Origin of the sequence: Microbacterium sp. Root61, assembly GCF_001427525.1 — a bacterium.
In the GTDB taxonomy this organism is placed as follows: domain Bacteria; phylum Actinomycetota; class Actinomycetes; order Actinomycetales; family Microbacteriaceae; genus Microbacterium.
Genome location: NZ_LMGU01000002.1, coordinates 400,729 through 456,196 on the forward strand (window position 1 = coordinate 400,729; position 55,468 = coordinate 456,196).

56 protein-coding genes (2 of these 56 running past the window's edge) are annotated in these 55,468 nt (G+C 69.4%); 38 read left to right on the plus strand and 18 right to left on the minus strand.

Annotated elements, in window-relative coordinates; genetic code table 11:
• The 13 genes from truB to ASD65_RS18160 form a co-directional block, all read left to right on the plus strand.
• Positions 1-650: the 3' portion of a tRNA pseudouridine(55) synthase TruB gene (gene truB / locus ASD65_RS18100; protein ID WP_056226011.1), read on the plus strand. Its footprint begins 253 nt before the window's first position; 650 of the gene's 903 nt are visible here — the last part of the coding sequence; its start codon lies beyond the left edge, outside the window; it ends in the stop codon at positions 648-650.
• Positions 647-1,015 carry a hypothetical protein gene (locus ASD65_RS18105; RefSeq protein WP_056226013.1) on the plus strand — a complete coding sequence of 123 codons (369 nt, stop codon included), beginning with the start codon at positions 647-649 and terminating at the stop codon, positions 1,013-1,015. Before truB ends, ASD65_RS18105 begins: the two co-directional genes overlap by 4 nt.
• A 55-nt stretch (positions 1,016-1,070) precedes the next feature.
• Positions 1,071-1,523, plus strand: coding sequence for a hypothetical protein (locus ASD65_RS18110; RefSeq protein WP_056226018.1), 453 nt, complete (start codon positions 1,071-1,073; stop codon positions 1,521-1,523).
• On the plus strand, positions 1,520-2,479 hold the full coding sequence (locus tag ASD65_RS18115) for a bifunctional riboflavin kinase/FAD synthetase (RefSeq protein WP_056226020.1): 960 nt from the start codon (positions 1,520-1,522) through the stop codon (positions 2,477-2,479). Before ASD65_RS18110 ends, ASD65_RS18115 begins: the two co-directional genes overlap by 4 nt.
• Entirely contained in the window at positions 2,476-3,228 is a 753-nt protein-coding gene (locus ASD65_RS18120; protein ID WP_056226023.1) for a hypothetical protein, read from the plus strand. Before ASD65_RS18115 ends, ASD65_RS18120 begins: the two co-directional genes overlap by 4 nt.
• A 33-nt stretch (positions 3,229-3,261) precedes the next feature.
• Positions 3,262-3,639 (plus strand): hypothetical protein, encoded by a 378-nt coding sequence (locus tag ASD65_RS18125; protein WP_056226027.1) that lies wholly within the window; start codon positions 3,262-3,264, stop codon positions 3,637-3,639.
• A 29-nt stretch (positions 3,640-3,668) separates the two neighbouring features.
• Positions 3,669-4,676, plus strand: coding sequence for a deoxyribose-phosphate aldolase (gene deoC / locus ASD65_RS18130; RefSeq protein WP_056226031.1), 1,008 nt, complete (start codon positions 3,669-3,671; stop codon positions 4,674-4,676).
• Between the two features lie 21 nt (positions 4,677-4,697).
• The gene (locus ASD65_RS18135) at positions 4,698-6,191 is read left to right on the plus strand and encodes an aldehyde dehydrogenase family protein (RefSeq protein WP_056226034.1); all 1,494 of its coding nucleotides are present in this window, start codon (positions 4,698-4,700) and stop codon (positions 6,189-6,191) included.
• Positions 6,188-7,048, plus strand: coding sequence for an aldehyde dehydrogenase family protein (locus ASD65_RS18140; RefSeq protein ID WP_056226038.1), 861 nt, complete (start codon positions 6,188-6,190; stop codon positions 7,046-7,048). Before ASD65_RS18135 ends, ASD65_RS18140 begins: the two co-directional genes overlap by 4 nt.
• 111 nt (positions 7,049-7,159) lie before the next feature.
• Positions 7,160-8,059, plus strand: a complete 900-nt coding sequence (locus ASD65_RS18145; RefSeq protein ID WP_056226041.1) for a glycerophosphodiester phosphodiesterase — start codon at positions 7,160-7,162, stop codon at positions 8,057-8,059.
• Between the two features lie 102 nt (positions 8,060-8,161).
• Positions 8,162-8,800, plus strand: coding sequence for a hypothetical protein (locus ASD65_RS18150; protein WP_056226044.1), 639 nt, complete (start codon positions 8,162-8,164; stop codon positions 8,798-8,800).
• A gap of 196 nt (positions 8,801-8,996) precedes the next feature.
• Positions 8,997-11,156: a DEAD/DEAH box helicase gene (locus tag ASD65_RS18155; protein ID WP_056226048.1), complete on the plus strand. Its 2,160-nt coding sequence runs from the start codon at positions 8,997-8,999 to the stop codon at positions 11,154-11,156.
• A gap of 115 nt (positions 11,157-11,271) precedes the next feature.
• Positions 11,272-12,300: an ATP-dependent 6-phosphofructokinase gene (locus tag ASD65_RS18160; protein ID WP_056226050.1), complete on the plus strand. Its 1,029-nt coding sequence runs from the start codon at positions 11,272-11,274 to the stop codon at positions 12,298-12,300.
• 140 nt (positions 12,301-12,440) lie between these two features.
• Here ASD65_RS18160 and ASD65_RS18165 read toward each other — a convergent pair whose 3' ends face one another.
• Entirely contained in the window at positions 12,441-13,331 is an 891-nt protein-coding gene (locus tag ASD65_RS18165; RefSeq protein WP_056226054.1) for an endonuclease domain-containing protein, read from the minus strand.
• A gap of 224 nt (positions 13,332-13,555) precedes the next feature.
• On the minus strand, positions 13,556-15,697 hold the full coding sequence (locus ASD65_RS18170) for a S9 family peptidase (RefSeq protein WP_082561986.1): 2,142 nt from the start codon (positions 15,695-15,697) through the stop codon (positions 13,556-13,558).
• A gap of 200 nt (positions 15,698-15,897) precedes the next feature.
• On the opposite strand from ASD65_RS18170, the gene ASD65_RS18175 reads away from it, so the two are divergent.
• The 5 genes from ASD65_RS18175 to ASD65_RS18195 all read left to right on the plus strand — a co-directional run bounded on the left by ASD65_RS18175 (position 15,898) and on the right by ASD65_RS18195 (position 20,649).
• The gene (locus ASD65_RS18175; protein WP_056226057.1) at positions 15,898-17,199 is read left to right on the plus strand and encodes an inorganic phosphate transporter; all 1,302 of its coding nucleotides are present in this window, start codon (positions 15,898-15,900) and stop codon (positions 17,197-17,199) included.
• Positions 17,196-17,528: a hypothetical protein gene (locus ASD65_RS18180; protein WP_056226059.1), complete on the plus strand. Its 333-nt coding sequence runs from the start codon at positions 17,196-17,198 to the stop codon at positions 17,526-17,528. The genes ASD65_RS18175 and ASD65_RS18180 overlap by 4 nt, the downstream gene beginning before the upstream one ends.
• 27 nt (positions 17,529-17,555) lie before the next feature.
• Positions 17,556-18,464 (plus strand): phosphodiesterase, encoded by a 909-nt coding sequence (locus ASD65_RS18185; protein WP_056226063.1) that lies wholly within the window; start codon positions 17,556-17,558, stop codon positions 18,462-18,464.
• Between the two features lie 133 nt (positions 18,465-18,597).
• Complete coding sequence (locus ASD65_RS18190; RefSeq protein ID WP_056226066.1) at positions 18,598-20,064, plus strand: aspartate ammonia-lyase; 1,467 nt, start codon at positions 18,598-18,600, stop codon at positions 20,062-20,064.
• Between the two features lie 117 nt (positions 20,065-20,181).
• Complete coding sequence (locus tag ASD65_RS18195; protein ID WP_056226069.1) at positions 20,182-20,649, plus strand: DUF4190 domain-containing protein; 468 nt, start codon at positions 20,182-20,184, stop codon at positions 20,647-20,649.
• A 79-nt stretch (positions 20,650-20,728) separates the two neighbouring features.
• On the opposite strand, the gene ASD65_RS18200 is transcribed toward ASD65_RS18195, so the two are convergent.
• The 4 genes from ASD65_RS18200 to ASD65_RS18215 form a co-directional block, all read right to left on the minus strand.
• Entirely contained in the window at positions 20,729-21,331 is a 603-nt protein-coding gene (locus ASD65_RS18200; protein WP_056226072.1) for a PepSY domain-containing protein, read from the minus strand.
• A 71-nt stretch (positions 21,332-21,402) separates the two neighbouring features.
• The gene (locus tag ASD65_RS18205) at positions 21,403-22,740 is read right to left on the minus strand and encodes a sensor histidine kinase (RefSeq protein ID WP_056226075.1); all 1,338 of its coding nucleotides are present in this window, start codon (positions 22,738-22,740) and stop codon (positions 21,403-21,405) included.
• A complete protein-coding gene (locus tag ASD65_RS18210; RefSeq protein WP_056226078.1) occupies positions 22,733-23,410 on the minus strand; it encodes a response regulator transcription factor in 678 nt (225 codons plus the stop codon). The genes ASD65_RS18205 and ASD65_RS18210 overlap by 8 nt, the downstream gene beginning before the upstream one ends.
• A gap of 55 nt (positions 23,411-23,465) precedes the next feature.
• On the minus strand, positions 23,466-24,329 hold the full coding sequence (locus ASD65_RS18215; protein WP_056226081.1) for a fumarylacetoacetate hydrolase family protein: 864 nt from the start codon (positions 24,327-24,329) through the stop codon (positions 23,466-23,468).
• A 65-nt stretch (positions 24,330-24,394) separates the two neighbouring features.
• Here ASD65_RS18215 and ASD65_RS18220 point away from each other — a divergent pair, with 65 nt between their 5' ends.
• From ASD65_RS18220 to ASD65_RS18230, 3 genes are all read left to right on the plus strand, one after another.
• Complete coding sequence (locus ASD65_RS18220) at positions 24,395-25,564, plus strand: PrsW family intramembrane metalloprotease (RefSeq protein ID WP_056226084.1); 1,170 nt, start codon at positions 24,395-24,397, stop codon at positions 25,562-25,564.
• 165 nt (positions 25,565-25,729) lie between these two features.
• Positions 25,730-26,098 carry an FKBP-type peptidyl-prolyl cis-trans isomerase gene (locus ASD65_RS18225; protein WP_056226088.1) on the plus strand — a complete coding sequence of 123 codons (369 nt, stop codon included), beginning with the start codon at positions 25,730-25,732 and terminating at the stop codon, positions 26,096-26,098.
• Positions 26,099-26,256: 158 nt separating this feature from the next.
• Complete coding sequence (locus tag ASD65_RS18230; RefSeq protein ID WP_056226092.1) at positions 26,257-26,817, plus strand: YceI family protein; 561 nt, start codon at positions 26,257-26,259, stop codon at positions 26,815-26,817.
• Here ASD65_RS18230 and ASD65_RS18235 read toward each other — a convergent pair.
• Positions 26,780-27,769, minus strand: coding sequence for a DMT family transporter (locus tag ASD65_RS18235; protein ID WP_056226097.1), 990 nt, complete (start codon positions 27,767-27,769; stop codon positions 26,780-26,782). The two genes, ASD65_RS18230 and ASD65_RS18235, sit on opposite strands and share 38 nt — an antisense overlap.
• An 88-nt stretch (positions 27,770-27,857) precedes the next feature.
• Positions 27,858-29,165, minus strand: coding sequence for an MFS transporter (locus ASD65_RS18240; RefSeq protein WP_056226100.1), 1,308 nt, complete (start codon positions 29,163-29,165; stop codon positions 27,858-27,860).
• 180 nt (positions 29,166-29,345) lie between these two features.
• Here ASD65_RS18240 and rpsO point away from each other — a divergent pair, with 180 nt between their 5' ends.
• Positions 29,346-29,615, plus strand: coding sequence for a 30S ribosomal protein S15 (gene rpsO, locus ASD65_RS18245; protein ID WP_056226103.1), 270 nt, complete (start codon positions 29,346-29,348; stop codon positions 29,613-29,615).
• A 193-nt stretch (positions 29,616-29,808) separates the two neighbouring features.
• Here the strand turns inward: rpsO and ASD65_RS18250 are convergent, their stop codons facing one another.
• Positions 29,809-30,828: an isopenicillin N synthase family dioxygenase gene (locus tag ASD65_RS18250; protein WP_056226108.1), complete on the minus strand. Its 1,020-nt coding sequence runs from the start codon at positions 30,826-30,828 to the stop codon at positions 29,809-29,811.
• Positions 30,829-31,041: 213 nt separating this feature from the next.
• On the opposite strand from ASD65_RS18250, the gene efeU reads away from it, so the two are divergent.
• The 3 genes from efeU to efeB are packed head-to-tail and all read left to right on the plus strand — an operon-like array spanning position 31,042 to position 34,560.
• A complete protein-coding gene (gene efeU / locus ASD65_RS18255) occupies positions 31,042-32,040 on the plus strand; it encodes an iron uptake transporter permease EfeU (RefSeq protein WP_056226110.1) in 999 nt (332 codons plus the stop codon).
• The gene (gene efeO / locus ASD65_RS18260; RefSeq protein ID WP_056226113.1) at positions 32,037-33,266 is read left to right on the plus strand and encodes an iron uptake system protein EfeO; all 1,230 of its coding nucleotides are present in this window, start codon (positions 32,037-32,039) and stop codon (positions 33,264-33,266) included. The genes efeU and efeO overlap by 4 nt, the downstream gene beginning before the upstream one ends.
• A gap of 1 nt (position 33,267) precedes the next feature.
• Positions 33,268-34,560, plus strand: coding sequence for an iron uptake transporter deferrochelatase/peroxidase subunit (efeB, locus tag ASD65_RS18265; RefSeq protein WP_056226116.1), 1,293 nt, complete (start codon positions 33,268-33,270; stop codon positions 34,558-34,560).
• A gap of 17 nt (positions 34,561-34,577) precedes the next feature.
• Here efeB and ASD65_RS18270 read toward each other — a convergent pair whose 3' ends face one another.
• The gene (locus tag ASD65_RS18270; RefSeq protein WP_200948738.1) at positions 34,578-35,747 is read right to left on the minus strand and encodes an acyltransferase family protein; all 1,170 of its coding nucleotides are present in this window, start codon (positions 35,745-35,747) and stop codon (positions 34,578-34,580) included.
• A 110-nt stretch (positions 35,748-35,857) separates the two neighbouring features.
• Here ASD65_RS18270 and ASD65_RS18275 point away from each other — a divergent pair, with 110 nt between their 5' ends.
• The 4 genes from ASD65_RS18275 (at position 35,858) to ASD65_RS18290 (ending at position 40,217) form a co-directional block, all read left to right on the plus strand.
• On the plus strand, positions 35,858-37,306 hold the full coding sequence (locus ASD65_RS18275; RefSeq protein ID WP_056226119.1) for a carboxylesterase/lipase family protein: 1,449 nt from the start codon (positions 35,858-35,860) through the stop codon (positions 37,304-37,306).
• Between the two features lie 21 nt (positions 37,307-37,327).
• Positions 37,328-38,206, plus strand: coding sequence for an alpha/beta fold hydrolase (locus tag ASD65_RS18280; protein WP_056226122.1), 879 nt, complete (start codon positions 37,328-37,330; stop codon positions 38,204-38,206).
• A gap of 147 nt (positions 38,207-38,353) precedes the next feature.
• On the plus strand, positions 38,354-39,571 hold the full coding sequence (locus tag ASD65_RS18285) for an LLM class flavin-dependent oxidoreductase (protein ID WP_156378988.1): 1,218 nt from the start codon (positions 38,354-38,356) through the stop codon (positions 39,569-39,571).
• Position 39,572: 1 nt separating this feature from the next.
• Positions 39,573-40,217 carry an FMN reductase gene (locus ASD65_RS18290; protein WP_056226128.1) on the plus strand — a complete coding sequence of 215 codons (645 nt, stop codon included), beginning with the start codon at positions 39,573-39,575 and terminating at the stop codon, positions 40,215-40,217.
• 27 nt (positions 40,218-40,244) lie between these two features.
• Here ASD65_RS18290 and ASD65_RS19425 read toward each other — a convergent pair whose 3' ends face one another.
• A complete protein-coding gene (locus ASD65_RS19425) occupies positions 40,245-41,696 on the minus strand; it encodes a DNA/RNA non-specific endonuclease (RefSeq protein ID WP_327042756.1) in 1,452 nt (483 codons plus the stop codon).
• 137 nt (positions 41,697-41,833) lie between these two features.
• Between ASD65_RS19425 and ASD65_RS19430 the strand changes: the two genes are divergently transcribed.
• The gene (locus ASD65_RS19430) at positions 41,834-43,822 is read left to right on the plus strand and encodes a GDSL-type esterase/lipase family protein (protein WP_056226131.1); all 1,989 of its coding nucleotides are present in this window, start codon (positions 41,834-41,836) and stop codon (positions 43,820-43,822) included.
• Between the two features lie 62 nt (positions 43,823-43,884).
• On the opposite strand, the gene ASD65_RS18305 is transcribed toward ASD65_RS19430, so the two are convergent.
• The gene (locus tag ASD65_RS18305; RefSeq protein ID WP_056226133.1) at positions 43,885-44,070 is read right to left on the minus strand and encodes a DUF5302 domain-containing protein; all 186 of its coding nucleotides are present in this window, start codon (positions 44,068-44,070) and stop codon (positions 43,885-43,887) included.
• 318 nt (positions 44,071-44,388) lie between these two features.
• Here ASD65_RS18305 and ASD65_RS18310 point away from each other — a divergent pair, with 318 nt between their 5' ends.
• From ASD65_RS18310 to ASD65_RS18320, 3 genes are all read left to right on the plus strand, one after another.
• On the plus strand, positions 44,389-46,665 hold the full coding sequence (locus ASD65_RS18310) for a polyribonucleotide nucleotidyltransferase (RefSeq protein ID WP_056226137.1): 2,277 nt from the start codon (positions 44,389-44,391) through the stop codon (positions 46,663-46,665).
• A 286-nt stretch (positions 46,666-46,951) separates the two neighbouring features.
• Positions 46,952-47,992, plus strand: a complete 1,041-nt coding sequence (locus tag ASD65_RS18315; RefSeq protein ID WP_056226140.1) for an aldo/keto reductase — start codon at positions 46,952-46,954, stop codon at positions 47,990-47,992.
• A gap of 81 nt (positions 47,993-48,073) precedes the next feature.
• Entirely contained in the window at positions 48,074-48,676 is a 603-nt protein-coding gene (locus ASD65_RS18320) for a histidine phosphatase family protein (protein ID WP_056226143.1), read from the plus strand.
• Here ASD65_RS18320 and ASD65_RS18325 read toward each other — a convergent pair.
• Positions 48,673-49,152 carry a GNAT family N-acetyltransferase gene (locus ASD65_RS18325; RefSeq protein ID WP_056226506.1) on the minus strand — a complete coding sequence of 160 codons (480 nt, stop codon included), beginning with the start codon at positions 49,150-49,152 and terminating at the stop codon, positions 48,673-48,675. The two genes, ASD65_RS18320 and ASD65_RS18325, sit on opposite strands and share 4 nt — an antisense overlap.
• Before the next feature lie 64 nt (positions 49,153-49,216).
• Between ASD65_RS18325 and dapB the strand changes: the two genes are divergently transcribed.
• Both dapB and ASD65_RS18335 read left to right on the plus strand, forming a co-directional pair.
• Positions 49,217-50,029, plus strand: coding sequence for a 4-hydroxy-tetrahydrodipicolinate reductase (dapB, locus tag ASD65_RS18330; protein ID WP_056226146.1), 813 nt, complete (start codon positions 49,217-49,219; stop codon positions 50,027-50,029).
• On the plus strand, positions 50,026-50,496 hold the full coding sequence (locus ASD65_RS18335; RefSeq protein WP_056226149.1) for a hypothetical protein: 471 nt from the start codon (positions 50,026-50,028) through the stop codon (positions 50,494-50,496). The genes dapB and ASD65_RS18335 overlap by 4 nt, the downstream gene beginning before the upstream one ends.
• 118 nt (positions 50,497-50,614) lie before the next feature.
• On the opposite strand, the gene ASD65_RS18340 is transcribed toward ASD65_RS18335, so the two are convergent.
• From ASD65_RS18340 to ASD65_RS18355, 4 genes are all read right to left on the minus strand, one after another.
• Entirely contained in the window at positions 50,615-51,529 is a 915-nt protein-coding gene (locus ASD65_RS18340) for a TIGR01777 family oxidoreductase (RefSeq protein WP_056226152.1), read from the minus strand.
• Positions 51,522-51,947 (minus strand): OsmC family protein, encoded by a 426-nt coding sequence (locus tag ASD65_RS18345; RefSeq protein WP_056226154.1) that lies wholly within the window; start codon positions 51,945-51,947, stop codon positions 51,522-51,524. The genes ASD65_RS18340 and ASD65_RS18345 overlap by 8 nt, the downstream gene beginning before the upstream one ends.
• Before the next feature lie 220 nt (positions 51,948-52,167).
• Positions 52,168-52,743, minus strand: coding sequence for a DUF4395 domain-containing protein (locus ASD65_RS18350; RefSeq protein WP_056226158.1), 576 nt, complete (start codon positions 52,741-52,743; stop codon positions 52,168-52,170).
• Entirely contained in the window at positions 52,736-53,173 is a 438-nt protein-coding gene (locus ASD65_RS18355) for a thioredoxin family protein (RefSeq protein ID WP_056226161.1), read from the minus strand. Before ASD65_RS18355 ends, ASD65_RS18350 begins: the two co-directional genes overlap by 8 nt.
• 106 nt (positions 53,174-53,279) lie before the next feature.
• On the opposite strand from ASD65_RS18355, the gene ASD65_RS18360 reads away from it, so the two are divergent.
• The 3 genes from ASD65_RS18360 to ASD65_RS18370 are packed head-to-tail and all read left to right on the plus strand — an operon-like array spanning position 53,280 to position 55,355.
• Complete coding sequence (locus ASD65_RS18360) at positions 53,280-54,089, plus strand: thymidylate synthase (protein ID WP_056226164.1); 810 nt, start codon at positions 53,280-53,282, stop codon at positions 54,087-54,089.
• Positions 54,086-54,592 carry a dihydrofolate reductase gene (locus ASD65_RS18365; RefSeq protein ID WP_056226167.1) on the plus strand — a complete coding sequence of 169 codons (507 nt, stop codon included), beginning with the start codon at positions 54,086-54,088 and terminating at the stop codon, positions 54,590-54,592. The genes ASD65_RS18360 and ASD65_RS18365 overlap by 4 nt, the downstream gene beginning before the upstream one ends.
• 1 nt (position 54,593) lies before the next feature.
• The gene (locus tag ASD65_RS18370; protein WP_056226171.1) at positions 54,594-55,355 is read left to right on the plus strand and encodes an SDR family NAD(P)-dependent oxidoreductase; all 762 of its coding nucleotides are present in this window, start codon (positions 54,594-54,596) and stop codon (positions 55,353-55,355) included.
• A gap of 1 nt (position 55,356) precedes the next feature.
• Here ASD65_RS18370 and ASD65_RS18375 read toward each other — a convergent pair whose 3' ends face one another.
• A protein-coding gene (locus ASD65_RS18375) for an NUDIX domain-containing protein (RefSeq protein WP_056226174.1) crosses the window boundary here: on the minus strand, positions 55,357-55,468 show its 3' end. 440 nt of this gene lie beyond the right edge of the window; the window shows 112 of its 552 coding nt (coding positions 441-552); its start codon lies off the right edge, out of view — the gene reads right to left on this strand; it ends in the stop codon at positions 55,357-55,359.

Genomic DNA, 55,468 nt, shown 5'->3' on the forward strand with positions numbered 1-55,468 from the left:
CCGAGGGCGCCATCGTGGAGAAGGCGGATGCCGCATCCCTCGCCGCCGTCACACCCGACGCGATCGGAGCCGGCATCGCGGCCCTCACCGGCACGATCTCGCAGATCCCGAGCACGGTCTCGGCGATCAAGGTCGCCGGTCGGCGCGCCTACGACCTGGTCCGCGCGGGGGAGGAGGTCGAGCTCGCCGCGCGTACCGTCACCGTGTCGCGGTTCGACGTGCTCGCCGTGCGCCCGTCCGACGAGGCGATCGATCTCGACGTGGTCGTGGACTGCTCCAGCGGCACGTACATCCGTGCGCTCGCCCGCGACCTCGGTGCTGACCTGGGAGTCGGCGGACACCTGACCGCGCTGCGGCGCAGCCGCATCGGAGCCTTCGACGTCGCCGAGGCGGCCGCCGTGGAAGACCTGGCCGAGACCGCGCTCGCATCGCCGGCGGAGGTCGCCCGCACCGTGCTCGGCGCCATCGAGGTCACCGCTGACGAGGCCCGCGACCTGCGGCACGGCAAGCGTCTGCCCGGTGCCGCCGAGCGCGCCGCGGGGTTCCCCACGGCGGCGATAGACCTCGACGGCCGCCTGGTCGGCATCGTGGAGCGCCGCGGAGCGGACGTGAAGAGCATCATGAACCTGCCCGAGGAGCCGACCGAATGATCCTGTGGTTCACCTACGTCGTGGTCGGCATCGCTGTCGTCGCCGGACTGCTGTGCGTCGTGCTGGGGCTCTCCGGTCGACGCCCCAGCGACCTCACCGTCGGCGCGCTGGCGCTGCTCGAACTCGCGCTGATCGCGCAGGTCGTCATCGCGATCGTCGCGCCGTTCGCGGGCAACGCTCCCACCGGGAGCGTGCTGGAGTTCTGGGTCTACCTCGTCTCGGCGGCGCTGCTGCCGCCCGCCGGCGTCGCGTGGGCGCTGCTCGAGCGCAGCCGGTGGAGCACCGTGATCATGGGCGTCGCGGCGCTGGCCGTGGCCGTCATGGTGTGGCGCATGCAGACGATCTGGACGATGCCGATCGCCTGAGCGCGACCGGGGTCGCGCCGAGCGGCACCCGTATCGGATCTAGGATTGTCGGGTCATGTCTTCTCCTGCACCCACCCGCCGCATGACCGGTGTCGGCCGGGTCCTCGTGATCGTCTACGCGATCATGGCTCTCGCCGCGCTCGGTCGTTCCCTGGTCCAGATCGTCGAGAAGTTCGACGAGGCTCCGCTGGCCTACACGCTGTCCGCCGCATCCGCCGTCGTGTACGTGCTCGCGACGCTGGCGCTCATCTTCGCGGGACGCCCCGCCTGGTACGTGGTCGCCTGGGTCGCGATCTGCTTCGAGCTGGTCGGCGTGCTCGTGGTGGGCACGCTGAGCATCGTGGCGCCGGACCTGTTCCTGCACCCGACGGTGTGGTCGCAGTTCGGCATCGGATACCTGTTCATCCCGCTCGTGCTGCCGTTCTTCGGCCTGTGGTGGCTCATCGTCCACCGCCCCGCGTCGGCCGGCGCCGCGGCTCTCGCCGAGAGCGCGGTGACGGCCCGATGATCGTCTTCCGCGATCCGGCCGAGGTGCCGGCGGGCTTCGGCCCGTCCGTCGTCGCCATCGGCAAGTTCGACGGCGTGCACGCCGGACACCGTGCCGTCATCACCCGCGCGCGGGTGGACGCCGCCACCAGCGGTGCCCGCGTGGTCGCAGTGACATTCGACCGCAACCCACTCAGCATCCTGCGCCCCGAGCTGTGCCCGGAGAGCCTGATCGGAGTGACGCAGAAGCTCGCGTTCCTCGCCGAGGCCGGCGTCGACGCGACCCTGCTGCTCACTTTCGACGAGGCACTCGCCCAGCTCAGTGCCCGGGCGTTCGTCGAGCACGTCCTGGTGGACGCGCTCGATGTGCGCACGGTGCTCGTGGGCGAGGACTTCCGGTTCGGGCACGGCGGCGCGGGCAATCCGGAGCTGTTGCGCGAGATGGGAATCCAGTACGGTTTCCGCGTGGATGTCGTGGATGACGTGCGTGCGATCGACGACGGTCGGCGCGTGTCCTCGACGTGGATCCGGGAGCTGCTCTCGGAAGGGGATGTCGAGACGGCCGGCCGTCTGCTCGGCCGCCCGGCATCGCTGTGGGGCGAGGTCGTGCACGGGCTCAAGCGCGGCCGCGAGCTCGGCTTCCCCACCGCCAACCTCTCGCCGGACCTCGAGGGATTCGTTCCGGCGGACGGCGTCTACTCCGGATGGCTCGTGGACGAGGAGTCCGAGAACGGCCTCCGCCCCGGCATCCGCTATCCGGCCGCGATCAGCATCGGCACCAACCCGACGTTCGATGACGTGCACATGCGCCAGGTGGAGGCCTACGTCCTGGACGAGACCGACCTGGACCTCTACGGCCACCGCGTCGAGATCCAGTTCACTGCGCGCATCCGTGGCATGGTCGCATTCGAAGGCATCGAGCGGCTCATCGAGCAGATGACCGACGACGTCGCAAAGGTGCGCGCGGCCCTGCCATGACCCCCGCCCCGCGCCGGAGTATCGCCCTCGTTCGTCGCATCATCGTCGGCGTGATCATCGGCGCGTTCGGTCTGGCCGCGATCGGCGGCATCGTCGTGCTGCTGGGCGCCGAGCTGGGCTCGGCCGCGGGCCGCGTGCTGGGCACGACGGTGATCGTGGGCGCGTTCAGTGTGGCGGTGCTGTGCTGTGCGGCCCTCGCCGGGCGACGGCTGCAGGTGTTCGGCATGGTCGGCGCAGCGATCAGCGCCATCGCCGCGCTGCTGGTGATCTGGGTGATCTGGTACGAGGGGCCGTGGGGCGACTTCGTCGAAGGGCTCTTCCGCGTGATGTGGACCGCGGTGGCGGCGTCGGTCGCGTTCGCCCTGGCCTCGTTGCTGCTCCTGCTCGCCGATCGGACGCGCTCCGCCGTGCGCGTCGGCCTCATCGTGACCCTGGGCCTGTTCGGCTTGGTGCTCGCGATGATCATCATCGTGATTTGGTGGCCGGATGCCGTGGACCGCGAGGTGTTCCCGCGAGCGCTCGGCATCTCCGCCATCCTCGCCGCGCTGGGCGCCGTCGTGGTGCCGGTGATCTCCCTGCTGATGCCCGAACGCAGCGCCGCACGGCTGTCCGCAGCATCCGTCGAGCGAATCGGCATGGAGGCCGCGCGTCTCGGTGTCACGTCCGACGAGCTGATCGAGCGACTCCTGCCCGGCGATTCGCCGACGGACGCTCCATCTCCGCCTCCGCCCTACATTCCGCAGCCGTAGACCGCGGGGCGGCGCGGCTCTACGATCGAGTCCGTGGACGCCGTCGACCTCGTCATGGCGGCCGCTGTCCCGAGCGGTCGCACCCCGAATCTGTGGGGCGCGCTCGGCTGCGCTGTCGCGTACAGCGCGGCCCTGTTCGCCGTCCTCGACGGATTCGCGGATCTCATCCTGGCCAGGGGGGATTCCGCAGCCGGAAGATTGACGCCGGGGATAGGCTTGAAGTTCGGATCGAAGATCGCCGCAGCGGTGATCACCGTCGTCGCGGCGGCCCTGGTTCTGGCGCTGGATCAGAACTGGTTCGCCTTCGCGACGCTGAGCATCTCGTTCGTCGTGATCGTCGGGATTGGTGTCATCGTTCTCGTCCGACACACGGCGACGACCTCCACGCGCACCGCGAGTGGGGGCGGCTGATCGAGATCCCGCAGAAAGAGGAGAGGCGCATGAGCCGAACAGAACTGCAGACGCTGCCCGAGCGGGCCGTCGAACTGCTCGGCGGAGAGCCGGACGACACGACACTCGCGCGCTATCTGCACGGGCTCGCCGGAGTGGATGCCGTCGGCCTCGAGCAGCGCGCCGCCGCGCTCGGCACCCGCTCCATCAAGACGTCGTCCAAGAAGTGGGCGCTGGACAAGATCATCGAGCTGATCGATCTGACCACCCTCGAAGGAGCGGACACCCCGGGCAAGGTGCGCTCACTGGTCGCGAAGGCGCTGCGTCCGGATGCCTCGGATCCGACCTGCCCGCGCGTTGCGGCCGTCTGCGTCTACGGCGACATGGTCCCGTACGCGGTGGAGGCGCTCGGTGCGGCGCACGGCGACCCCGACGACGGCCTCATCGGCGTCGCGGCGGTGGCCACCGCGTTCCCGAGCGGTCGTTCGTCGCTCGCGATCAAGCTGCAGGACACCGCTGAGGCGGTGGCCGCCGGTGCCGATGAGATCGACATGGTGATCGACCGCGGCGCGTTCCTCTCCGGCCGGTACGGACTGGTCTTCGACCAGATCGCGCGCGTCAAAGAGGCCTGCCGGCGTGCGGACGGGACATCCGCTTCGCTCAAGGTCATCCTCGAGACCGGCGAGCTGAACACCTACGACAACATCAAGCGGGCGTCCTGGCTGGCGATCCTCGCGGGCGGCGACTTCATCAAGACGTCCACCGGAAAGGTGCAGCCCGCCGCGACCCTGCCGACGACGCTGCTCATGCTCGAGGTCGTGCGCGACTGGCATCGCGCGACGGGCGAGAAGATCGGCGTGAAGCCGGCCGGCGGCATCCGCACGTCGAAGGACGCGATCAAGTACCTCGTCACCGTCGCCGAGACGGTGGGCGAGGAATGGCTGCAGCCGCACCTGTTCCGGTTCGGGGCGTCCAGCCTGCTGAACGACGTGCTGCTGCAGCGGCAGAAGATGCAGTCCGGCCATTACTCCGGCGCCGACTACGTGACGATCGATTAGAAGATTGCGACTGAGGACCTCATGAGCTTCCTGGAATACGCCCCCGCACCGGAGTCCCGCGCGATCCTGAATCTGCGCGACGAGTACGGTCTGTTCATCGACGGCGAGTTCGTCGCCGGGCGCGGCACGCCGTTCGCGACGATCTCCCCGGCGGACGAGTCGCACATCGCGATGATCTCGTCGGCGAACGACGCGGATGTCGCGACCGCCGTCGCGGCAGCCCGCCGCGCGTACGACACCACGTGGTCGAAGATGAGCGGTCGCGACCGCGGCAAGTACCTGTTCCGGATCGCGCGCCTCGTGCAGGAGCGGGCGCGCGAGCTCGCCGTGGCCGAGAGCCTCGACAACGGCAAGCCGATCAAGGAGAGCCGCGACGTCGACGTCCCGCTCGTGGCCGCCTGGTTCTTCTACTACGCCGGCTGGGCCGACAAGCTCGACTTCGCCGGGGTGGGCGCGAACCCGCGCGCGCTCGGCGTGGCCGGGCAGATCATCCCGTGGAACTTCCCGCTGCTGATGCTCGCGTGGAAGATCGCTCCCGCGCTGGCGGCCGGCAACACGGTGGTCCTCAAGCCCGCCGAGACCACGCCGCTCTCGGCGCTGCTGTTCGCCGAGATCCTGCAGCAGGCCGACCTGCCGCCGGGCGTCGTGAACATCATCACCGGCGCCGGAGACACCGGCGCGGCGCTGGTGGGCGCCGACATCGACAAGGTCGCCTTCACCGGGTCGACCGGCGTCGGGCGTGCGATCGCCAAGCAGATCGCCGGCACCGGCAAGAAGGTCACCCTCGAGCTCGGTGGCAAGGCCGCGAACATCGTGTTCGACGATGCGCCGATCGACCAGGCCATCGAAGGCATCGTCAACGGCATCTTCTTCAACCAGGGCCACGTCTGCTGCGCGGGCAGCCGTCTGCTGGTGCAGGAGTCGATCCACGACGAGGTGGTGGACCGGCTCAAGGAACGCCTGTCGACCCTGCGTCTGGGCGACCCGCTCGACAAGAACACCGACATCGGCGCGATCAACTCGGCCGAGCAGCTCGAGCGGATCCGCACGCTCAGCGCCGTCGGCGAGGCCGAGGGCGCCGAGCGCTGGAGCCCGGACTGCGTCATCCCCGACAACGGCTTCTGGTTCGCGCCCACGATCTTCACCAACGTCGAGACGAGCCACCGCATCGCCCGCGAAGAGGTCTTCGGACCGGTCCTCTCGGTGCTGTCGTTCCGCACCCCGGCCGAGGCCATCGCCAAGGCGAACAACACGCCCTACGGGCTGTCGGCCGGCATCTGGACCGACAAGGGCAGCCGCATCCTCGCGGTCGCCGACAAGCTGCGCGCGGGCGTCATCTGGGCGAACACGTTCAACCGATTCGACCCGGCTTCGCCCTTCGGCGGGTACAAGGAGTCCGGCTACGGGCGCGAAGGCGGCAAGCACGGCCTGGCCGCGTACCTCGCCCCGGCCTCGGCCGCGGCATCCCTGACCGCACGAAATGCGGGCACCACGAAGAAGGCGGTGACCAAGTGAGCCGTCTGAGCGTCCCCAAGACCTACAAGCTCTACATCGGGGGAGCGTTCCCTCGCAGCGAGTCGGGTCGCACGTACGAGATCGTGAGCGCCAAGGGCGACTTCCTGGCCAACGCTGCACTGGCGTCGCGGAAGGATGCACGCGACGCCATCGTCGCCGCGCGCGGCGCGGCGAAGGGCTGGTCGGGAGCGACCGCGTACAACCGCGGGCAGGTGCTGTACCGCATCGCCGAGCTGCTCGAGGGGCGTCGCGCCCAGTTCGTCGATGAGATCGTGCGCGTGGAAGGGGTGTCGGCGGCTGTCGCCGGAGCCCAGGTCGACGAGGCCATCGATCGCTGGGTCTGGTACGCCGGATGGACCGACAAGCACGCCCAGGTGGCGGGCAACGCCAACCCGGTCGCGGGTCCGTACTTCAACATCTCGGTGCCGGAGCCGACCGGGGTGGTCGCGGTGATCGCGCCGCAGGATTCTTCTCTGCTCGGTCTGGTCTCCGCGATCGCGCCGCCGCTGGTGACCGGCAACACCGTGGTCGTGGTGGCCAGCCAGCAGTACCCGCTGTCGGCCATCTCGCTCGCCGAGGTGCTCGCCACCAGCGATGTTCCTGCGGGAGTGGTGAACATCCTCACCGGTTCGCCGGCAGAGATCGCCCCGTGGCTGGCCTCGCACGCCGACGTCAACGCGCTGGATCTGGTCGGGGCATCCGCTCTGGACTGGGTGGATCTGCAGATCGCCGCGGCCGACACGCTCAAGCGTGTGCTGCCCCCGGAGGAGGGGGCGGATGCGGCGTCCCCGAGCCTCGAGCGGATCACCGCGTTCACCGAGACCAAGACGGTCTGGCACACCAAGAGCATGGTCTGATCGGGCCTTCTGCGACCCCGGAGAAAAAGATAACGAAAGGGTAACGAGCGCATGTAGAGTGTTCGCACACGTCGACGAAGACGTGGTGAATTCCTCGGAGGACATGCCCGAATGCCCCACGACGCTGTTGCGACGCCTGCGCGCGATCACGTCCACGCGCTGCTCATCGTGTGCGTTCTCGCCGTGGCCAGTCTGGTGATCGCGTTCCTCGGCGCGAGTCCGGCGCGCGTCAGCTCGACCGAGCTGCTGGGCGCCCCGCGGACGCCGGGCGAGAACGCCTTCATCGCCAGTCATCGCGGGGGAGGAGCCACCGCTCCGGAGAACACCCTGCCGGCCATCGAGGCGGCCCTCGCCGGCGGATTCGAGTACGTCGAGGTCGACATCGCCCTCACGGCCGATCGCCGTGCCGTGCTCATGCACGATGCCTCGGTGGACCGCACCACGGACGGGCACGGACGTCTCGCGATGCTCACCTTCGACGAGGTGCGCGGGCTGGACGCGGGGGCCTGGTTCGACCCCTCGTTCGCCGGCACCCAGGTACCGACGCTCGAGGAGTTCCTCGACGTGCTGGACGCGTCCGGCAAAAAGGCGATGATCGAGCTCAAGGGTAGGTGGGATGCCGAGACCGTCGCCGGCTTCGTCGCACAGGTCGCGGCGCGCGGGCTGGAGCAGCACATCATCGTGTCGAGCTTCGACGCGCGGACGCTGGCGCTGGCGGCCACGGCCTCCACGGCGATCCCGCGGCTGGCGATCTTCCGCAAGCTGCCGGCCGACATCGTCGAGGCCGCACTGGAACTGGGAGTGCGCGGCGTCATCGTCGACCGCCGCGTCGTGATGGCGCAGCCCGAGATCATCGACAGTCTGCACGCGGAGGGCGTGCGCGTGGTCGTCTATACGCTCAACGACCACGAGCACTGGCAGGAAGTGACGCAGCTCGGAGTGGACGGCATCGTCACCGACTCGCCGGCGACGCTGTCCGACTGGCAGGCGGGCGCCGACGCCGAGCGCTGAACGCGCGATCGACGCCCAATTCGGCGGTTCCCGGAGTGGACGCGCGGCCGCCGTTCGGTCCGCCGTTAGGGTCTGAAGGTCACCCCGATGAATGGAGCCGTCATGTCCTCGATCACCCGAGTCGCACCCCGGGCGATTGTCGCGGCCTTGGCGATGGGAGCGCTGGCGTTCGCGCTCACCGGCTGCGTGCCCGAACCGGCGCCGACGGCGTCGGGCTCACCGACGGCGACCTCGATCACGACACCCGCTCCGTCGCCGACCCCGACGGAGACCAGCGACGCGGGCAGCGACATCACCCTTCCGGCGAACTGCGAGGCGATCTACTCGCCCGAGATGCTGGCGACCATGCAGTCACAGGTTCCGCCGTTGAACGATCCCGGGGTGACGATGTTCTCCTCGCAGATCGTCGAGGCACTCGAGGTGCTGAATTCGGGCGCCCCCACGCTGCGCTGCTCATGGGGGCAGCCGTCCGAGGTCGGGATGTCGACCAACGTCACGATCGTCGACGGTGCGCAGGCCGATTCGGTCCGCACCGCGCTGCTCAACGCCGGGTACTCGTGCGAGGACACCCTCGACGGCACCATGTGCCGCTTCGAGGAGGAGCTGATGACGCAGGACGACACGCTGGTTCACCGCGGCGAGACGCATTTCTTCCGCGGCAACGGGTGGGTCGCCACCGCGTGGCTGAACGTCGCGCCCGAGGGCTACACCGAGGACATCGTCGCGACGCTCTGGGGCTGAACGGCCGCATGCCCTAGACTGGTCGCGGACACTCGTCGTCGACACCGCACCCCGCTGAAGCGAGTTCATGCGGATCGCACCGAGAAGTCCCGCCCGCGTCCGTCCCGGCAATCACGAGCCGACCGTGGGTCTCGCCGTCCTCACCGGTCTCGATCGGTCCTCGCCGGAACATCCGGCTTTCACGCTCAGGAGGAGCATGCCGACCACGGCAACCGCCGCACAGAAGTCTGCCCAGCGGCGCAGGAAGCCCTCGACGTCGCGTCGCGACGACGAGGCGCCCATCATCCCGATCCTCGCCCGCAAGGTGCGCGAGGTCGAGGCCAAGGCTCAGCGCGGGAAGCTCGGGCCCACCAATCGTGTGAAGTTCCAGGTCATCGCCTTCCTCGTCCGCGAGGAGCGCGCCCGTGTCAAGGCCGACACCACCCTCGCCGACGGCGCCCGCGCAGAGCTGCTCAAGCGCCTCGACGGCGTCGCGACGATCCTCGCCAAGACGGCTGCGCGCGACACGTCGCTCATCCAGCTGCTCGAGGTCGACCAGGCCGCGTCTCCGGTCGCGCGCCGCATGCGTCGCGACTGGCTGCTGGAGTCGGGTGCGGACCTGCCCGCCGACGAGCTCATCATCACGGATGTCGCGCCCACCTCGGCACCGGTCGTTCCGGCCGCTCTGGCCGAGCGTCAGGTCGTGCCGGTCGCGATCGAAGCCCGCCAGATGGCCAACCCGTTCCTCGCGCCCGACTTCAGCTCGCACACCCACCAGGAGACGCCCCGGCGCCGCCTGGACGGCTGGGAGCTCATGGGCCCGCTGTACAAGGCGTTCGAAACCGGCGCCGGCGGCTCGGCCGCGTCGATGGAACTGCCACCGGTCCCCGAGTTCGATCGACTCTCGCCCAGAGGCCTCGAGGTCATGCCGCACCAGTCGCGGTTCCTGGAAGCGGTGCGCGAAGGTCATCGCCAGTTCCTGCTCGCGGATGAGCCGGGCCTCGGCAAGACCGCCGAGTCGGTGCTCGCCGCATCCGTCTCCGGCGCCTACCCGCTGCTGGTCGTCGTGCCGAACGTCGTCAAGATGAACTGGGCGCGCGAGGTGGAGCGCTGGACGCCCCAGCGTCGCGCCACGGTGATCCAGGGCGACGGCGAGGACATGGATGCGTTCGCGGACGTGTTCATCGTCAACTACGAGATCCTCGACCGGCACCTGGCCTGGCTGAGCTCGATCGGCCTGAAGGGCATGGTCGTCGACGAGGCCCACTTCATCAAGAACCTCAGTTCGCAGCGCTCGCAGAACGTGCTGGCGCTGGCCGGCCGCATCCGCGAACAGGTCAGCAACCCCCTCCTGCTCGCGCTGACCGGTACGCCGCTCATCAACGACGTCGAGGACTTCGACGCGATCTGGCGCTTCCTGGGCTGGACCAACGGCGAGAAGCCCGGTCCCGAACTCATGGCGAAGCTCGATGCGACCGGTCTCACCCCGGCCGACAAGGCCTTCTATCCGGAGGCACGCGAGGCCGTCATCTCGATGGGTATCGTACGGCGCAAGAAGAAGGATGTCGCGGCCGATCTGCCCGACAAGCTCATCGCCGACCTGCCCGTGGAGCTCGACGACGAATTCGGTCGTTCGATCCGCCAGGCCGAGCGCGAACTCGGCCAGCGCCTCGCCGACCGCTACCGTCGCATCATCGACGCGCGCGGCGACCGGGGCCTCGCCTTCGGCGAGATCGACGAGGACATCGTCCGTCTCGTCGCGCAGAACGAGCTCGACGAGTCCAAGGCCGCCGGTACCGGCTCGGAGAACGTCTTCACGATGGTCCGAAAGATCGGGCAGGCCAAGGCGCTCCTCGCCGCCGACTACACGGTGCAGCTGCAGCGCTCGGTCGGCAAGGTCGTGTTCTTCGCCAAGCACATCGACGTCATGGATGCGGCGGAGAAGCACTTCGCCGCCGCCGGTCTGCGGACGATCTCGATCCGCGGAGATCAGACCACCGCGGCCCGTCAGCTCGGCATCGACGCGTTCAACAACGACCCCGAGGTCGGCGTCGCGGTGTGCTCACTGACCGCGGCCGGTGTCGGCCTGAACATGCAGGCCGCCTCGAACGTCGTGCTCGCGGAGCTGTCGTGGACCGCGGCCGAGCAGACGCAGGCGATCGACCGTGTGCACCGCATCGGTCAGGACGAGCCCGTGACCGCGTGGCGCATCATCGCCGCGCACACGATCGACACGAAGATCGCGGAGCTGATCGACTCGAAGCAGGGTCTCGCGGCACGCGCGCTCGACGGCGAGGCCGTCGACCCGCAGTCCAGCGACTCCGTGCAGCTCTCGGCACTCATGCACGTGCTGCGGCGCGCGCTCGGCGCCGCGTAGCCTTCGGGTCGTCGGGACCCTGGCGCACGCTGTGTGGCAGGGTCCCGGCATCCGGCGATAGTGTCGGTGGAGGCAGCGTCGCCGGCGTGTTCATCTGACAGCAAGGAACCACAGCATGAAGATCGGCATCCTCACCAGCGGCGGAGATTGCCCCGGCCTGAACGCCGTCATCCGCGGCGCGGTGCTCAAGGGTACGACCGCCTACGACGTCGAGTTCGTCGGCATCCGCGACGGCTGGCGCGGCGTCGTGGACGGGGACTTCTTCCCGCTCACGCGACACGAGGTGAAGGGCCTGTCGAAGGTCGGCGGCACCATCCTCGGCACGAGCCGCACCAACCCCTACGAGGGTCCCCGCGGCGGCGCCGAGAACATCGCCAAGACGCTCTACGGCCACCGCATCGACGGCATCATCGCGATCGGCGGTGAGGGCACCCTCGCCGCGGCCAACCGCCTCGCGAACGACGGCATCAACATCCTCGGCGTGCCCAAGACGATCGACAACGACCTGCGCGCGACCGACTACTCATTCGGCTTCGACACTGCCGTCAACATCGCCACGGAGGCGATGGACCGCCTCCGTACCACCGGCGATTCGCACCAGCGCTGCATGATCGCCGAGGTCATGGGCCGCCACGTCGGCTGGATCGCCCTGCACGCCGGTATGGCAGCCGGTGCCCACGCCATCTTGATCCCCGAGGTTCCGATGTCGATGGACGAGATCTGCGATCTCGTGACCAAGGCCCACGACCGCGGCCGCGCGCCGCTGGTCGTCGTGTCCGAGGGCTTCACCCTCAAGGGCATGGACGAGGCCTACAGCGACAAGGGCTTGGACGCCTTCAACCGTCCGCGTCTCGGCGGCATCGGCGACATGCTGGCGCCCGAGATCGAGCGCATCACCGGCATCGAGACCCGCTCCACCGTGCTCGGTCACATCCAGCGCGGCGGCTCGCCTTCCGGGTTCGACCGGGTGCTGGCGACCCGCCTCGGCCTGGCCGCGGTAGACGCCGTCGTCGAGCAGGCCTGGGGCCAGATGGTCTCGCTCAAGGGCACCGACATCGTGCGCGTCTCGTTCGACGAGGCGCTCGGCGAGCTCAACACCGTGCCGCTGTACCGCTACGAAGAGGCCGCCGCCCTCTTCGGCTGAATCGTCCAACCGCGGTCGCACCTTCTGTGAACAGGGAATCTGGCGGATGCAGGACCATTCTGCGTGAATCATCCTGCGTAGGCCAGAACCCCTGATCTCAGCGGGGGCGGGAGCGGATGCTGAGGCCGGTTGAGTGAGCCTCAGCCAGCGATGGCGCGCCGATGCGCGCCCTGCGCGATGGCGGTGAGGATGGTGTCGAGCACGCGGTCCCACTCGAACAGCAGCTGGTAGTAGTCGAAGCGCAGCACGACGTAGCCGCGCGCGACGAGCCGCGCGTCTTGCCGCAAGTCGCGGCGACGATCGCCAGCGCTGGAGTGATGCGCGAAGCCGTCGATCTGAACGACGAGCGAGGCGCCGATGAGGCCGTCGACGGAGTGCTGGTCGATTCGTACTTGCTGGCGAACGGCGATTCCTGCGTGTCTCAGGCCGTCAACCAGGATGCTCTCCAGGCCCGAGTCTGACAAGGACGTGACGACCGCAGCCAGTGCTGCCGCCTGCGTGCTGCGCCACGCGACCCGGGCGAGTGCGGCGGCGTCCGCGTTCTTCTTGCGGACGGCGGACTCCCACACCGCCAGCGCGTCGGACCGTGGCAGGCAGTGCGCAACGTGGAACAGCACGTTCAGCAGAGGATCCTCATTGGCGTTGCGACCGACCGGAGCAGGGCCATTGCCCCAGTGCAGCCGAAGCCCCGCAGACCCGAGCCGTGAAGCCGTGCCGGTGACGGCGACATGCGTGAGCGGTGGGTCCGTCTCCGAGTCGGGTACCCACAGCCCGCGCAGCGCGGCCGCGCTCACACACGTGACGCGTCCACTCACGCCGGCGGCCGCCACCTTCCGTGCATCGCAGTACGCAGTGGCCAGCCATGACCTGCGGATTCGGCGCAGGTGCCCGGTCTCAATCGCGCCGGCGATCTCGTAGACCGTGAAGCCCGCAGCCTGAGCGTCGGAGCTGTGTGCGATTCCGCTTCGTGCAGTGAGCCATGCCGCCAGTTCGGTGTGGCGACGGACTGCTGGGGTCGTCGGTGCAGACATGACTCGATGCTGCCGTCCGCTGCGGGAAGGGAGTGTCGATCGGCGGAGTCTGTGGACCGACCGGGCTCGAGCTCCGGTTGTGGAGGGTCCCCGAACGGCCTCGACGCGTCACTCGTGGTTGGCGAGATCAGGGAATCTGACGAGGACAGGACGATTCCGCGGAGATCGTCCTGCATGGGCCAGATCCCCTGTTGCGGATGAGGGGGATGCTCCGACCCCCGGGGCTACTCGCCCAGGCCCAGTGCGTCCAGGAGCCAGGCGAGCTCGAACGCCCGCTCCTTCCAGGCGTTGTAGCGCCCGCTGACGCCGCCGTGGCCGGCGACCATCTCGCACTTGAGCAGCGCGTCGGCGCCGACTTCGCGCAGGCGGGCGACCCACTTGGCCGGCTCGACGTACAGCACGCGCGTGTCGTTCAACGAGGTGACGGCGAGGATCGGCGGGTACGCGGCATCCGTCCGCACGTTCTCGTACGGCGTGTACGACTTCATGTACGCGTACACCTCGGGATCGTGCAGCGGGTCGCCCCACTCGTCCCACTCGATGACGGTGAGCGGCAGATCCTCGTCGAGGATCGAGGTCAGCGCGTCCACGAACGGCACCTCGGCCAGGATGCCGGAGAACAGCTCCGGCGCGAGGTTGGCGACCGCTCCCATGAGCAGGCCGCCGGCGCTGCCGCCCTCGGCCACGAGCCGGTCGGGCGAGGTGTAGCCGCTGTCGATGAGGTGCCGCGCGCTGTCGACGAAGTCGGTGAAGCTGTTGCGCTTGTTCAGGACCTTGCCGTCCTCGTACCACTGGCGCCCCATCTCGCCACCGCCGCGCACGTGCGCGACGGCGAAGACGACGCCGCGGTCGAGCTCGGACAGGCGAGCGATCGAGAAGCGCGGCTCGATGGAGTGCTCGTACGACCCGTAGCCGTACAGGTGCACGGGGCGTGGCTCGGAGCCGGCCTCGCCGAATGAGCGCTTCCACGCCAGCGAGATGGGCAGTTGCGTGCCGTCCTGCGCGGTCGCCCAGACCCGCGCCTGCGCGTAGTCGGCCGGGTCGTAGTCACCGAGCACGGGCTGGCGCTTGCGCAGCAGCAGTTCGCCGGTGGACAGCTCGTAGTCGTACACGGTGTTCGGGGTGACGAACGAGTCGTAGCCGAGCCGCAGCAGCGGGGGAGCCCACTCGCGGTTGCCGCCGAAGCCGGCGGTGTACAGCGGCTCGTCGAAGGTCAGCTCGGACACCGCGGAGGTCGCGTAGTCCAGCAGCCCGACGCGGGCGAGCCCGCCGCGGCGGTACTCCACGGTCGCGAAGTCGCGGTAGCAGTCCAGGTCGAGCAGGCGGGTGCCGACGGCGTGGGGGAGGACGACGGTCCGTGCACCCTGCGGGTCGGATGCCGAGACCCGGACGAGCTCGAAGTCCAGGGCGTCATCGTTGTGCAGGATGAACAGCACGTCCTCGCCGTCGATGACGGCGTGGTCGATCGAGTACTCCACGCCCTCATTGCGCGGCCACACGACCTGGGGTGCGGCGGACAGGTCGGATGCGGGGACGAGCCACTCCTCGGACGTCACGGACGAGCCCATGCCGATCACGAGGTACTTGTCGCTGCGCGTGAACCCGGCACCGAGCCAGAAGCGCTCGTCGGGTTCGTGGAAGAGCTTCACATCGGCTGCGGCATCCGTTCCGACCGCGTGGTGCCACACGGTGTCCGGGCGCCACTTGTCATCGACGGTGGAGTAGATGATCGACGCGCCGTCGGGGGAGAACTGGGCGCCGGCGAAAGCGTCGGTGATGACGTCCGCGAGGTCTTCGCCGGTCGCGAGGTCGCGCACCCGAACGGTGTAGCGCTCGTCGCCCGTGGTGTCGACGCCGAACAGCATGCGTCGTCCGTCATCGGTGACGTCGAACGCGCCGAGCGAGAAGAAGTCGAAGCCGTCGGCCTCGATGTTGCCGTCGAACAGCACCTGCTCGCCGGGGACGGGGACGCCCGGCTCGAGCACGGGCGGGGTCCAGTCGGCGGGGTCGGTGAGGGGCGCACGGCACTGGATGCCGTATTGCTGGCCCTCTTCGGTGCGGCCGTAGTACCACCAGTCGCCGCGGCGCGACGGCACCGACAGGTCGGTCTCCAGGGTGCGGTTCTTGATCTCCTGGAAGATGGTCTCGCGCAGCCCGGACAGGTGCGCGGTGCGGGCCTCGGTGTAGGCGTTCTCGGCTTCGAGATGCGCGAGCACCGCGGCATCCTCCTTCTCCCGCATCCACTCGTACGGATCGTCGAAAGTGTCGCCGTGATGGGTGCGGGGAGTCGACGTGCGCGGCGCGACCGGAGGGGTCGTGACGGTGTCGGCGATGGTTGCGGTGGACGGTGTCTCGTCGATGCTCACGGCTCAACGGTAGTCGAGCGGCACCCCCTCGCGGTCGGTACGGGGCGACCGTCGAGCAAGGAGTGCAACCGGAAGGCCCGGCGATGTGTAAGGATTTCATTTGGCCGGTTACCAAACCGTGAATCCAAGGTGAACTGTTCGTTCGTCATGCCGAAGTCTCGGCACCACATCTCCCTCTCTCCTCACATGGAAAGCGAACAGTGGACACCACAGTTCTGATCATCTTTCTGATCATCGCCCTGGCGCTCTTCTTCGACTTCACCAACGGCTTCCACGACACCGCCAACGCGATGGCCACCCCCATCGCCACCGGTGCGCTGAAGCCGAAAGTCGCAGTGCTCCTGGCCGCCGTGCTCAACCTCGTCGGTGCGTTCCTCTCGACCGAGGTGTCGCAGACGATCTCGCACGGCATCATCGAGGAAGACCAGATATCGGCGACGATCTTCCCGCAGCTGATCTTCGCCGGACTCATCGGCGCGATCACCTGGAACATGCTGACGTGGTTGCTCGGTCTGCCCTCGAGCTCGTCGCACGCCCTCTTCGGTGGTCTGATCGGCGCGACCATCGTCGGTGTCGGACTGGCGGCGATCGACTTCGGCGTCGTGATGAGCAAGGTCATCCTGCCCGCCCTGATCGCGCCGCTGACCGCCGGACTCATCGCGTTCGCCGTGACGCGACTGGCCTACGCCATCACGCGTCGTTACGACACCAAGCCGGACGGTCGTGACGGCTTCCGCGTCGGGCAGATCTTCACGTCCTCGCTGGTGGCCCTGGCGCACGGCACGAACGACGCGCAGAAGACGATGGGTGTCATCACCCTCGCCCTGATCACCGTCGGCCTGCAGAGCCCCGAGCACGCCGAGCCGCAGACGTGGGTCATCTTCGCGTGCGCGTTCACGATCGCGCTCGGCACGTACATGGGCGGATGGCGCATCATCCGCACGCTCGGCAAGGGACTGACCGACGTCAAGCCCGCCCAGGGCTTCTCGGCGGAGACCTCCACCGCCGCGACGATCCTCGCCTCCAGCGCGCTCGGCTTCGCCCTCTCGACCACGCAGGTCGCTTCGGGCTCGGTGATCGGCTCGGGCCTGGGACGCCGTGGATCGACCGTGCGCTGGCGCACCGTCGGACGGATCGGCGTCGGCTGGCTGCTCACCCTCCCGGCCGCGGGCGCGGTCGGCGGCGTCGCCGCACTGTTCGTGGTCTGGTGGGGCACGTGGGGCGTGCTGGTGGACACCGTCCTCGCCGTCTTCGTCGTCCTGTTCATCTTCTGGCGCTCCCGCGCCAACCGCGTCGACGCGAGCAACGCGATGAGCGATGTCGCCGAATCGGGACGCGCGGTCAAGGTCAAGCGCAACCCGCCGCCCACCCGCCGCCAGGCCGCCATCCACCGTGAGGAGGCGCGTCAGCGCGCCGAGGCCGAAGCGCGTGCACGTGCCGAGCGCAAGGCGCAGCAGAAGGCCGACGCCAAACGCGCGCGCGACGGGAAGGGGGCGAAATGAGCATCGTCATCGACTGGTGGGCCTTCGTGCAGGTCTTCGTCACGGCCATGGTCGGCTCCGTGCTCGTGGTGGGTTTCTACGCGACCGGCCTCCGGCTCCTGGTGCGCAGCGGCCGAGCGCCCGTCGTCGCCCCCGCCGAGTTCACGGATGCGATCACGGTCATCTCCGAGAAGGAGGCCCGGCGGGCGAGCAAGCTCGCCGCCAAGGCGGCGCGCAAGAGCCCGCTGACCGAGGGGCAGAAGCGCTTCGCGCTCGTCGGCGCCTACGCGTGCTTCAGCATGTGCGGGCTCGCGGTGCTGATCGGCCTGCTGATCATCGTCCTCGGTTGAGGTCCGTCGCGTCCTAAGCTGGGCGACATGTCTGAGGCAACCCCCCAGTTCGGGCAGTACCCGCCGGCGCGACGTACGCTCATCCACCTGAGCGACACCCACCTGCTGGCCGCGAATCGGCCACTGGGCGGACGCTTCGACACCGAGCTGAACCTGGACCGCACGCTCGAGGCCGTCGAACGCCTCGGCATCCGCCCGGACGCGATCGTGTTCACCGGGGATCTCACCGATCTCGGCGAGCCGGAGGCGTACCGCGCGCTGCGTCACGCGGTCGAGCCGGTCGCGAAGCGGCTCGACGCCCCCGTGATCTGGGTGGCCGGCAATCACGACGAACGTCCCGCGCTGCGCCGCGATCTGCTCGATCTCGAACCCACCGAGGAGCCCGTCACCGGGGTGTGGGACCTCGGCGGGCTGCGGCTCATCGCGCTGGATTCCTCGGTGCCGGGGTGGCACCACGGCGACCTCGACGACGGCCAGCTCGAGTGGCTCGATCGGCAGCTGCAGGAGCCGGCACCGCTCGGGACGATCCTCGCGCTGCACCACCCGCCGCTGCCCAGCCACATCCCGCTGTTCGACATCCTCGAGCTGCGCGAGCAGAGCCGTCTGGCCGAGGTCATCGCGGGCACCGACGTGCGCGGAATCCTCGCGGGGCACCTGCACTACTCCACGAGCGGCATGTTCGCGGGTGTTCCCGTGACGGTGGCCGCAGCGACCTGTTACACGATGAACCTGCAGCGTCCTGCGTCGGAGGTGAACGGGATGGATGCCGGGCAGTCCTTCCATCTCGTGCACGTGTACGACGACACGATCACGCACTCGGTCGTCCCGCTCGAAGGCGCCGAGACCGGCGAGTTCTTCTCCGCCGAGTGGGTGGAGCGGATGGCGGCGATGACGCCGCAGGAGCGGCTCGACGAGTTCTCCCGCAAGCGTCCCTGAGCCCACAGCTCGGCTGGACAGGGTGGAGGATCGAGCCCGACGTGTTGGACGTCGTGTACATCGTGACGGAGGGTCCCGCGGCGTAGGCTCGGAGCATCCCCGACACAATGCCGTGACCCAAAAGGATGACTACGTGGCTCTGGATGCGCTGACTCGCACTGAAACCGACTCCCTCGGATCCCTCGAGATCCCCGCCGACGCGTATTGGGGGATCCACACCGCTCGGGCGTTGGAGAACTTCCCGATCGCGAAGCGCCCGATCTCGGTGTATCCGGATCTGGTGATCGCCCTGGCGATGGTCAAGCAGGCCTCGGCCCGCGCCAACGTCGAGATCGGTGTGCTGGATGTCGCGAAGGCCGATCTCATCGATCGCGCCTGCCAGCTCGTCATCGACGGCGAGTACCACGACCAGTTCGTCGTCGGTGTGATCCAGGGCGGCGCGGGCACTTCGACGAACATGAACGCGAACGAGGTCATCACCAACATCGCGCTGGAGCTGGCCGGCCGGGAGAAGGGCGACTACGCGTTCCTCTCGCCGATCGACCACACCAACCGCAGCCAGTCCACCAACGACGTCTACCCGACGGCGGTCAAGGTGGGGCTTTCGCTGACCCTGAAGAGCCTGCTCGAAGAGCTCGCCCTGCTGCGCCAGGCGTTCCTGGACAAGGCCGTCGAGTTCCACGATGTGCTCAAGGTCGGTCGCACCCAGTTGCAGGATGCCGTGCCGATGACCCTCGGGCAGGAGTTCCACGGGTTCGCCACCACCCTCGGCGAGGACTACAGCCGCCTCACCGAGAACGCATACCTGATGTACGAGATCAACATGGGCGCCACCGCGATCGGTACCGGGATCACGGCGCACCAAGGGTACGCGAAGGCCGTGCTGCGACACCTGCGCGGAATCACGGGCCTGGACCTGGAGACGGCCGTCGACCTGGTGGAGTCCACCAGCGACACGGGGGCGTTCATGTCGTTCTCCGCGTCGCTCAAGCGCAACGCGATCAAGCTGTCCAAGATCTGCAACGACCTCCGTCTGCTCTCCAGCGGTCCCCAGGCCGGTTTCGGCGAGATCAACCTGCCCGCGATGCAGGCCGGCTCCAGCATCATGCCCGGCAAGGTGAACCCGGTCATCCCCGAGGTCGTCAACCAGGTCGCGTTCTCCGTGGTCGGGGCCGACATGACCGTGACCATGGCGGTGGAAGGCGGGCAGCTGCAGCTGAACGCGTTCGAGCCCGTGATCGCGCACTCGATCTTCCAGTCCATCACCTGGATGCGCCAGGCGATGTGGACCCTCCGCGTGAACTGCGTGGTCGGCATCACCGCGAACCGCGAGCGGCTCGGGGCGATGGTCGGCTCGTCCGTCGGCGTCGTGACCGCGCTCACCCCGTTCATCGGTTACGCGGCGTCGGCGGCTCTGGCCAAGACCGCGCTGCTGACCGGGCACAACGTGGCGGACCTGGTCGTGGAGGCCGGGCTGATGTCGCGCGAAGAGGTCACCAAGCAGCTCTCGCCGGCCCGTCTGTCGGGTCTGGAGACGATCACCGCGGCGATCCCGATCCTGCAGCCGGCGGAGAACATCGTGCCCGGAACGGGGAGCTGACGCCAACGCGGCAGCTCGCTCGATGCGATCGCGTCCGGCGCGGACGCTGGCCGTGCGGCCGTGGGACCGATACGTTCGGATGCGCACGAAACTCGTGCCGCATCCTAAGGAGCCCCGATGACGAACCCGCCTGGCCCCGAGAACACCGAGCCGCCGGCCTACACGCCGCCGCCGGCCTATCCCGCGGCCCCGCCCGTCGACCCGCAGCAGGCCGCACCCGCGTACAACGCGGCACCGCCGGTGTACAACGCCGCACCGCCGGCTCCTGCCGGCGGCGCGCCCGCCACCATCCCCGGCAAGACGCTGGGCATCGTCGCGCTGATCGTCGCGATCTTCGCGAACGTGATCGGCCTGATCCTCGGCATCGTCGCGCTCGTGCAGAGCAAGAAGGCGGGCTACAAGAACGGCCCCGCCGTCGCCGCGATCATCGTCGGTTCGATCCTGTTCGTGATCGGCATCATCGTCGCGATCGTCGTGCTGGCATTCGTGGTGCCGGCTGCGCTCGAGCTGGCGCGTCAGTGCCTCGAGCTCGGCCCCGGCACGCACGAGATCAACGGCGTGCTGGTGACCTGCACGTCCTCCTGAGTCACACACCGACGGCGACGGCCCCGCACCCGCGGGACCGTCGCCGTCGTGCTGCCGCCCGGCACGGGGCGAGCGGGCTTCAATCCGCGTCTACGACCGCGAACTGCGCGTTCAGCTCGACGTCGATGTCTTCGCCGTTGCCGAGGTCGATCTCGACCTCGTAGAGGTGGTCATCGTCGTCGCTGTACTCGACGGAAACGACCGTCCCCGCGCCGACGTGGGCGAGGGCCGACGCCGCAGCCGCATCGTATGCGGCCCCGTCCGTCACCACGTCGTCGTCCGGGCTGTCGCCGCGGTCGTCGTCGCCGTCATCCGAACCGGAATCGCCCGTCGACACCCGCACGACGTTCAGACCGCGATCGAGCCTGACCTCGACGAATCCGCCTGCATCGCGGTGGATGTCGATCTCGTAGACATGGGACAGGTCGTCGTCGATGTCGACGTCGGTCACGGTGCCCGGGCCGGCTTCGGCGAGCGCCGCGGCAATCGCCGCCTCGATGTCCGAGGCGGAGGCAGTCGGCGGTGCTGACGTCGCGCCGGCATCGGAGCCGGCGCCGGAGCCGTCGGGCGACGGCGATGAAGCCAGGGTCGGGGTGGCACTCGTGGCGACCGCGGCGGCGGTTCCGCCACCGATCAGTACGACGGTCCCGGCGACGGCGGTGATCCAGATGAGCTTTCGCATGGTGTCCTCCTGGGTAGGACTCCACCCTCCCTCGCGGTGTCTGAAGCCAGCCTGAAGCCGGATGGATTCGCTCAGGCCGGCAACGAGACGATGAACCGTGCGCCGCCGGAGGCCCCGGCATCCGCCTGCACATCACCACCGTGCGCGCGCACGATCTCTCGCACGATCGCGAGCCCGAGCCCGCTTCCACCGGTGTCACGGGCGCGCGCCTCATCCAGTCGCACGAACCGCTCGAAGACGCGCTCTCGATCGATCTCGGCTATCCCGTCGCCGTCGTCTTCGATGATGAGAGTCACCCCCGAGGCGCCCTGCGTCACTCCGAAGACGACCCTCGTGCGCGCATGCCGTGCGGCGTTGTCGGCAAGGTTGCGGGTGGCCTGCCGCAGCAGCGACACGTCGCCACGGACGCGCGCGGGATGGACACCGACCGTGTCGACCGTCACCGTTCCCACCGCGCGAAGCCGAGCAGCCTCGGCCAGCAGCAGGTCGTCGAGGTCGACGTCCGCGCGCGAGAGTGCAAGGCTGCCCTCATCAGCGCGGGTCAGGACGAGCATGGCCTGCACGAGCCGTTCGAGGCGGGCGCCTTCATCGAGAACCGCGCCGCTGAGTTCTGCCGGGCTGATGCGGTCGGGGTGCGCCCGGAAGACTTCGGCGTACTGACGCAGCGAGGCGAGTGGCGACTTCAACTCATGCGAGGCATCGGAGATGAAGCGCCGCTGCGCGGTCTGCGACTCCTGCAGTCGTGCGAGCAAGCCGTTCATCGTGTGCGCCAGCCGTTCTATCTCATCGCGCGTCTCGGTCTCGATGATCCGGCGCGAAAGATCGGATGCCGACATCCGCTCCACCTGCGCCCGCATCCGTTCGACCGGCGCGAGCGAACGCCCCACCGCGAACCACGTGGTCAGGGCCACGATCCCGATGATGAGCGGAACCGACACCGCCAGCAGGGTGCCCACGGTCCCGAGTGCGGCCTCGACCTCCTCGGTGCTGCGTCCGGTCACGATGATCCAGTCGCCGCCTTCGCGCTCTACCGCGGTCACGAACGCGGGATCCTCGTCATCGAGCAGCACCAGCGAAGGAGCGTCGCCTTCGCGGTCGGCGATCGCGCCGACTTCCTCGGCGGCATCGCTCGCCGCGACGACTGCACCGCTGTCGCGATCGATCACCTGCCAGAAGCGGTCGTCGTCGACGTCGAGCAGAGCCTCCGGTCCGGCGGCGTCGACCTGCTCGGCGAACGTCGCCGCGTCACGCGCGGTCTCTGACTCCAACTGGCCGTAGAGCGCTCCCCGGAGGACGAACCAGAATCCGACCGCGCCCAGCGCCAGGGCGAGAGCGACGATCGAGGCGGCGACCGCCGTGATGCGAACGCGGATGCCGGCGCGGCGGCGTCCGCGCGACGCGTCAGTCACCGTCCGCCCCGATCCGATATCCCGCGCCGCGGATCGTACGGATGCTGTCGCGCCCGAAGGGCCGGTCGATCTTGGAACGGAGATGTCCGATGTACACCTCGACGATGTTCGGGTCGCCGTCGAAAGAGAAGTCCCAGACGCCGTCGAGGATCTCGGCCTTCGAGACGACCTCCTCGGGTCGTCGCATCAAGAATTCCAGCACGGCGAACTCGCGGGTGGTGAGATCGATGGCATCGCCGCCGCGGCGCACATCTCGAGTCGCCGGATCGAGCATGAGGTCGCCGACGGACAAGATCGCGGGGCGCGCGGCGGCTCCACGGCGGATGAGTGCTCGCAGCCGTGCCAGGAGCACGGCGAACGAGAAGGGCTTGGTGAGATAGTCGTCGGCACCTGTGTCGAGGCCCTCGATCTGATCCCACTCGCCGTCCTTCGCGGTGAGCATGAGCACGGGCGTCCAGTTCTCCTCGGCGCGGAGAGTGCGGCACACCACCGTGCCGCTCATACCGGGGAGCATGATGTCGAGCAGGATCGCCGCATACTGCTGCTCACGCGCGAGCCAGAGCCCGTCGGTGCCGGTGTGAGCGACATCGACGGCGAACCCCTCGGCCTCGAGCCCCCGTTTGAGTCCATCGGCCAGGCGCGGCTCATCGTCCACGACCAGGATTCGCATGCGTCCATCGTGGCTCATCCACGCTGAAGCGGCGCTGAAGTCGCCCTCGGTGTGTTCAGTCCAGGATGCGGCAGTGCGTCGTCAGCTCGCCGATGCCGTCGATGCCGACCGTGACGGTGGAGCGGTCGCGCAGGAAGATCTGCGGCTCACGGGAGTAGCCGGCGCCGCCGGGGCTGCCGGTGGAGATCAGCGTGCCCGGCAGCAGGGTGATCGAGTTGGACAGGTGCGCGACCAACGTGGCGACCGAACGGACCATCTGCCCGGTCGAGGCGTCCTGCACCGTGTGCCCGTCCACGATCGTCCAGATGTGCAGGTCCTGCGGGTCGGGCACCTCATCCGCCGTCACGACGAACGGGCCGGTCGGGGTGAACCCGTCGAACGACTTGCAGCGCGACCACTGCGCCTCGGAGAACTGGATGTCGCGCGCGGTGATGTCGTTGACGACGGTGTAGCCCCACACATGGTCCAGAGCGTCCTCGACAGTGACGTCCTTGGCGGCGGGGCCGATGATGACGCCGAGCTCTGCCTCGTAGTCGACCGATTCGCTCAGGCGTCGCGGCCACGAGGTCGTGCCGTCGTGTCCGGCGAGCGAGTTCGGCCACAGCGTGAAGACGGTGGGTGCCGTGTCCGTCTTGAGGCCCAGCTCGCTGGAGTGTGCGGCGTAGTTCAGGCCGATCGCGATCACGGCCGGCGGCGTCAGCAGTGCCGAGGCGAACCTCATGCCGGCCAGCGGATGCCTCGGGGCACCGGGAGCGGTATCCCGCACGCGCTGGAGCAGCTCTGCACCGCCCGCGATGAGCTCCTCGAGGAATCGAGGAGCGCCGGCGAACAGATGCTCGACCATCACGGCCTCGTCGCCGTCGATGAGGGCAAGGCGTGGCTCGTCGGCCTCGGTCTGGATGAGGTGGGCGAAGCGCATCCCTCAACGCTACCTGGCGGCGGCGACTTGGGCGTCGCGACCCGTGCACTCCTAGGCTGAGCGTCATGACCTTCCCCTCGCCGCTCTCGCAGCCGCATCCGGGCGCCGGCGCCCCGATCGCCACCGCTGCGGACACGATCTCGTCGCTGCCCGTCCCGCCGCGGAAGGGGCGCACGGCGTCGATCTGGGTGATCGGCGTGCTGGTGCTCGTCCTGGTGGCGCTGGTGGGGTACTTCCTCGACGCCATCGGTCCGGCCGCGTCGATCATCGGCATGATCCTCGCGCTGATCCCGCTCGCCGTCGTGCTCATCGCCGTCCGTCTGGTCGACAAGTGGGAGCCCGAGCCGCGCAGCCTCGTCATCATGGCCGTGGCCTGGGGGGCGATCGTCGCCGTCGGCCTCACGCTCGGCGTCGACATGCTCCTCTCGCTGGTCTGGGGAGCGAATGACTCGGTCGCCGGTGAGGCCTTCGCCTCCGTCATCCAGGCGCCGATCGTCGAAGAGCTCGCGAAGGGCCTCGGAGTGTTCGTCATCTTCGCGTCGGCGCGGCGCGCGTTCGACGGGCCGATCGACGGCGTGGTCTACGGCGCGCTCGTGGGTGCGGGGTTCGCCTTCACCGAGAACATCCAGTACTTCGCCGTCAGCCTCATCGAGGGCGGTGTGGAGCAGACCACAGTGACCTTCTTCGTGCGCGGCATCCTCTCGCCCTTCGCGCACGTCATGTTCACGAGCGTCACCGGCTTCGCGCTCGGGCTGGCGGCGCGGCGCGGGCTGGCCCCCCGCAACGCCGTGGGCTACTGGATCGTCGGGATGCTCGGCGCGATGCTGCTGCACGCGCTGTGGAATGCGTCCGCGGTGTTCTTCGACTTCTTCGCGTTGTACGTGACGCTGCAGATCCCGTTGTTCATCCTGTTCATCCTCGGGGTCATCGCGTTGCGCCGGGAAGAGGCCCGTCTCACCAGGGTGCGGTTGGCCGACTACGCCGCCGCCGGGTGGTTCACCGTGCAAGAGGTCGAGATGCTCGCCACCGGGCAGGGGCGCCGCGCGGCGATGGCGTGGGCGCGCTCGCTCCCGGGCGACCGACGCGCGGTCATGAAGGGCTTCATCGCGGACGCCACGGGGCTCGCCGCCGCGCGGCAGCGCTCCCTGTCGGGTCGTGATCCGGCGGCCGCCGAAGACGAAGCGGTCCTGCTCACCCGCACCGCCGCCGCACGCGCCGTGCTGTTCGCGAGATAGCGTCCGACCCAGAACTCAGCGCTCGGTGCCGCGGCGATGCCTGCGTGTCAACCGAGCGCTGAGTTGGTCTGCTGTCAGCATGCCCACGGGCCCCGCACCCTGTCAAGACCCTGACCGCCGCGCCCTCACGTTGACCCGTGCCCCGTGCTCCGGTTGGATGGACTCATGACTGATGACCGCACCAAGCCCGAAATCGACGCGCCCGAAGGCGCCGCTCCCACCGAGCTCGTCATCCGCGATCTGATCGTGGGCGACGGCAAGGAAGCGAAGCCCGGCGACACCGTGACGGTCCACTACGTGGGCGTCGAATACGAGACCGGCGAAGAGTTCGACTCGTCCTGGAACCGCGGCGAGAGCATCCAGTTCCCGCTGCGCGGCCTCATCCAGGGATGGCAGGACGGTATCCCGGCGATGAAGGTCGGCGGACGCCGCGAGCTGACGATCCCGCCGCACCTGGCCTACGGCCCCGCCGGTGGTCACTTCCTCGGCGGCAAGACCCTGATCTTCGTCATCGACCTCGTCGACGTCGCGTAGGACACACCAGACCCGAGAGGGACGGATGCTCCGGCATCCGTCCCTCTCTTCGTTCACGCCGAAGAAAATTTCCATTCATGGGAATAGATCACTGCGCATCGGTGGTTACCACCTCTGCACGGCCGCACCCGCCGGCCGACTATTCCTGGAGGACACGCATGACCACGAACGCGATCGACATTCCCGGCTACAAGCCCGGCACCTGGGTGCTGGACGCTTCGCACAGCGAGGTGGGCTTCAGCGTCCGCCACATGATGATCTCGAAGGTCCGTGGCGCGTTCGGCATGAAGAGTGCGACCCTCATCGCCCCGGAGAACCCGCTCGAGGCCAAGGTCGAGGCGCACGTCGACGCGACCACGCTCGACACCAAGGACGAGGGCCGCGACGCGCACCTCCGCTCGGGCGACTTCTTCGACGTCGAGAACCACCCCACGATCGACTTCGTCTCGACCGGTGTGCGCATCGAGGGCGGCGACTTCCTCGTCGACGGCGACCTGACCATCCGCGGCACGACCAAGCCCGTCACGTTCGAGTTCGACTTCGGTGGGTTCGGCAACGACCCCTACGGCAACTACAAGGCCGGTGCGTCGGCCAAGACCGTCATCAACCGTGAGGACTTCGGCCTGGTCTGGAACGCCGCGCTCGAGACCGGTGGCGTGCTCGTCGGCAAGGACGTCACGATCACGCTCGACCTGCAGGGCGCTCTGCAGGCGGCCTGAGCGAGTCCGCGGGGGAGGGGCCGGCTGCTTCGGCAGCGCGGTCCCTTCTGCGTATCCGCAGGCGGTTCTGCGCGAGCAGGATGCCTGCGAAGACGACCAGCGCGCCGACGGGCTCGTTCCAGCTGAGCGGCTCGCCGAGCACGATCATGCCCAGAGCCACCCCGACGATCGGGGTCAGATACGTCACGGTGGAGGCGCGCGTCGGTCCCCACGCCCGTAGGGCGTTCTGGTTCCAGATGTACGCGACGCCCGTGCCGAGGCAGCCCAGCGCCAGCACGGCGAGCACCACCGGCACGCTGAGCTCGACGGGCTCGATGACGAGCACCGGCGTCAGCAGCAGCATCACGGCGGCACCGAGTCCGATGTTCAGGAACGAGAACACCAGAGCGCTCATGCCGGTGTTCGACACGAAGCGGCGCATATACGAGAGGCTGAACCCGTAGCAGGCGGTCGCGCCGAGCATCGCGAGCTGCGCCGGCACGCTCTGAGCGAGGTCGAGACCCTGCCACGGCGCGATGATGACCATCACACCCAGGATGCCGACCAGGATGCCGAGCAGCTGGATCGGGCGCAGCTTCTCCACGCGGAACACCAGCCCGGCCATGATCGCGGTCATGATCGGCGTCGTCGCGTTGTAGATGCTGCCCAGGCCCGATGTCACGTGCTGTTGCGCCCACGCGAACAGCAGGAAAGGGGCGACGCAGAAGCTCACCCCGAGTACGAGCATGTGGCCCCATACTCGCAGGCTGCGGGGGAGTGTCTCGCGGCGGGCGAGCACGAACAGGCCGAGGGTGAGCGCGCCCAGCAGCAGCCGCGACCACGCCACCTGCGCGGGGCTGAGGCCCTCGAGCCCGACCTTCATGAACAGGAAGCTCGAGCCCCACACGATGCCGCACAGCACGAACTGCACCACGACGGATGCCTGGCTCGGACTGCGGGGAGTGTCGGTCACGGTGCGACTCTAAGCCCGGGGTGCGACGCTGATGGCGGCATCCGGATGCCTCGTCCGAAACCCGCTGGAACGTGGGAGTCCGAACGCCTCAGGGGACGGGGTTCTCGGCGTCGTACGCGCGGAAGCGCGGATTGCGGGAGACCAGCAGCGCCACGAGGCCGATGACGATGAATCCGCCCAGCAGCGGCGGGAACCACAGGCTCGTGAAGGTCGCGAGCACGCCGACGTAGAGCGCGCCGATGCGCGGGCCCCCGGCGACGACCACGATGAAGATGCCCTGCAGCCGGCCGCGCATCGCGTCGGGCACGGCCGACTGCATCATCGTGCTGCGGTAGATGGCGCTGATGTTGTCGGCGGCTCCGCTGATCGCCAGCATCGCGGCCGCGAGCACGATCAGGGTTGTGTTCGGATTGTTGGCGTCGACCGCCGCGGGTGCCGCGACCCCGAACTGCGCTGCGAGCAGCACGAGTCCGAAGGCGGCGATCGCGCCACCGTAGACGAGGATCGCGCGCTCGATCCCGAGCCCGTGGTGGCGCACTCGTCCGACGGGCCCGGAGAACAGGCTCGAGCAGAACGCGCCCACGGCCACAGCCGCGGTGAGGATGCCGGTGGTGATCGGCCCTCCGCCCAGCAGCACCGCTCCGATCGCGGGGAAAAGGGCGAGGGGGTTGCCGAAGGTCATCGCGACGATGTCCAGCAGGTACTGCAGGCGGATGTTCTTCGCGCGACGCAGGAACTGCCATCCGTCCACGAGGGAACGGATGCCGGGACGCACGGTCTCCCCTTCGGGGAGGATGCGGGGCAGCTTCCACAGTCCGAAGAACAGCGACAGCATCAGCACGACATCGATCGTGTAGGTCCACTGGTAGCCGGTGAGAGCCACCAGGATGCCGGCGGCGGCCGGACCGACCATCACCATGATCCCCATCGTGATGCCCTGCAGCGCGGCGGCGGCGGGAAGCTGATCGCGCGGGATCAGCCGGGGCGTGATCGCCGCCCGCGTCGCCATCACGATGGAGTTGGCCGCGGAGTTGACCACGCTCAGGGCGTACAGCCACCACACCGTCTCGAGGTGGCCCCACGCGAGCACAGCCAGGAGCAGGGTGGAACCCCAGGTGACGGTTGCCGCGATCAGCGCCACGGTCCGTCGGTCGAAGGCGTCTGCGAGCATCCCTCCGTACAGTCCGGCCACGATCATCGGGAGCAGCCCGGCGACGGCGACCATCGACACGGCGAAGGTGTCGTTCGTCAGCTCGTACACGTGGAGCATGATCGCGACGATCGTCAGCTGGCCGCCGAGGCCGGCCAGCGTCGATCCGATCCAGAGCCGCCGGAACGCCGGGCTGGTGGTCAGTGGGCGGAGGTCGATGAAGTGATCGCGCCGCAGTCTCGCCATCACGGGGCGAACAAGGGCAGAGGAGGCATCCGATCAGGCTAGCTGCTCGAATGACGCGGTTCGCCTCGGGTCTCACTGGCTGGTAGACTCTTCAGGTTGCCGTTCGATCGGCCGCGGATAAAGAGAGCTCGCACATCAGGTGCCGGGCGCCGCGCAATGACCAGGAAGGGGATCCCATCTATGCCACTCGAATTTGACGCTAAGAAGGCGATCATCGAAGAGTACGCGACGCACCCCGGTGACACCGGATCCCCCGAGGTGCAGGTCGCGATGCTGACGCAGCGCATCAAAGACCTCACAGAGCACCTGAAGGAGCACAAGCACGACCACCACTCGCGTCGTGGCTTGTTCCTGATGGTCGGTCAGCGCCGCCGTCTGCTCGGCTACCTCCAGGACGTCGACATCAACCGTTACCGGTCGTTGATCGAGCGCCTGGGGCTCCGCCGCTAGCGCGACTCAGCGTTCAATCGTCTTCTCGAAGGGCCGTCCCAGGTGTGGGACGGCCCTTCGTTTTGCCCTCTGCGGGTTTGCGGTCGCCCGCCCCCCCCCACGTCGAGACTGCAACGGAGCCTCGAGACTGCGGGTGATACCCACGGTCTCGAGGCTCGGTTGCAGTCTCGTTGAAGGAGTGCGGTCGCGAAGGTCAGGATGCCGCAGCGCGGGCGGCGACGAGATCGGCGTGGTGGATCTCGGCGACATCGGGATGCGCGCGCAGGCGGGACTTCAGGGCGTTCTCGCCGTAGAGGGCGTGGATCGGATTGTTCGGGTCCGCGGTCACTCCCTTCGCCTGGGCGGCGAGTTCGGCCGGGAGTTCGATGATCGGCAGTCGCTGGTCCAGCGCCGGGTTGAAGAAGAACGGGACCGAGATGCGGTCGTCCGGGTACTTCGGCGACACGACACGGTGGTTGGTCGCGATCAGGTAGCCCTGGGTCGCGTACTCGAGCAGTTCGCCGATGTTGACCACGAACGCGCCGGGCACGGCGGGGGCATCCACCCACTCGCCGTCGCGCTGCACCTGCAGTCCGCCCTTGCCTGGCTCGACCCATAGCAGCGTGAGGACGCCGGAGTCCTTGTGCGCGCCGACCCCTTGCTGCGGGGTCGGGTCGTCCTTGCCGGGGTAGCGGACGATCTTGATGAGCGTCGACGGTTCGCCGAAGTGCTCGTCGAAGTACGTCTCCTCGGCGCCGAGCGACAGGGCCCAGGCCCGCAGGAGCTTGCGCGCCACGCCGGAGAGATGGTCGTGCCACTCCGAGACGACCTCGCGCAGCTCGGGCTGCGCCTCGGGCCACAGATTGGGTCCGATCAGGCGCGCGTAGTCTGGCGCGTCCGGGGCGTCGATCGCGGCGCGCTCCGGGCCGATGTCGATCTGCTCGCGCCAGTCGACCTGGCCCTGCGTGCGCTCGCCGCCCACGCGCGTGTAGCCGCGGAAGTGCGGGCTCGTCACGTTCTCGATCGCGAGCTTGTCCCCCTCGGGGAGCGCGAAGAAGTCGCGCGCGGCACGATGCAGTCGACCTTCCAGCTCCGGAGTGATGCCGGTGCCGGTCAGGTAGAAGAACCCGACATCGTGTGTGGCGGCCCGGAGGTCGGCGCGGAAGGCCGCGGCGGCCTCGGGGCCGTCATCCAGGCGGGAGAGGTCGAGGATCGGGAGAGTGGCGTCGGACATGGCACCGAGGTTATGTCCGGCCCCGCGGCATCCGCTGGTTTGTTGCCGTCGATTACCGTTTCAGCCGCGCGGGCGACACCGCGGCGGTGGGTTTTGCGTCGATGGCGATCCAGGTCTAAGGTTGCCCTTCGTAAGGTTTGCCTAACCTGATTCGTCGGTCGACGACGTGGCATCCTCGCATCCCCCTCAGCTCTCGAACGAAGGTACTGACTCGTGCTCGCCACCTTCCTGATCGGCCTTCGCGAAGGCCTCGAGGCCGCGCTGGTCGTCGGGATCCTCGTCGCGTATCTCGGGCGGATCGGGCGACGCGATGTGCTGCCGCGCCTGTGGATCGGCATCGGACTGGCCGCGGCGCTCGCGCTCGCGATCGGGGCCGTGCTCACGTTCGGTGCATACTCCCTGACGTTCCAGGCGCAGGAGTTGATCGGTGGTTCGCTGTCGCTCGTCGCGGTGGCCATGGTCACCTGGATGATCTTCTGGATGCAGAAGGCCTCGCGCTCGCTCAAGGCCACGCTCGAAGGCGGGATCGACCGTGCGCTGGCCACCGGCACGCTGTTCGGACTGGTCTTCATCGGATTCGTCTCCGTGGCCCGTGAGGGCATCGAGACGACCCTGCTGCTGTGGTCGATGGTGCAGTCCTTCGGCGACGCTCCGGCGGCCCTCCTCGGCGCCCTGCTCGGCATCGCGACCGCGATCATCGCCGGCTGGTTGCTGGCACGCGGGATGCTGCGACTTAACCTGCGCGTGTTCTTCACGTGGACCGGCGCCTTCCTCGTCGTCGTCGCCGCGGGTGTGCTCGCGTACGCGATCCACGATCTGCAGGAGGCCGGCGCCCTACCGGGGCCGTTCACCGCCGCCGCGCCGATCGATGCCGCCACGGGCGCGGTGGCCGCGGGCTGGTCGGCCTTCCCCTTCGGCTGGGCGTTCGACATCACCGCCGCGCTGCCGCCGGGCGAGCCTCTCGCCGTCATCCTGCAGGCCACCGTCGGATTCATGCCGGCGATGACGTGGCTGCAGGTCATCGCCTGGGTCCTCTACATCGCCATCGTGGGCGGCATCTTCCTGCGCGGTGCGCTGCGTCGCCCCGCCCCGCGTCCCGCCGCAGACAACGCGAGCCCGGAGCCGACCGCCGCCGCGGCATCCGTCGAAGCCGACACCGCGTCCGCACACCCCACCACTTCGCCCCTGTCCCCATCCCAAGGAGCAGCATGACCATCGCACGCACTCTTATCGCGGCCGTCGCGGTCGCCGGCACGGCGTTCGCCCTCAGCGGCTGTGTCGCCAAGGCGGATGTCGCCGATGGCGGGGCCCTGAGCGTCACGTCCACGGACACGACCTGCGAGGTCTCCTCGGCCACCGCCACCAGCGGCACGCTCGCGTTCGAGGTGCAGAACACCGGCACGCAGGTGACCGAGTTCTACCTGCTGGCCGAGGACGGCCTGCGCATCGCCGGCGAAGTCGAGAACATCGCGCCCGGCGCCAGCCGCACCCTCACCGCGGTCGTGCAGCCGGGGGAGTACTTCACGATCTGCAAGCCCGGCATGATCGGCGAGGGCGTCGGCAAGGCCGGCTTCAGCGTCTCCGGCGACGCCGTGGCGATCGACGGACCGGATGCGGAGCTCAAGCAGCAGGCCGTCGACCTCTACGCGGCTTTCGTTAAGGATCAGGTCGCACAGCTCGTTCCCGCTGTGCAGGAGTTCGTCGACGCGTACGAGACCGGGGATGACGCGGCCGCGCAGGCCGCCTTCCCGCAGGTGCGCGCCTACTACGAGCGCATCGAGCCCGTCGCCGAGGCGCTCGGCGACCTCGACCCGCGCATCGACTACCGCGAGGTCGACGCCGTCGCCGAGGGCTTGGACTGGACCGGGTTCCACCGGATCGAGAAGGACCTCTGGGTGCCCGCGCAGGACGCCCTCAACGCCGACGCCGAAACGCCTGCCTGGCAGGACTGGGCGCCGTCGACGCCCGAGGAGCGCGCGGCGTTCGGTGACCAGCTGATCGCGGACGTGCAGGAGCTGTACGACTACGTGCACTCCGCCGACTTCCAGGACACCCTGAACGCCCAGGGCGTGGGCGGCCTCAGCAACGGCGCGATCGCGCTGCTGGACGAGGTCGCGACGGGCAAGATCACCGGCGAGGAGGACTGGTGGTCGGGCACCGACCTGTGGGACTTCGCGGCGAACGTCGAGGGGTCCAAGATGGCGTTCTCGCTCGTGCGCGACTTCGCGGCGTCCAAGGGCACGGATGCGGTGGGGCTCGTCGGCGAGATCGACGGCGGCTACGCGGCACTCGAGGAGACCCTCGCGCAGCACGGCTCGCTGGTCGACGGATTCGTCAACTACCGCGAGCTCACCGAAGACGACAAGCGCGCCCTGACCGACCGCATCAACGCGCTCGCCGAGCCGCTCTCGCAGCTGACCGCCACGATCCTGAACTGACATGACCGACCTTCCGACGAACACCGATGCACCGCAGGGCGTCAGCCGTCGCGGGATGCTCGGTCTCGTCGGCGCCGGCGCCGCAGGGCTCGCGGTCGGTGCGGGGGCCGGGATCGCCGGCGGGATCGCGATCGGCCGGTCGGCGGCAGCGGCGGAGGCCGAGGCATCCGTCCACCCGTTCTTCGGAGCGCACCAGTCGGGCATCACCACGCCGGTCCAGGACCATCTGCACTTCGCGGCGTTCGACATGATGGCCCGCACCACGCGGGAGGACCTCGAGTCGCTGCTGCAGGACTGGTCGTACGCGGCGTCGCGCATCACACAGGGACTGGATGTCAGCGTCTCCGGCGCGATGAACGGCTCGCCGGAGGCGCCGCCGGACGACACCGGGGAGGCGTTCGGCCTTCCGGCCAGTGCCCTGACGATCACGTTCGGCTTCGGCCCGACGCTGTTCGAGAATGCGGACGGCGACCGCTACGGCATCGCATCGCGTCGCCCGGCGGGGCTGGAGAAGCTGCCCGCGTTCCTCGGCGACGATCTGAACCCGGATGCCGGCGGGGGAGACCTCGCGATCCAGGTGTGCGCCGATGACCCGCAGGTCGCGGTGCACGCGATCCGCAACCTGACCCGCATCGCGTTCGGGCGGGCCCGCATCCGCTGGTCGCAACTCGGCTTCGGCCGCACCTCCAAGACGGCCTCGGCGCAGGCGACGCCGCGCAACCTGTTCGGATTCAAGGACGGCACCGCGAACATCCTCGCCGACGACACGGCCGCGCTGAAGGACCATGTGTGGGTCGGCGCCTCCGATCAGCCCGCGTGGATGACCGGCGGCTCGTACCTGGTGGCGCGCAAGATCGCGATGCTCATCGAATCGTGGGACCGCGTGCGCCTCGCCGAGCAGCAGACGATCATCGGGCGCTCCAAGTCCGAGGGGGCTCCTCTCTCCGGCGGCGACGAGTTCACCGCTCCCGATTTCGAGGCGAAGGATGCCGCGGGCGTCCCGTCGATCTCGGCGGTGAGTCACGTCAGGCTCGCGCATCCGGACGAGAACTCCGGCGTGCGGATCCTGCGCCGCGGCTACAACTATGTCGACGGCAACAACGATCTGGGACGCCTCGCGGCAGGACTCTTCTTCCTGTCGTACCAACGGGACCCGGCGCACTTCATCACCCTGCAGCGGGCGCTGTCGTCCGACATGATGAACGAGTACATCCGCCACGTCGGCTCGGGGATCTGGGCGGTCCCGCCCGGCGCGTCCGCCGGATCGTACGTCGGCGCGGGGCTGTTCGCCTGACCGCGCCCGACCCCGTCTCAGCCGTTCTGGAGCGGATCGGGATGCCGCGGCATCCGCTCCTCCTCCCGTGGACGTCGTGAACCCGTGGGGTCCGAACGACGGCCTTCGCGGCCGGCCAGCGTCGGATCGGCGAACAGCCAGCCGGGGCGCGGCTCGACGAGCGGGCGAAAGAGGCGCCGCACGCGGCGGGTCGCCAGACCCAGCGCGATCAGCACCGACGCCACGATCATGATCGGCAGCCACACCCACGCCGGTTCGAGGCCGCGGAGCACACCGGACTCGCGGAACGGATACAGCACGAACGAGTGCAGCAGGTAGACGTACATCGTGTACTGCCCGAAATGCGTCCACCATTGGCCGCGACGGGGGACCAGGACGAAGAACGCCGCAGACAGCACGAGCGCGATCCCCATCAGCGCCAGTCGCACGCCGCCGGCCCACCACTGGGTGCCGCCGAGGTCGGCGTAGGACTCGTCGTAGAAGAGCCACGTGCGCAGGTCCACGGCCCGCCAGAGGTCGATCCCGAACCACGCGACCGCGCCGGCGACCGCGAACGCTGCGACGGCGGCGACGACCGCCCACCACGGGCGGCGGAGCAGCCGGAGCCTATCCACGACGTCGCGATCGCGCAGCCACCATCCGAGCGCGAAGAACGGGAGCAGGCCCAGCGTGCGGGCGAGGGAGAAGGTGTTGTCGAGGTTGGGCAGGTACCCGGCGCCGATCGAGATGACGATCGTCCACGCCAGCGGCCAGCGCAGCAGGGCGAGGTAGGGCAGCACGAGCCGGAAGATCCCGAGCGCGAGCAGGAACCACAGCGTCCAGGACGGCTTGGTCAGATTCGGGTTCATCTGGCCCTCGACGAGCCAGGTGGTCACGGCCCACAGCCCCTCGAAGATGACGTACGGCACGATGATGTCCGTGAGGACCCGCGCCATCTGGCGGCGTGAGGGGGGAGCGGACTTCGAGAAGTAGCCGCTGATGATGGCGAAGGCGGGCATGTGGAAGGCGTAGACGACGAGGTACAGGCCGAGTGCGGCATCCGAGTCGTAGGTGAGGCGCTGCGTGGCGTGTCCCAACACCACCAGGACGATGCACGCGAACCGGGCGTTGTCCCAGAACGGCACACGTCGACGCGGCCCCGTGGCGATGGGGGCCGTCACGGGCGCGGCGTCATTAGTGTCACTCATCCCCTCAACGGTACCGGCCGTCTCGGCGACACCGTGAGGGATTGACACCGAGTGCCACCGCACGTGAGTCTGAGTACTGCCGCACTGCCGCGGCGCGAAGGGATGAATCCATGGCTGAGGCGCCGCAGACGACGATCGGGTCCGGCACTGTGCAGGGCACCTCCGCGAACGGGATCGACAGGTTCCTCGGCATCCCGTATGCGGCACCGCCGTTCGGCGCCCTGCGCTACGCGCGCCCGGTGCCGCCCGCCGCCTGGGACGGGGTGCGGGATGCCTCGCAGTTCGGCGCGACGGCACCGCAGATGCCGTACGGCGGGGGACTGGAGAAGTACCTCCCCTCGGTGCAGATCGACGGCGATGACATCCTCACCGTGAACGTGTGGAGGCCCGCCGAGCGCTCCGGTCCGCTGCCGGTGGTCGTGTGGGTGCACGGCGGGGCGCTCACGCGCGGTACGCCGGCGCTGGACGGCTACGACGGCGAGCCCTTCGCGCGGCACGGCATCGTCTACGTCTCGATCGCCTATCGGCTCGGGCAGGAGGGCTTCGCGGTGATCGACGGTGCGCCCGCGAACCTCGGCGTGCTCGACCAGGAGGCTGCGCTGCGCTGGGTGCGCCGCGAGATCGCCGCGTTCGGCGGCGACCCCGCGCGGGTCACCGTCATGGGCCAATCGGCCGGGGCCAACACGCTCACAGCGCTGCTGGCGCTGCCGCAGGCCAAGGAGCTGTTCGACCAGGCGATTCTGCAGAGCGGTCCGATGAGCGGTCAGCCGGTGAAGAAGGCCGGACGGATGTCGCGGGCCATCGCCAAGCGGCTGGGCATCGGCGCGACCAGGGAGGCGTTCGCCGCGGCCGAGCCCGCGACGCTGGTGGCGGCGCAGACGGCGATCTCCGCCGGAGGTTCGCCGCTGGGTGGCGGGCCGACCGTGGCGATCGTCATCGAGGGGGAGGCTGCACCGGTGGACCCGCTCGCAGCGCTCCGTGCGGGCGCGGGTCGCGACATCCCGGTCCTGATCGGTGCCACGACCGAGGAGTACCGGCTCTGGTTCATCCCGTCGGGGGCGACCGAGAAGATCACCAAGACCCAGCTCACCCTCGCGCGGCTCGCCGCCCGGGTGCCGCGCACGGTGATCGCCGCCCATCGGCGCCGACGGCCGGACGCGAAGCCCGGCGAGATCCTGGGCGAGGTCGTGACCGACATGCTGCTGCGGGCCCCGATCACGCGATTCGCCGACAGCCGCGTCGGAACCGCTGCGCCCACCTGGGTCTACGAGTTCCGTTGGCCGAGTCCCGTCGACGGGCTGGGAGCCGCGCACGCGATGGAGCTCGGCTTCGTCTTCGATCGCGTCGATGCCCCGGACTCGATCGCCCTCGGCGGCGCGGACGCACCGCAAGCGCTCGCCGACGCCATGCACGGGGCCTGGGTGCGGTTCATCGTCGGCGGAGACCCTGGCTGGGAGCAGTGGTCTCCGCGGCAGCCCGTCGAGGTCTTCGACGCGGACGGCGGCCACATCGAGTACGCGCCGCGCGCGGACGAGCTCGCGGGTCTCCCCGACCGGTAATGTCGTGCCTCGAGGTGAGGTATGACGATCATCGATGAGGCCCAGGCGCGCGACAGCGAGATTCCCGACATCGACTGGCACGTCTTTCCGCCCGGCACTGAGCGTGATCGGTTCGCCGCGCCGAGCGGAGAGCTCGCCCGCGTGCGCTTCGGGGACCCGACGGCCCCCCGCGTCATCCTGATGCCGGGCGTCGCGGGATCGAAAGAGGATTTCGTCCTGCTCCTGCCGCTGCTGGCCGAAGCCGGGTTCCGCGTCGAGGCGTTCGACATCTCCGGCCACTACGAATCGGTGGATGCCGGGCCGCATCGGCTCGTCCCACCCCGCGAGCACTACGACTACCGGCTCTACATCGATGACCTCGTCGCGATCCTCGAGGACGGCGGACCGGCGCATGTGCTCGGCTACAGCTTCGCCGCGCTGGTCGCCCAGCTCGCCCTGGTGGAGCGCCCGGACCTGTTCCGCAGCCTCACGCTCATGTCCGCGCCGGCCGCGACCGGCCAGGTCTTCCGCGGCGTCAAGCACATCGGGCCCATCTCCGACATGGAGCCGCACCGCGCCGCGGGGCTGATCCTGTGGGGCATCCGGTACAACCTCAATCGCACGCCGCCCGGTCGCATCGCCTTCGTGCGCGAACGCCTCGCCACGACTCCGCGCTCCTGCATCGACGACGTCGTCGGGCTCATGATGACGATGCCCGACATCGTCGAGCAGATCGCCACGGTCGATGTGCCCAAGCTCATCGCCGTCGGCGAGCGCGACCTGTGGCCCACCGCGATGCATGAGGCGTATGCGCAGTCCATCGGCGCCCAATTGGCGCTGTATCCCACCGGGCATGCCCCGTGCGAGACCGCGCCGAACCAGCTCGCCCGCGACCTCGTGCATCTCTACGCGACGGACTGAGTCGCCCCGATTTCGGTCCCGGGAATACCCTGGCGGGAGAGGCGTTACACGAGATACATTCATTTGCATGGAAATCGCCCACGGCGCAGAACGCCACGGGCATGAAAGCGGAGAGAGATCGTGAACGACACCAGCACGTGGCCGGGAATGCAGTTCGGAATCTTCACGGTGAGCGACATCACCGCGGATCCGACGACGGGCCAGACGCCCAGTGAAGCGGAGAAGATCCGCAACACCATCACCTTGGCCAAGCACGCCGAAGAGGTGGGCCTGGACGTCTTCGCGCTCGGCGAGCACCACAACCCGCCGTTCTGGTCCTCGTCGCCGACCACGACCCTCGCCGCCATCGCCGGGCAGACCGAGCGCCTGCTGCTGTCGACGGCGACGACGCTGATCACGACGAACGACCCGGTGAAGATCGCCGAGGACTTCGCGATGCTGCAGCACGTCTCGGACGGCCGCACCGACCTGATGCTCGGTCGCGGCAACACCGGCCCGGTCTACCCCTGGTTCGGCAAGGACATCCGCCAGGGACTGCCCCTCGCGATCGAGAACTACGCGCTGCTGCGTCGTCTGTGGCGCGAGGACGTCGTGGACTGGGAGGGCAAGTTCCGCACGCCGCTGCAGGGCTTCACCTCGACCCCGCGCCCGCTGGATGACGTGCCCCCGTTCGTCTGGCACGGCTCGATCCGCACCCCGGAGATCGCCGAGCAGGCCGCGTACTACGGCGACGGATTCTTCGCCAACAACATCTTCTGGCCGACCGAGCACTACCAGCGCCTCATCTCGCTGTACCGCCAGCGCTACGCGCACTACGGCCACGGCACGCCCGAGCAGGCGATCGTCGGTCTCGGCGGACAGGTGTTCATGAACGCCAGCTCGCAAGAGGCGGTGCGCCGGTTCCGCCCGTACTTCGACAACGCGCCCGTCTACGGGCACGGCCCGTCGCTCGAGGACTTCAGCGAGATGACCCCGCTCACGGTGGGCTCGCCGCAGCAGGTCATCGACCGCTACGCCGGTATGCGCGACCTGTACGGCGACTACCAGCGCCAGCTGTTCCTCATCGACCACGCCGGACTCCCGCTGAAGACCGTGCTCGAGCAACTCGACATCCTCGGTGGCGAGGTCGTGCCGGTGCTCCGCAAGGAGCTCGCGAAGAACCGTCCCGCCGAGGTGCCGGATGCCCCGACCCACGCGAATCTCGTCGCCGCCAAGTACGGCGAAGGCGAGGTTCGTCAGCCGCGCCCGAACGCGAACCGCGGCGACAACGTCACCGGCGGCTCGCCGTACCAGGACACCGACGCGGTCGAGGCGCGCAAGCCCGGCTCGGCCTTCGGGTCGGCCGCGACCCGGACGGGGGTCTGAGATGACCGTCCGTCGCATCGCGGTCGTCTCCGCGGGCCTGTCCAATCCGTCCTCGACGCGGCTGCTGGCCGACCGGCTGGCCGCGGCCACCGTCCGCGACCTCGCGGAGCAGGGCATCGAGGCCGAGGTCGACGTGTTCGAGCTGCGCGACTACGCGCACGACGTCGTCAACAACCTGCTCACCGGCTTCGCACCGGCGCCGCTGGAGACGATGATCAACGCGGTCGTCTCCTCCGACGCCATCATCGCCGTGACACCGATCTTCTCGACGAGCTACTCGGGACTGTTCAAGTCGTTCATCGACGTGCTCGATCCGGACGCGCTCACCGGCAAGCCCGTGCTGCTCGGTGCCAACGCCGGGACCGCGCGTCACTCGCTGGCGATCGACTACGCGATCCGCCCGCTGTTCACCTACCTGCACGCCGAGCCCGTGCCGACCGGCGTGTTCGCCGCGTCCAGCGACTGGGGCGGCAGCGCCGACCAGGTCGCCCCCCTGGGTAACCGCATCGACCGCGGTGCGCGCGAGCTGGCCGACGCGATCGCGCGTCAGCAGCCGACCGTCGCGATCGATGAGTTCGACCCGGCGCACTATCTCGGCGAGGGCCGCTCGTTCGGCCACTTGCTGGGTGGCCTCGCGGGGGAGTAGCCGCTCGCGCGAGGTACCAGGTCCGCCTCAGCGGGTGAGGCGGATCTCGCTCGCGCGGCGCAGCCGGATCCATCCGGATCCGGGCTGCACCGCGTGGGCGGCGGTGACGTCGGCCGCCACCAGCGGCCCGAGATCGACGGCCGCGAGGGTCTCGATCTCGACGAGCGGCACCTGGAACGTGCGGAACCCGCCGAGCGGCGGCACCGCGACCGCCTGGTCGACGGTGACATCGATCAGCTCGGACTGGTCCAGCACGAAGCCGGCGGCGGCCAGCACGCCATCCGCGTTCCACGCCGCTACCTTCCAGAACCGTCGCGGCACCTGGATGCCGCGGTACGGCGGATCGTCGGCGGCGAGGACGGGCGCGGTGAACACGGCCAGACGCAGGCGCTGCGCGTCGGCGTAGTGCAGCACGTGATCCTCCAACCCCAGCCAGAGCTCCGTGGACTGATTGAAGTCGGACGCCTGCGGGGCCGCGTTCGGGTACGCGAAGGTCTGCTCCGTCGCCGCCACGGCTACGGCATCCGTACCCCATCCCGGATCCCGACGGCGCACGAGGTGTCCACGGTCCAGGTCGTTCGCGGCATAGATCGCCGGCCCGGCCTGGTCCTCCTCGGGTACACGCGGGTCGAAGTGCCATTCCCCGGTGCGCGCCGGGTCGCGCAGCACCTCGCCGTCGATGTTCACACCCGTCACGCAGGCGAGGCGGCGACGCACATCGAGCACCACGGAGAAGTGCAGGTAGTCCAGAGTGCGCTGCGGACGACCGCCGAGCGCAACCGGCAGCGGCACGTCCGGCCCCAGGAAGCCGGGGTCGTAGCCGAGGGGTCCATCGGTCGGGCTCGCCATGGCTCCACCCTGCCACCGGCGTGCGACCCCGCGCCATGGCCTGGCGCGGCGCCACCTCCGCGCCAGCACGACGTCGAGGCCGACGCCCATGGTGAGCGCGACGAGGATCGAGACGATCACCGCGAGTGCGGGCGCATCGGGCAGCAGGCGCGCGATGGCCGCGCCGATGAAGGACTGGTACACGGCCCAGACCAGCGCCGCCGCGCCCGCGAACGGCAGATAGCGCCGCAGCGGGAGTCGCGCCGCGCCGGCCGACAGGTTCACCGCCAGCCGCCCGAACGGGATGAACCGGGCGCTGAACAGCACTGTGGCGGTGCTGTGCTGCAACCGGCGGTCGGCCCACCCGAAGGCGGCGACCACGCCGGGGCGCCGCATCCATCCCCAGCGCTCCAGGCCGGTGCGCCGCCCGATCAGGTAGCAGGCGAGGTCACCGCACAGCGCGGCGGCAGCGGCGACGGCGATGACGGCGACGAGCGGCGGTTCGCCGTGCACGACGGCCAGGGCTGCGTACGCCGTGACGGCGGTCTCGCCCGGGATGACGACCAGGAACGCATCGCCGAGCACCAGCGCGAACAGCACCGGAAGCGCGGCGGCGCTCCCGGTGAGCGCGGCGAGGGCGTCGTCGATCATGTCCGCAGCCAGCATCCCTGCCGTGCCCGGTCGCGCCGGAGACGCGGCGGTGACGGGCGGCGGAGCATCCGGTGAACGTTCGTCGCGAGGGCGCGGTTCGGGCCGGACGGATGCCGCGGCACCGTCACTCTGGACGCATGAGAGTCGCGCTGCTGGCCGAGTCCTTCCTCCCGCACATGAACGGCGTCACCGGGTCCGTGCTGCAGGTTCTGCGGCATCTCGAACGCGAGGGGCACGAGGCGCTCGTGATCGCTCCCGGAGCCGCCTCCTCATCGGCCGCCGCCGATGTGCACGGCGCGCGCACCAGCCTTCTGCGCTCGGTGCCGCTGCCGTCCTACCCGGAGGTGCGCGTCGCCGTCGCCCGCACGGCGCATCTCACCCGCACGCTCCGCGACTTCGCACCGGACGTGGTGCACCTCGCGTCGCCGTTCGTCCTCGGCTGGCAGGGTGTGACCGCCGCCGATGCGCTGGGAGTCCCCTCCGTCGCGGTGTACCAGACCGATGTCGCGGCCTATGCCGAGAAGTACGGCGTGCCCGGCATGGGGCCGCTCGTCTCCGGTCATGTGGCACGCCTGCACCGTCGTGCCACGCTGACGCTCGCTCCCTCCCGCGCCGCCGCGCGCCAGCTGGAGACGCTCGGCGTGGATCGGGTGCGGTCATGGGGGCGAGGCGTGGACACGGCACGCTTCACCCCGGCACGCCGCAGTGCGGCCTGGCGGCAGCTGATCGCGCCGGGGGAGACCCTGGTGGGCTACGTCGGGCGCCTCGCACCGGAGAAGCAGGTCGAGGATCTCCGGGCGCTGACCGGCCTTTCCGGCGTCCGCCTCGTGATCGTGGGCGACGGTCCCGAGCGGGCGCGGCTGCAGGCGCTCCTGCCGGATGCCGTGTTCACCGGGTTCCTCGGCGGCGACGCGCTCGCCGAGGCGCTCGCGAGCTTCGACGTGTTCGTGCATCCCGGGGAGAGCGAGACGTTCTGCCAGACCGTGCAGGAGGCGCACGCGAGCGGAGTTCCGGTGGTGGCGACCGGGCGCGGCGGTCCGCTCGACCTCGTTCGCAGCAGCATCGACGGATGGCTGTACGAACCGGGCGATCTGGCCGATCTGCGGGCGCGTGTCGCGGACCTCGCGGGCGACGAGGCGAAGCGCCGGTCGTTCGGCGCCGCGGCGCGAGAGGCGGTGCGCGACCGCACCTGGGAGGCGCTGTGCCGCCAGCTCATCGGCCACTACGAAGAGGCGCGGATGCTGCGCCCCATCGACGACGCCCTCCTCGCGCGTGCGGCGACCAGGCCCGCGGCGCCACCGGCACCGGCATCGGTGGCGGGTCGCCCGCGCTGGACGCGGTACATCGCCCTCGGCGACTCGATCACGGAGGGGCTGTGCGACTCTTCGCGGGTGCCGGACGGCCAGTACCGCGGATGGGCGGACCGGCTCGCGCTGCTGCTCGCGCACGCCGGTCGCGGACGCTTCCGCTACGCGAACCTGGCTGTCCGCAGTCGACGGGTCCGCGACGTCCTGGAGGACCAGATCCCCGCGGCGCTCGCACTCGCCCCGGACCTCGTGTCGGTGCTGATCGGCGCGAACGACCTGGTGCGGATCGGCGCGAACCCGGTCGCACTCGCCCGGAGCCTCGAGGGCGGTGTGCGGAAGCTGCGGAACGTCGGCTGCGACGTCCTGCTGGTGACGCCGTTCCTTCCGCGACGACCCGCCGCGCGGGTGCTGCTGGCGGCGAAGTTCGCGGCGTTCGCGTCGGAGCTGCGGCGCGTGGCCGAGGAGACCGGATCGCTCCTGCTGGACGTCGAGGCGCTCCCCGCGCTCGGCGCGCCGGACATGTGGGCAGACGATCGCGTGCACCTGCGCACCATCGGCCACCGCTTCCTCGCCTACCGGGCGGCGGAACTGCTCGGGGTGCCGGATGCGGAGGCCCTGGGGGAGTTGGATGCCGCGCTGCACACCGAAGACGAGGACCCGGGGGTGCAGCCCACCGCCGTCGCCTGGTTGCGCGGTCACGCGCTGCCGTGGGTGCTGCGGCGGATGGCTGGGCGTGCGGCGGGTGACGGGCGATCGGCCAAGCACGACGGCTATGTGCTGCTGCGACCGCGGGAGACGCGTCATCACGCCGAGGCGTAGCCCGAAACGGCGAATCGCCCACCGCGCAGTGCGGTGGGCGATTCAACGTGGAGGGTGCGCGTTCAGCCGCTCTTGCGGCGGAACTCCCGCTTGACGCTGGCGGGGCCCTGCGTCTGGTGCACGGCGGAATCTCCGTCCAGATGCGCCTCGCCGTCGCGGTGCTTCGCGTTCTTCTTGTCGAGCGCCTCCTTGAACTTGCGCTTCATTTCATCGGATGCCGTGGCTTCCGGCTTTTCTTCGGTGCTCATGACCCCAGCCTAGACACCCCTGCGCTTCCCATACCAGCGATAGCGCAGGGGTGTGCTGGTAGGCTCGGACAGGTTGCCCCCGTGGCATCCGCTCAACTCAAAACTGAGCTCACGGAGCAGGCCGGCAGGATGCTGGTCCCCTGTGGTGGTCTCCCGATCCGGATCATGTGTCCGGGAACGGTGGATTTCTACTGGTGGCCAGCGCATGCGGCTATCGCGATTCGTTCGCGCACGCCCATATCTGCCTGTTCCTGCTCCTTCGCGAAAAGCTCGCTCGTCATACGGACGCGCGAGCCTAAACAAAGAAGGAGAGACCTCTTGGAAGGTCCTGAAATCACCGCCGCCGAAGCAGTCCTCGACAACGGACGCTTCGGCACCCGCACGGTCCGGTTCGAAACCGGACGCCTCGCCCAGCAGGCACAGGGAGCCGTCGCCGCCTACCTCGATGAGGAGACGATGCTCCTGTCGGCCACCAGCGCCGGCAAGCACCCGCGTGAAGGCTTCGACTTCTTCCCGCTGACCGTCGACGTCGAAGAGCGTTCGTACGCAGCAGGAAAGATCCCCGGCTCGTTCTTCCGTCGTGAAGGCCGTCCCTCGACCGAGGCCATCCTGGTCTGCCGTCTGATCGACCGTCCGCTGCGCCCGTCGTTCGTCGACGGCCTGCGCAACGAGGTCCAGATCGTCATCACGGTCCTCTCGATCGCTCCCGGCGAGTTCTACGACGCGCTCGCGATCAACGCGGCTTCGCTGTCGACCCAGATCTCCGGTCTGCCGTTCTCCGGCCCGATCGCCGGTGTGCGCCTCGCGCTCATCCCCGGTCACGGCGAGCACGCCGACCAGTGGATCGCGTTCCCGACCGTCACGCAGCTCGAGGAGGCCGTCTTCGACCTCATCGTCGCGGGCCGTGTCGTCACGGACGCCGACGGCAAGGAAGATGTCGCGATCATGATGGTCGAGGCTGAAGCCACCGAAGGCAGCTGGAACCTCATCAAGGCCGGCGCCGTCAAGCCGAACGAGCAGGTCGTCGCCGAGGGCCTCGAGGCCTCGAAGCCGTTCATCAAGCAGCTCGTCGCCGCGCAGAACGTCGTCGCCAACACGGCGGCGAAGCCGATCAAGGAGTTCCCGGTCTTCCTGCCGTACAGCCAGGAGACCTACGACTTCGTCGCGGGCCGCGCTTACGACAAGCTCGTCCCGGTCTACCAGATCGCCGACAAGGTCGAGCGTCAGGACGCCGACGACATCGTGAAGGACGCCGTCAAGGCGGAGCTCCTCGCAGCGATCGAGTCCGGCGCACTGCCGGCCTCCGCGGCGAACGAGTTCTCTGCGGCGTACAAGTCCGTCACCAAGGTCATCGTCCGCGGCCGCATCCTCGCCGAGGGTGTTCGTATGGACGGTCGCGGCCTGGCCGACATCCGCCCGCTGGACGCAGAGGTGCAGGTCATCCCGCGCGTGCACGGCTCGGCGATCTTCCAGCGCGGCGAGACCCAGATCCTGGGTGTCACCACGCTGAACATGCTCAAGATGGAGCAGCAGATCGACTCGCTGTCGCCTGTCACGCACAAGCGGTACATGCACCACTACAACTTCCCGCCGTACTCGACCGGTGAGACCGGTCGCGTGGGCAGCCCCAAGCGTCGCGAGATCGGGCACGGCTTCCTGGCCGAGCGCGCCCTCGTGCCGGTGCTGCCGAGCCGCGAGGAGTTCCCGTACGCGATCCGTCAGGTGTCCGAGGCTCTCGGCTCCAACGGCTCGACGTCGATGGGCTCGGTCTGCGCCTCGACCCTGTCGCTGCTGAACGCCGGTGTGCCGCTGCGCGCACCCGTCGCCGGTATCGCCATGGGCCTGGTCTCGGACGAGGTCGACGGACAGACGCGGTACGCCGCCCTGACCGACATCCTCGGTGCCGAGGACGCCCTCGGTGACATGGACTTCAAGGTCGCCGGTACCAGTGAGTTCGTCACCGCGATCCAGCTGGACACCAAGCTCGACGGCATCCCCACCTCGGTGCTGACCGCCGCGCTCCAGCAGGCTCACGACGCCCGTCAGACGATCCTCGGCGTGCTCAACGCCGCGATCGACGCGCCCGACGAGATGGCACCGACCGCGCCCCGCGTGATCAGCGTCCAGATCCCGGTCGACAAGATCGGCGAGCTGATCGGCCCCAAGGGCAAGACGATCAACGCGATCCAGGATGAGACCGGCGCGCAGATCTCCATCGAGGAGGACGGCACCGTCTACATCGGCGCGACCGATGGCCCGTCGGCGGAAGCCGCACGCGCCCAGGTCAACGCGATCGCGAACCCGACCAACCCCGAGATCGGCGAGCAGTTCCTGGGCACGGTCGTCAAGATCGCCGCCTTCGGTGCGTTCATCTCGCTGCTGCCCGGCAAGGACGGACTGCTGCACGTCAGCGAGGTCCGCAAGCTCGCCGGTGGCAAGCGCGTCGAGAACGTCGAAGACGTGCTCAACGTCGGTCAGAAGATCCTCGTGAAGATCACGAAGATCGACGACCGCGGCAAGCTGTCGCTCGAGCCCGTCGTCGAGGAGACCGCTGAGGCGGCCGCCCCGGCCGTCGAGGTCATCGTCGAAGGCTGATCCGCCAAGACCCCATAGGCCGCTCCGGCGGCGTATCACGGATGCCCGTGCTCTCCTCTGGAAGAGTGCGGGCATCCGCTGTTTGACTGGGATGTCCGCCGCATGGGGGACAGGATCCGGCATCCGCGCCCCGTCGTGACCGAAGCGTTATCGAATGTTTACCGTTCGGTCGCCGAGGCGGCCGGAACCTCGGCGAACGAGGCCTAGCCTCGTAGTACGCGCCGGGGGGCGCGGGTTTCGTAGTCACGAATACCTCCACCCGGGGACATTCGTGAGGGGGTGGGACATGGCTTTCTTCGGTGTAGGTACGACCGCATCGTCGACGAGCGCCGCGGCCGGTTCGCCCGGCACGCGCGCCCGGCACCCTTCCGCTCCGATTCCGGTGCAGGGACCCCCGATCGGCCGGGCGCTGCACGTACCGCTCGGCGAGACCGGCTTCCGGATCTTCCCGCTGATCCTTGGAGCTGCGGAGTTCGGCTGGAACGTCGACCTCGAATCCAGCCACGAGATCCTCGACGCGTACACCGAGCTCGGCGGCAACGCCGTGCACACGGCCGACAGCTTCTCCGGCGGCCGCAGCGAGCACATCGTCGGGCAGTGGCTGCACTCCCGGGGCCTGCGCGACGACATCGTGCTGGCCGTCCGGGTCGGCGGTCACCCCGACAACCCCGGACTCGGCTCGGTCAACCTCGTGCGTGCGGTCGAGGCCTCCCTCACGCGACTGCGCACCGACCGCATCGACGTGCTGTACCTCGATGCCGTCGCCGACCCCTCGACGCCGCTGGAAGACACCCTGGCGACCGCGGAGTGGCTCGTGGAGTCCGGCAAGGTCCGCGCGCTCGGCGCGGTCGGGTACACAGCCGCACAGCTCGTCGAGGCCCGCATCCTCGCCTCGGCCGGGTTCCCTCGGGTCACCGTGCTGGACGTGCCCTTCAACGTGCTGCGTCGTCAGGACTTCGACTCCAACCTCCGGCTGGTCGCGGGTGCCCAGAGCATCGCCGTCACGCCTTCGCACGCCCTCGAGCACGGCTTCCTCGCCGGTCGCCAGCGCACGCGGATGCGCACGGTGCTGTCGGTGCGAGGTGCGCAGATCGCCGCGAACCTGAACCGCCGGGGGAGCCGCACGCTGCGGGCCCTGGACGCCGTCGGCACCGAACTGGGCGTGCCGGATGCCGCGGTCGCGGTCGCGTGGCTGCTGGCGCAGAAGCTGGTCACCGCGCCGATCGTGAACGCGTTCGCTCCGCAGCACGTCGAGGAACTCGCTCAGGGCGTAGGTGTGCGACTCAGTCGCGTGCAGCTCGCCGATATCGCACGCGCGTCCGAATAGGTCGCCGCCCGGGCGGGTGTCGCGCGGGTGACGTATGGTGGAGGAGCCCCCGGGCAACCTCCCCCAACGAAGTGAGAAGGCGTGACGCACTACCTCTATCTCGTGCGGCACGGCGAGCATCAGGACGCCGAGCACGGCCTCGCAGATGGCCCGCTTTCCCCGCGTGGACGACGCCAAGCCTCGCTTCTCGCGGATCGGCTGTCCGGAGTGGCCCTCAGCGCCGTCTGGCACTCGCCGCTCGAACGGGCCAGCGAGACCGCGCGTGCGGTGGCCGATCGACTGCCCTCCGTGTCGCCCGAGCCTTCGGCGCTGCTGTTCGACTGCGTCCCGACGGGGATGACCCCCGAGACCCCGAGTTCGTTCGAATCGTTCTTCGGCTCGGTCACCGAAGCGGAGATCGAAGCCGGCCACGCACAGATGGCCGACGCCGTCAGCGAGTTCCTGGTGCGCAAGCCCGGCGACGTGCACGAGCTGCTCATCACCCACAACTTCGTGATCGCGTGGTTCGTGCGCGAGGTGCTGCAGGCGCCCGACTGGCGCTGGATGACCCTCAACCAGGCCCACTGCGGCCTGACGGTGATCGCGCAGCGTCAGGGGCGCCCGTGGACCCTCGTATCGCACAATGATCTGGCACACCTGCCGGTGGAACTGCGCACCGGCCTGCCGGAGAGCCTCCCGGTCTAGTCGACCAGACTCTTGCCGTACCAGCGGGTCGCGTTCGGGTTGTCGTTGAAGCGCTCGATGGCGCGGAATCCGGCAGCGGCATAGAGCCCGGCGGCGGCCTCCAGGCTGTGGTGCGTGTCGAGCACGAGCTCGGCGGCATCCGATTCACGTGCCCGTCGTTCGAGGTCGTCCAGCAGCAGGCGTCCCCAGCCGAGACCGCGGGTCTCGGGGCGCAGGTAGAGGTGCTTGACCTCGTAGCGGATGCCGGCGTCGGAGTCGGCGATCCGACGGATGCCGCCGCATCCCACGCCCTTCTCGTCGTCGTCGCGCAGCACGACGAACACGCCCGCGGGCGGAGTGAAGGTCGCCGGATCGGGGAAGACGGCGGTGTACACCGTGTTCTGGTGCGCGAAGCCGATCTCACGGGAGCGGAAGTACTCGTCGAGCAGCTCGTGGGCGATCGGATCGTCGACGGGGGCGGGAAGAATCGAGACCACGTCACGAGGGTAGTCCTGCGCCATGCGCCCGGGGGAGGGGCGCGGCGTCGTTAGGCTGGATGACATGACGACACGCGTGGCCATTGTGGGCGGCACAGGCAAGCTCGGGAGCATCATCCGCGAGGTCGTGGAGAGCGCGCCCGACTTCGACGTCGTCGCGGTGCTGTCCTCCCGCTCGGAGTTCTCCGAGCTCGACGGCGCGGACCTGGTGGTGGACGCCTCGACCCCCGCCGTGTCGATCGACGTCGTGCGAGCGGCCATCGACCGCGGCATCAACATCCTCGTCGGCACCTCCGGCTGGTCGGCCGAGCGCATCGCGCTGGTGCGTCCGCTCGTGGAGGCCGCCGGCACGGGGGCCGTGTTCATCCCGAACTTCTCCCTCGGGTCGGTGCTGTCCTCGGCTCTGGCCGCATCCGCCGCGCCCTTCTTCCCTTCGATCGAGATCATCGAGACCCACCGCGAGACGAAGGTCGACTCGCCGAGCGGCACCGCTGTGCGTACCGCCGAGCTGATCGCCGCCGCCCGCGCCGGCGTCGGCCCGGTCGAGTCGCCGCATGCCGACCAGCGGGCGCGCGGTCAGCAGGTCGCCAGCGTCCCGATCCACTCGCTGCGCCGGCCCGGCGTCGTCGCCCGACAGGAGACGATCCTCTCCGGCGCGGGGGAGTCCGTCACGATCACGCACGACACGATCGATCCGGCCCTCGCCTATGCCCCCGGCATCCGTCTCGCCCTGGCGGCGGCTCGCGATGCCCGCGGCATGACCGTCGGTCTCGACAGCTTCCTCGAGATCGGCATCCGCACGCCCGGTTCGTCGGCGGCGAAGCCGGTGGCGGAGGGCGACGTGCCCGGCCAGGTCGCACGCGCCACGGGGCTATGAGCGGTCCTCGTATCGGCGTCGCCGTCATGTCGGCGCTGCTGCTGCTGTATATCTTCCTGGTGGGGCAGCGGGCGTGGCTCCTGCTCATCAGCGGCGACCCGATCGCCATCGCAATGGGGGTGGCGCTCATCGTGCTGCCGCTCGTCGCGATCTGGGCGCTGGGACGCGAGCTGTGGTTCGGCGTCCGCGCCGAGCAGCTCGGCCGGCGACTCGAGGCCGAGGATGCGCTGCCGGAGGATGTCGTCACGGTGCGCCCCAGCGGCCGGGTGATGCGCGAGGACGGCGACGCCGTCTTCCCCGAGTACCGTGCCGAGGTCGAGGCCGCCCCGGAGTCGTGGCGGGCCTGGTACCGCCTGGCGCTGGCGTACGACGCCGCAGGAGACCGCAAACGGGCGCGTGCGGCCGTGCGGACGGCGATCCGGTTCGAGACCGCCGAACGCCGGGCAGCGCGCCCGTCCGGCGGCTAGGGGTCGCGCACGCACGCCTCTGACCGCGAGACTGCAACGGTGCGACCAGACTGCGGGTAATACCCACAGTCTCGACTTCCGGGTGCAGTCTCGGTGCGCTGCTCGGCGTGCCGGGCGTTCAGGCCGCGTCGACCGGTAGCGCGACGGCGACGGCGTCTTCGACGCTCGGATGCCTGAACTCGAACCCCGAGGCTGTGAGGGCAGCCGGGGCGACATCCAGATCGGACAGGAGCAGGGCGTCGGCGGCGTCGCGACCGAGGACGGCGCGGATGCCCCACGCGGGAGCTCGCAGCACGTACGGGCGGTTCAGGCGCACCGCGAGGGCGAAGCCGAGGTCGTTGGCGGTGGCCCGCGTCGGTCCGGTGAGATTGACGGGTCCGGCGATGTCACCGTCGATGACGTGACGGATGGCGCGGACCTCGTCATCGAGCGAGATCCAGGGCCATGCCTGCCGTCCGCCGGCGATGGGTCCGGAGAGACCGGCACGCGTGAGCAGAGCGAGCGGCTTGAGCACGCCGTCCGGATGCACGACCGGGGCGGTGCGCAGCAGGGCGACGCGCGCCTGCGGACTGGCGGCCAGCGCGGCCGCCTCCCATTCGCCGCACAGATCGGCGAGGAACGAGTCCCCGCGCGGTGACTGCTCGGTCAGGCGCGCACCCGGCGCGGTGCCGTAGTAGCCCACCGCCGATGCGGAGACGAAGGCCGGGGCATCCGTCCCCATCTCGCGCACCGCACGGGCCAGTGCCCGTGTCGGCGTGATGCGCGACCAGACCAGGGTGTTCTTGTACTTGGGCGTCCACGGGAACCGGCCGATCGTAGCCCCGTTCAGGCCGATCACGGCCCGTGCGCCCTCCAGGATCGCAGGATCCAGCGGAGTCGTGTCGACGAGCCATTCGACCTCGTCGGGACCGACTGCAGGCCGACGCACGAGGGTCGTGACGGGGATGCCGTCGGCGCGCAGCGCCGCGACGAGCGCGCCGCCGATGAGGCCGGAGGCCCCAGCGACGACGACGCGACCGTCAGCTTCAGGCAAGCGTCGCCTCGAGCGTGATCTCGATGCCCGCAAGGGCCTGCGAGACCGGGCAGTTCGTCTTGGCGTCGGCGGCGATGCGCTCGAAGTCCTCCTGGCTCAGGCCCGGGATGACGGCGTTGACGTTGAGGTGGCTGCCGGTGATGCCGGTGCCGGGCTTGAACGTGACGGATGCCGTCGTGTCGACCGACTGCGGCGGGGTGCCGTTCTCGGCCAGCGCGTGCGAGAACGCCATGCTGAAGCAGGACGCGTGGGCGGCGGCGATCAGCTCTTCGGGAGTCGTGACCGAGGTGGAGCCCTCGCTGCGCGCCTTCCAGTTGATGTCGAAGGTGCCGAGGCCCGAGGAGTTCAACGCGACAGTGCCGGAGCCCTCGGTCAGGGAGCCCTTCCAGTGGCTGGTCGCTTCGCTCGTGACGGTCATGAGAACCTCCGGTGGTCTTCGGGCGCTCCGTAGATCGCAGCGCCTCGCCGTCAGCCTAATCGGGCGGATGCCGGGATGCACCGGCTGCGGGGTGCCGCGCGCCGGTGGCGCGCCACAGCGTCGGAGATCGCCGCAGCGTCGGATCGAATCGGGCCGATTCACCCGACCGCGTGGTTTCCCCCGAAGTTCTGGTGCCCGAGTGCGGCGATCGGGGTGCGGGTCAGGCCGCGGACGGACGCTCGCGCCCGACGATGCCCGCGCGCTGCAGCAGGAGGTAGAGCTGGCAGCCCAGGCACAGCCCGAACGCCGCGTTCAGGAACGCGGCGACGAACGCGACCGCCGCGGCGATGGGCAGCGCCCACGGCACGCCGAACAGCTGCAGGAGCAGCCCGATCGTGGTCACGAGGAGTCCGACACCCTGCGCGAAGCGAGGCGGACGAGGATCCTCGAGGTCGGCAGGCGCCTTCAGACGGGGGCGGACGACGGTGCGGAACAGGACGCTCCACGGGGAGGTGCGCGCGGACAGGATCGTCCACAGGAAGAGCAGCGCGATCACGAGCAGCAGCAGGAAGGCCGGATCGAGGATGCGCTCGGCAACGGAGGCGTAGGCGATCGCCCACGCGGTCGGGTCGACGACAGCGCCGTTCTTGATGAAGGTGACGGTTCCCTGCGCAGTGGACAGCCCGGTCAGACCCAGGAACACGTCGATCAGGAGCAGCAGCGAGGTGATGCCGGCCGCGAAGCGCAGCGCGCGCGGGTCGACACCGGCGGGTGGGGCATCCGTACGCTCAGACATGCGCGGTGTCTCCGGTCAGTCGGGTCAGCTCCAGCTCGAGCACGTCGCGGTTCGGCACACCGCCGAAGCGGGTCTGCACGGCGCCGTCCTTGTCGAGGATGAGTGTCGTCGGGGTCTGCAGCACGTGGAAGTGCTTGGCGATGTCCGGCCGATGCGTGAGATCGACGTCGAGGTGGCGCACCCCGTCGCGCGTGCCGGCGATGTCGGCCAGGGTGCGGTGCACGCCGGGGCAGCGGGCGCACAGCTCGGTGCTGAACTGCAGCAGGGTGGCGGTCTCGCCGAGCGCCTCGGCACCCAGGCGCTCCGGCTCGACGACCTCGTGCGCGATGTGGCGCCGCGGCCGATTCTGCTGCCAGCGCAGGAACAGGCCGACGCCGACCGTCACCGCAAGAAGCACGGCGAGGCCGACGAGCGCGCTGACGATGGTCACAGCCACTCAGGCTAGTCGCTGTCGGCTGAATCCGGCCCGGACGGCGCGAGTATGACGCGGGCTCGTAACACGACCGGATGTCGGGGGCGCGGGTATCGTGGCAGTCGTGACTACGGCGATCCCCACACCCTACGAGGACCTCCTGCGCGACGTCCTGGAGCACGGCACGCACAAGGACGACCGCACCGGCACCGGGACGACCAGTGCGTTCGGGCGTCAGATCCGCTTCGACCTGTCGCAGGGCTTCCCGCTGATCACCACGAAGCGCGTGCACATGAAGTCGATCGCGTACGAGCTGCTATGGTTCCTGCGCGGCGAGTCGAACGTGAAGTGGCTGCAGGAGCACGGCGTCACGATCTGGGACGAGTGGGCCGACGCCGAGGGCGAACTGGGCCCCGTGTACGGCGTGCAGTGGCGCTCGTGGCCGACGCCCGACGGCGGGCACATCGACCAGATCTCGCAGGTGGTCGAGCAGATCCGGTCCAACCCCGACTCGCGGCGGCTGCTGGTGTCGGCCTGGAACCCCGCCGATATCCCCGACATGGCCCTCGCGCCGTGCCACGCGATGTTCCAGTTCTACGTCGCCGACGGCAAGCTGTCGTGCCAGCTCTACCAGCGCAGCGCCGATCTCTTCCTCGGCGTGCCGTTCAACATCGCGTCGTACGCGCTGCTGACGCTCATGGTGGCGCAGCAGACCGGACTCGAGCCCGGTGACTTCGTCTGGACAGGCGGCGACTGCCACATCTACGACAACCACCTCGAGCAGGTGCGCGAACAGCTCTCCCGCGACCCGTACCCGTACCCGACGTTCCAGTTCGCGCGGAAGCCCGACTCGCTCTTCGACTACGAGTACGACGACTTCCTCGTCGAGGACTATCAGCACCACCCCGCGATCCGCGGCGCGGTCGCGGTATGACCTCTCGGATCGGCCTGATCTGGGCCGAGGCGCACGGCGGGGTGATCGGTGCGAGCGGGGGCATGCCGTGGCACGTGCCCGAAGACCTGGCCCACTTCAAAGAGGTCACGAACGGCTCGCCCGTCGTGATGGGGCGCAAGACCTGGGAGTCGCTGCCCGAGCGGTTCCGCCCGCTGTCGGGCCGTCGCAACATCGTCGTGACCCGCCAGGAGGACTGGGCGGCCGACGGTGCCGAGCGTGCGGGTTCGCTCGCTGCAGCACTGGCGGATGCCTCGTCCTCGGAGTGGATCTGGATCATCGGTGGCGGCGAGCTCTTCCGCGAGAGCGTGGCGCTCGCGGATCGGCTCGAGGTCACGGAGCTCGACGTCGATGTCACCGGCGACACGTTCGCGCCCGAGCGGCCGGACTGGCAGCGGGAGTCGATCGAGCCGGAGCAGGGCTGGCACACCTCGCGCAGCGGCATCCGCTACCGCTTCCTCACTCTCGACCGGGCCGGAGACTGACATGAAGCGGGCATTGATCACCGGCGCGAGCTCGGGTCTCGGCGCGGAGTATGCGCGGCAGCTGGCGGCCACCGGCGCCGACCTCGTGCTGGTCGCGCGGGACCGCGACGCCCTCGAGAAGCTCGCGCAGCAGCTCCGGCGCGTCTACGACGTCGAGGTAGAGGTGCTTGCCGTCGATCTGCTCAAGCGGCGCCAGCGCACCAAGGTCGAAGAACGGCTCGTCGATGCAGACCGCCCGATCGGCATCCTCGTCAACAACGCCGGATTCGGTCTTCCGCTCGCGTTCGAGCGCAACGACATCGACGACGAGGTGCGCCACCTGCACCTGCACGTCGAGGTGCCGATGCGGCTCACTCACGCGGCGCTGCAGCCCATGCTCGCCCGCGGCAACGGCCGCATCATCAACGTCGCTTCCGTCGCGGGCTTCATCCCGCGCTCGACCTACGGCGCCTGCAAGGGCTGGCTGATCAGCTTCAGCCGCTGGGCGAACGATCGGTACGCACCGCAGGGCGTCACAGTGACGGCGGTCTGCCCCGGCTTCACCCACACCGGCTTCCACGAGCGGATGGGCCTGCTGCCCGGCCGCGAGGGCGTGTCGCCCGGCATGTGGCTGGAGGCGAGGGATGTCGTGGCCGAATCCCTGCGCGATGCCGCGCGAGGCAAGGCCGTCTCGATCCCGTCGTTCCGATACAAGGCGCTGGTGGCGCTCACCCGGCTGGTTCCGGCCTCCCTCGCCGCGAAGGTCGGCGCCCAGGGGCGGTAGGTCAGCCGAGGCGGCCGAGATGGATCGCCGCGAACGCCAGCGCCGCGATGGTCTCCCCGTCCGAGATCTCCCCGTCGGAGATCATGCGCAAGGCGTCGCCGAACGGTACCCAG

What these genes read in the sequence shown, in the direction of transcription:
- deoC (WP_056226031.1), top strand. Translation starts at nt 3,669, where the DNA reads ATGAGCCGAACAGAACTGCAGACGCTGCCCGAGCGGGCCGTCGAACTG.
- ASD65_RS18230 (WP_056226092.1), top strand. Translation starts at nt 26,257, where the DNA reads ATGACCACGAACGCGATCGACATTCCCGGCTACAAGCCCGGCACCTGG.
- ASD65_RS18165 (WP_056226054.1), bottom strand. Translation starts at nt 13,331, where the DNA reads ATGTCTGCACCGACGACCCCAGCAGTCCGTCGCCACACCGAACTGGCG.
- efeB (WP_056226116.1), top strand. Translation starts at nt 33,268, where the DNA reads ATGACCGACCTTCCGACGAACACCGATGCACCGCAGGGCGTCAGCCGT.
- ASD65_RS18110 (WP_056226018.1), top strand. Translation starts at nt 1,071, where the DNA reads ATGTCTTCTCCTGCACCCACCCGCCGCATGACCGGTGTCGGCCGGGTC.
- efeO (WP_056226113.1), top strand. Translation starts at nt 32,037, where the DNA reads ATGACCATCGCACGCACTCTTATCGCGGCCGTCGCGGTCGCCGGCACG.
- ASD65_RS18315 (WP_056226140.1), top strand. Translation starts at nt 46,952, where the DNA reads ATGGCTTTCTTCGGTGTAGGTACGACCGCATCGTCGACGAGCGCCGCG.
- ASD65_RS18180 (WP_056226059.1), top strand. Translation starts at nt 17,196, where the DNA reads ATGAGCATCGTCATCGACTGGTGGGCCTTCGTGCAGGTCTTCGTCACG.
- ASD65_RS18105 (WP_056226013.1), top strand. Translation starts at nt 647, where the DNA reads ATGATCCTGTGGTTCACCTACGTCGTGGTCGGCATCGCTGTCGTCGCC.
- ASD65_RS18160 (WP_056226050.1), top strand. Translation starts at nt 11,272, where the DNA reads ATGAAGATCGGCATCCTCACCAGCGGCGGAGATTGCCCCGGCCTGAAC.
- ASD65_RS18305 (WP_056226133.1), bottom strand. Translation starts at nt 44,070, where the DNA reads ATGAGCACCGAAGAAAAGCCGGAAGCCACGGCATCCGATGAAATGAAG.
- ASD65_RS18225 (WP_056226088.1), top strand. Translation starts at nt 25,730, where the DNA reads ATGACTGATGACCGCACCAAGCCCGAAATCGACGCGCCCGAAGGCGCC.
- ASD65_RS18240 (WP_056226100.1), bottom strand. Translation starts at nt 29,165, where the DNA reads ATGGCGAGACTGCGGCGCGATCACTTCATCGACCTCCGCCCACTGACC.
- ASD65_RS18250 (WP_056226108.1), bottom strand. Translation starts at nt 30,828, where the DNA reads ATGTCCGACGCCACTCTCCCGATCCTCGACCTCTCCCGCCTGGATGAC.
- ASD65_RS18220 (WP_056226084.1), top strand. Translation starts at nt 24,395, where the DNA reads ATGACCTTCCCCTCGCCGCTCTCGCAGCCGCATCCGGGCGCCGGCGCC.
- ASD65_RS18200 (WP_056226072.1), bottom strand. Translation starts at nt 21,331, where the DNA reads ATGCGAAAGCTCATCTGGATCACCGCCGTCGCCGGGACCGTCGTACTG.
- ASD65_RS18155 (WP_056226048.1), top strand. Translation starts at nt 8,997, where the DNA reads ATGCCGACCACGGCAACCGCCGCACAGAAGTCTGCCCAGCGGCGCAGG.
- ASD65_RS18345 (WP_056226154.1), bottom strand. Translation starts at nt 51,947, where the DNA reads ATGACCGTCACGAGCGAAGCGACCAGCCACTGGAAGGGCTCCCTGACC.
- ASD65_RS18150 (WP_056226044.1), top strand. Translation starts at nt 8,162, where the DNA reads ATGTCCTCGATCACCCGAGTCGCACCCCGGGCGATTGTCGCGGCCTTG.
- ASD65_RS18135 (WP_056226034.1), top strand. Translation starts at nt 4,698, where the DNA reads ATGAGCTTCCTGGAATACGCCCCCGCACCGGAGTCCCGCGCGATCCTG.
- ASD65_RS18120 (WP_056226023.1), top strand. Translation starts at nt 2,476, where the DNA reads ATGACCCCCGCCCCGCGCCGGAGTATCGCCCTCGTTCGTCGCATCATC.
- ASD65_RS18115 (WP_056226020.1), top strand. Translation starts at nt 1,520, where the DNA reads ATGATCGTCTTCCGCGATCCGGCCGAGGTGCCGGCGGGCTTCGGCCCG.
- ASD65_RS18185 (WP_056226063.1), top strand. Translation starts at nt 17,556, where the DNA reads ATGTCTGAGGCAACCCCCCAGTTCGGGCAGTACCCGCCGGCGCGACGT.
- ASD65_RS18210 (WP_056226078.1), bottom strand. Translation starts at nt 23,410, where the DNA reads ATGCGAATCCTGGTCGTGGACGATGAGCCGCGCCTGGCCGATGGACTC.
- ASD65_RS18365 (WP_056226167.1), top strand. Translation starts at nt 54,086, where the DNA reads ATGACCTCTCGGATCGGCCTGATCTGGGCCGAGGCGCACGGCGGGGTG.
- ASD65_RS18215 (WP_056226081.1), bottom strand. Translation starts at nt 24,329, where the DNA reads ATGCGCTTCGCCCACCTCATCCAGACCGAGGCCGACGAGCCACGCCTT.
- ASD65_RS18195 (WP_056226069.1), top strand. Translation starts at nt 20,182, where the DNA reads ATGACGAACCCGCCTGGCCCCGAGAACACCGAGCCGCCGGCCTACACG.
- ASD65_RS18370 (WP_056226171.1), top strand. Translation starts at nt 54,594, where the DNA reads ATGAAGCGGGCATTGATCACCGGCGCGAGCTCGGGTCTCGGCGCGGAG.
- ASD65_RS19430 (WP_056226131.1), top strand. Translation starts at nt 41,834, where the DNA reads ATGAGAGTCGCGCTGCTGGCCGAGTCCTTCCTCCCGCACATGAACGGC.
- dapB (WP_056226146.1), top strand. Translation starts at nt 49,217, where the DNA reads ATGACGACACGCGTGGCCATTGTGGGCGGCACAGGCAAGCTCGGGAGC.
- ASD65_RS18285 (WP_156378988.1), top strand. Translation starts at nt 38,354, where the DNA reads ATGCAGTTCGGAATCTTCACGGTGAGCGACATCACCGCGGATCCGACG.
- ASD65_RS18270 (WP_200948738.1), bottom strand. Translation starts at nt 35,747, where the DNA reads ATGAGTGACACTAATGACGCCGCGCCCGTGACGGCCCCCATCGCCACG.
- ASD65_RS19425 (WP_327042756.1), bottom strand. Translation starts at nt 41,696, where the DNA reads ATGATCGACGACGCCCTCGCCGCGCTCACCGGGAGCGCCGCCGCGCTT.
- ASD65_RS18280 (WP_056226122.1), top strand. Translation starts at nt 37,328, where the DNA reads ATGACGATCATCGATGAGGCCCAGGCGCGCGACAGCGAGATTCCCGAC.
- ASD65_RS18275 (WP_056226119.1), top strand. Translation starts at nt 35,858, where the DNA reads ATGGCTGAGGCGCCGCAGACGACGATCGGGTCCGGCACTGTGCAGGGC.
- ASD65_RS18335 (WP_056226149.1), top strand. Translation starts at nt 50,026, where the DNA reads ATGAGCGGTCCTCGTATCGGCGTCGCCGTCATGTCGGCGCTGCTGCTG.
- rpsO (WP_056226103.1), top strand. Translation starts at nt 29,346, where the DNA reads ATGCCACTCGAATTTGACGCTAAGAAGGCGATCATCGAAGAGTACGCG.
- ASD65_RS18145 (WP_056226041.1), top strand. Translation starts at nt 7,160, where the DNA reads ATGCCCCACGACGCTGTTGCGACGCCTGCGCGCGATCACGTCCACGCG.
- ASD65_RS18290 (WP_056226128.1), top strand. Translation starts at nt 39,573, where the DNA reads ATGACCGTCCGTCGCATCGCGGTCGTCTCCGCGGGCCTGTCCAATCCG.
- ASD65_RS18350 (WP_056226158.1), bottom strand. Translation starts at nt 52,743, where the DNA reads ATGTCTGAGCGTACGGATGCCCCACCCGCCGGTGTCGACCCGCGCGCG.